This window comes from Paenibacillus sp. J22R67 (genome assembly GCF_059692175.1).
This window is the reverse complement of the sequence record NZ_JCAUAX010000019.1, coordinates 1-57,671: the sequence shown is the minus strand read 5'-3', so window position 1 is coordinate 57,671 and position 57,671 is coordinate 1. Positions and strand designations below refer to the sequence as shown.

Here is a 57,671-nt window from a genome sequence, read left to right as displayed (position 1 = left end):
AGAGGTATAAAATTGTTCTTCGCTCTCATAACCTTGCTGCATCCGCTTCAACTCACGTGCAATCTCCGCGTCTGCAATAGTAGTCCCCGTCTCGTTTCCTTCCAGACGTATCACTTCACGATCCAACAGTTGACCTAACAGTTCTGCACCATAATGACGTTCCAGCGCTGTTTGAAGCTCTTGCCGCGTTATTTCTCTACTTCCAATTTTGGCTACGACCTGCTCATTGTTCTGCTCGCCTTGCTGCTCAGGATCCGCTGGGTGACTCGATTCTGATTGGTTCATAGTATGGGTGATCAGCAAGGATGCGAGCACGAGATTACATACAGCCATCAGAATGATGACTCCCCACAATCGCTTAACGTTCTGCATCCTGACTCCCTCTTCATTTCCATAATGCTGCTGATCTACAGATCAATCATCCGTTGCAACTCTTCTTCATCGAAACGATAGGCTTCATTACAGAAATGACACACGACCTCGGCGAAACCTTCGTCATCGAGAATTTCTTGAAGCTCGGATTTCCCTAGGGAAATGAGAGTGGATTCAATCCGCTCCCTACTGCATTTACAGCGGAACATAACGTCCATTTGATCAAGTGTTTGAAAAGAAGGTAATACGGTCTGCAGAACTTCTTCCAGGTTTAATCCGCCGCCGAGCATGCTTGTAAAGGAAGGGATACGCGAGAGTATTTCCTCAATTTCTCCGATTTCTTGATCGCTTAATCCAGGAAGCAGTTGAATAACAAATCCGCCAGCTGCCAGGATGGAGTGATCGGTATTTACCAAAACACCAAGGGCCACAGCTGAAGGCGTCTGCTCCGATTTCGCAAAATAGTAAGTGAAGTCTTCAGCTAGTTCTCCGGTAACTAGTGGCGTGCTGCCTTTGTAGGGTTCTTTGAGACCTAAATCTTTGGTTATGTACAAAAAGCCGTCCGTTCCCACTGCAGCGGCAACATCAAGCTTGCCATTCGCTTTGAGAGGAGGATCAACTAGTGGATTATCCACATAACCGCGCACCTCACCTTTGGCATTGGCATCGACCACAATCTGCCCGATTGGACCATCTCCTTTGACTTGGATAATGAGATGCTCCTCACCCTTGAGCATGGCTCCCAGAAGAAGGCCAGCTGCTGCAGTTCTTCCTAAGGCCGCTGTGGCAGTAGGCGTCGTTTGGTGCCTTCGGCTAAGTTCATCTGTGAGGGCGGTGGTTTGTACCGCAAAAGCACGAACTCTTCCCTGGAGGGCCGTTCCTCGAATTAAATAATCGCCCATGTTACGTCCTTTCCTTTAACAGCTTATGCATTTCTCTCATAAATCATTTGTAATCCTTGCAGTGTTAGCAGAGGATTTACGATCTGAATCGTACGGGACTCACTGGAGATCAACTCTGCAAGGCCCCCCGTTGCTATGACGGTAGGATTTACATTAAACTCCTGTTTTACACGCTCTACAATTCCATCAACCTGACCAACGTAACCGTAAATAATCCCGGCCTGCATAGCAGCTACCGTATTTTTGCCGACTACGCTTTTCGGCTTCACAAGCTCAATACGCGGAAGTTTCGCCGCCTTTTGATATAACGCCTCTGTGGAGATACCGATTCCCGGCGCAATCGCACATCCCACTAGCTGCTGGGCTGGATCGATATAGTCATAGGTTGTAGCTGTTCCAAAATCAACAATAATACAAGGAGCTCCATATAGTTCAAGAGCCGCAACAGCATTCACAATCCGATCCGCCCCAACCTCTTTGGGATTATCCACCCGCACATTCAGTCCCGTCTTAATGCCGGGGCCTACGGTAAATGGCGTCCTTTTTAAATAATGCTTACAAAGGTTTTCCATCACACTAACGAGTGGAGGAACGACGGAAGAGACGATAACTCCTTCAACTTCACTGAATTTAATCCCTGAGTGTTGAAACAGACTGTGCAACTGCATACCATACTCATCAACGGTAGCCGAACGATTCGTACTCACTCGCCAATGGTGCAGGAGCGTACGCTCTTGGTAAAGGCCAAGCACGATATTGGTATTCCCCACATCGATTACAAGAATCATAACGCTGTCCCCTTCCGCTCATTAAGGTCAAGTGAAATATCCAGCGCTGCAACCGAGTAAGTTAACCGTCCAACCGAGATCACATCTACGCCCGATTCAGCCATAGCTTTAATGGTCTGTAGCGTTACAGAACCTGACCCCTCTACTACAATATGCGGAGCTTTGCTTTTAATTATGGAAACTGCTTCCTTCATTTTGACCGGCGTCATATTATCCAGCATGATAATGTCTGCTCGGGCCGATAGTGCTTCTTGTAGTTGGTCAAAATCTTCGACCTCTACCTCAATTTTCATCGTGTGGGGGATCTGCTTCCTGGCCGCTTGCACAGCCTGTGTTATGCCTCCAGAGCCCTTAATGTGATTATCCTTAATCATAACAGCATCATAAAGACCGAATCGGTGATTATGACCGCCGCCTACGCGAACGGCATATTTCTCAAGAAGCCGGTGACCCGGTGTTGTCTTTCTTGTGTCAACAAGTCTAGTCGGCAAACCTTCCAAAGCATTAACATAATCCCGCGTTCTGGTCGCAATACCGGACAACCTTTGCATGAGGTTAAGACTCAAACGTTCGCCAAGCAGGATGCTCCGCGTGTTGCCTTGAACTTCAGCTATAATTGTCCCTTTAGTAACTGACGTTCCTTCTGCTACTTTTGTTTCAAAAAGAAGAGATGAATCGACGACAGCGAAAACTTCGCGCGCGATTGGCAGACCGCAGATGATTCCATCTTCTTTGACGTGGATAATCCCTTTGGACGCATGGTCCAAAGGGATCGTTGTCAGAGTCGTGACATCACCGGTGCCAATATCTTCTTCTAGCCAAAGCCGAATCTGTTTACGAATAAGTTCCATATTTAAATCCAGCATATTAAATCCACTCCTCTATGCTATCTTCCCCGCGCTTAAAAACAATATGCTTCTTCCAACTATGATCATCCCGTTCTGGGAAATCCTCGCGATAATGACCGCCACGGCTTTCCTCACGCGCCAAAGCCGCAGTTGTCGTAAGCAACGCACAGTTCAGCAAATTAGCAAACTCATAATCTTCACGTTTCGTCATCAAAGAATCAAAGATGGAAAGTTGTCTGGACAGTTCATCATGGCCCTTTTGCAAGCCTTTCGCTGAACGCTTAAGCCCCGCGTAGCGCAGCATGACTTTCTGCAGCTTCAGCTTCTTCTCAACAACAGCCTGATTCGGAATCTCCGTTCTTGGTGCTTCTGACTCGGCTCGGATCTGAATGTCGCCTTCCAAAGCCGGCAGCTCTTGAATACGTTCTATAATCCTTCTGCCGAATACGATAGCTTCCGACAACGAGTTACTCGCTAATCGGTTAGCGCCATGTACACCAGTAGAGGACACTTCTCCGCATGCGAAAAGTCGGCGGACATGTGTTTCTCCGTGCAAATCAGTTTTCACGCCACCCATCATATAGTGAGCGGCAGGAGCAACCGGGATCCAGTCTGTACTCATATCCAAACCATAATTTAAGCAATACTCATAAATCGTTGGAAACCGATGTTTGATGAGTTCCTCAGATTCATGTGTAATATCTATGTATACAAAAGTTGATTTGCAATTCTCCATCTCGTCGACGATAGCGCGAGCTACAACATCCCTAGGCGCTAACTCAAGCTGCGGATGGTATCTATCCATAAAGCGCTCACCTTTGATGTTACGCAGGTAAGCCCCTTCTCCGCGTACCGCTTCGGAGATCAGGAAGCGCGGAGCGCCAGGGTAGCACAACGCCGTTGGGTGGAATTGAACGAATTCCACATCCTGAATTTGCGCACCGGCGCGGTAAGCAATCGAGATGCCGTCAGCCGTAGCGATATCTGGATTGGTCGTATAGCGGAACAGCTGCCCCGCACCACCAGAGCAGAGGATCGTGGCGTTGCCACGTACAAACACCCGCTGGCCGCCCGGTTTCTGCACGAGTGCGCCGTAGCACTCGCCATCTTGCGTGATCAGGTCGATCACGAAGTGATCGTCCCAGATCTCGATGTTCGGATCTTGCTTCGTGCGCTCCGAAAGAGCTCGTACAATTTCCGCTCCTGTCGCGTCGCCGTTCGAATGCAGAATGCGGCGCTGGCTGTGCGCTCCTTCTTTGGTCAAAGCGAACTCTCCATTCTCCAGATCGAACTGAGTTCCCATTTGAATCAAGTCCTGTACGCCGTTAGGTCCTTCATGAACAAGAACGTCAACAGCCTCTGGTGAGCAGAGGCCGGCGCCGGCGATCAAAGTATCCTGCATATGATATTCAGGTGAATCCTCATCGGAAATAACAGCTGCAATCCCGCCTTGTGCATAACGCGTATTGCTATCGAGGAGAGATTTCTTCGTAATCATCAGAACTTTCTTATTTTCACTAGCGCGCAGAGCCGTAAACAATCCTGCAATACCTGCGCCAATCACAATCACATCTGTATGTACATGAGGAATGGAATTTAAGTCTACATCTACGAGGTATCTAGGAATCATGCCGCTCACCCGTTCTTCACCATTAATTCTCGCAAAGAAACAGAATCCGGAATAAAGTGAGATTCTGTTTCTTCACGAGGGCAAACTAATTCAAACGATTTGATGCGTTCTTTCAATTAAACAAGAGAGTAGCGCATGCTACTTCACTTGTAACATGCGCTCTAAGGACAACCTTGCTTTATCAGCTACATCTTCTGGTACATAAATCTCTGGTTGCATAGTCTCCAGACATTTCACAATTTTCTTTAGATTGTTTACTTTCATATTAGGGCAGACCAGGTATTTGGTTGCAAAATGGAATTGTTTGTCCGGGCTGTCCAAGCGCAATTGGTAACCTGTCCCGTCTTCCGTCCCAACAATAAACTCTTTGCAGTCTGACTCTTTGCAATATTTAATTATCGCTGTCGTGCTTCCCACGAAATCGCCCAACTTCACGACTTCTGGCCGGCACTCGGGATGTACAACAAATTGCGCATTCGGATACTGCGCTTTCATTTCTTCTACATCTTTGACAGTCAACATATCATGCGTATTGCAATAACCTTCCCAGATGATCACCTTTTTGCTTGTGAATTTTGATACATAGTCGCCCAAATTTTTATCCGGTACCCAGATGATCTCATCCGAATCGACGGAATTAATAACGTTTATGGCATTTGCGGACGTGCAACAAATATCGGTTTCTGATTTGACATCAGCTGATGTATTGATGTAAGCAACGACCTTAGCTTTAGGATGTTGGCGCTTCAAAGCACGAAGACCCTCAACATTGACCATATCTGCCATTGGACAGCCTGCGCGTTCATCCGGAATAATCACGGTTTTGTTCGGCGCCAAAATTTTAGCGCTTTCTCCCATGAAGTGGACGCCGCAAAAAACAATAACATCTGCATCTGTTTGTGCCGCTTTTTGCGCTAACAAAAAGGAATCCCCCCGGAAATCGGCAACTTCTTGAACTTCGTCACGCTGGTAATAATGAGCAAGAATAATAGCATTCCGTTCTTTCTTCAATTGAAGCAACCGCTCTTTCAATTCTCGGTTCTGCTCCGCTTTGCGCTCCAGTGCTAAAGCTTCCATGGATGCTTCCTCCCCTATCTGGGATGTAAAGTGTACTTCTTAGCTATCTAAAAGTAGTATGATCTAAGCTCGTTAAAATTAGAGATTTACAACTAATTTACACATTCCAGCATCCCCTGTCAATGCGTAAAAAAGCCGAAATAAGCAGAAAATCCGGGTACACGTGACGTGTACACCGGATTTACGAGTTGCCATTGCTTGTTACTCTTCGGATTGATCCGAATTTGGATCTTTATCTTTTTCGAACTCTAACTTGTTGCTTTCATTCTCTTTGCTTTGCGGCTGGATGTTCACTTTAACGTCCTCGTCAACCCCACCAGCATTCAGCTTGCCTTTTTCCAGAAGCTCAATAATTTCATCCTTATCGAGCGTTTCTTTCTCAAGCAGCGTTTTGGCTACTAGATGCATCTGATCGGCATGCTCCGTAAGAATGGCGCGTGCGCGGTCATAACAAGTACGAATAAAGCTTTGCATCTCTTGGTCAATCTCATAAGCGATTGCATCGCTATAGTTTTGCTCATGACCAATATCGCGGCCTAAGAACACTTGACCTTGAGAGCTTCCGAACTGCATCGGTCCAAGCTTATCGCTCATACCGTATTCCATAATCATGCGGCGAACGATACCTGTAGCCTTCTGGAAGTCACTGTATGCCCCTGTACCGATCTCACCGATAAATAGTTCTTCGGCAACACGACCGCCAAGAAGTCCAGTAATTTTATCCAACAGCTCATTCTTCGTCTGCATCATGCGGTCTTCGCCTTCTTTGGGCAACATCATCACGTAACCGCCAGCGCGTCCGCGCGGAACGATCGTAACTTTGTGCACCATATCTGCATTCTCCGCATGATAACCAATAATTGCGTGTCCGGCTTCATGATAAGCAACAATGCGTTTCTCAGTCTCACTGATGATCCGGCTTTTCTTCTGCGTACCTACAATAATACGGTCAAAAGCTTCCTCGACCTCAGCCATGGAAATATCTTTACGGTTACGACGAGCAGCAATTAGAGCTGCTTCATTCAATAGATTCTCTAGATCAGCGCCTGTAAATCCAGTTGTGTAACGGGACAAAGCATCCAGCTTCACATCTTTGGCAAGCGGTTTATTGCGCGCATGTACTTTCAGTACAGCTTCGCGGCCTTTAATATCCGGGCGGTCAACCGTAATTTGACGGTCGAAACGACCTGGACGCAATAAGGCTGGGTCAAGAATATCAGGGCGGTTCGTTGCAGCAACGATAATAATACCTTCGTTAGCGCCAAACCCGTCCATCTCAACAAGCAACTGATTGAGGGTTTGCTCACGCTCGTCATGTCCGCCGCCTAAGCCAGCGCCACGTTGACGACCGACCGCATCGATCTCATCAATGAAAATGATACACGGTGAGTTCTTTTTCGCGTTCTCGAACAAGTCACGAACACGGGATGCGCCGACACCGACGAACATCTCTACGAAGTCAGAACCGGAAATACTGAAGAACGGAACGCCTGCTTCACCGGCAACTGCTCGTGCAAGCAATGTTTTACCTGTTCCTGGAGGACCATTGAGCAGGACCCCTTTAGGGATTCTAGCGCCAACCGCTGCGAATTTCCTTGGATCTTTGAGGAATTCAACAACTTCGATTAATTCTTGCTTTTCTTCATCAGCACCGGCCACATCTTCAAATGTGACACGTTTCTTCTCCTCATTATATAAGCGGGCACGGCTTTTGCCGAAGTTCATCACTTTGCCGCCGCCACCCTGAGCTTGGTTCAGTAAGAAGAAAAACAAGATGAAGATAATGACGAATGGGATGATAGAGGTTAGGAAGCTAATCCAAACGCTATCCCGCTCCATTGTCTCATACGTTTCTGATGGAACACCATTTGCTTCAATCAGTTGAACGACCAACGGCTCATACGGAGCATGAGTTTCGAAACTCTTCTTATCCGCACCGCTTGGAGGGTTAATATACTTACCTTTAATCAAATACGTGTATCCATCGAACTTCAATGTGACGGATTCCACATTTTTGTTAACCACCGCTTGGCGGAATTTATCGTAAGTAATTAATTCCTTTTGTTCGTTTTGGGTACTGATGAAATGGACGATACCTACTGTTACCAAAAATATAAGTAAATAAAAACCGGTATTCCGGATAATTCGATTCATCCCAAGCCTCCTCTCGAACGGCACACTTTTATTATTTTACCATATCCCGGTAAAGCACTACAACATAACCGCATTGAAGAAGCCCGGAGATATGACATTAAGTTGAGTAAATCTCTGGTTTCAATATGCCGATAAATGGAAGGTTACGGTATTTCTCTGCATAATCCAGACCATATCCGACAACGAACTCATCTGGAAGCACATAACCTGCGTAATCAGGTTCGAGTTCAACGGTTCTGCGTGCCGGTTTATTAAACAGCGCAACGACCGAGATCGTCTTCGCATTGCGTCGCTCAAGCACATCAATCAGATAACTCAGCGTTAAACCGCTATCGATAATGTCCTCCACGATAAGAATGTGCCGTCCTTCTACGGGAACATCAAGATCTTTGATAATCTTAACAACACCGGATGACTTCGTGGATTGACCATAGCTCGAAACGGCCATGAAGTCGAGTTCCAATGGCACTTTAATTTGCTTCACCAGGTCAGCCATGAAAATAAAAGCTCCCTTAAGCACGCAAATGACCAATGGATTCTTGCCTTCGTAATCTTTGGAGAGTTGCTCTCCTAATTCTTTAATCTTCCCTTGAATCTGTTCTTCACTGTAAAGAACGTCTTGAATGTCGCTGTACAAGGATGAACCCCCTAGTTTATATTATGAATCCTTATAAATTTACATTCTAGAAGAACGAAATTTACGCATGTTACTTCAGCACGAGCTTCAGATGAAGCACACGTTCTGTATCGGGACCGACAAGAGCGTGCTTAGACCTACGAAAGCCGGCAATCCAGAGGATTTGTCCGGAAGCATCGACCAGTAACGGGATGACCTCACGCCGACTTAACGGCATTTTGGCATCAATGAACATATCTTTTACCTTTTTGGACCCGTTTAAACCATAGGGTTCCAATCGATCTCCTGAGCTGCGACTTCGAAGAACAAGCGGCAGTTGAAGTTGATCTAGATCCAAAAATACGTCCGTTGCAGATGAGAGTAAAGCAGCTGTCTCTAGCGAACTGACAGGCATCCAAGAGCAAAGCAGCTTGGCTTCTATTTCCGGCAGGTCCAGCACATCAGTATTGGATCCGATCGCATAAGCATAAGGCTTCGGCGAAGGAGCAAATGTCTGAAATTGAATGGCTTCATATTCTCTCACAATATAAAGGGCATCATCTACCTGCAGTACTTGATTAGAAACCTGATCCTGCAAGATCAGCTCGCGGATACTTTCAATCCGGTTAAATTCCAGCCGGTCCATTCCCAAACAAAGACAGTTTAATATTAATTTAATCAAACGCCTTTGTAAAGCAACGTGAAGTCCGCCAAAATCACTTCTCTTTAGCCGGCACGTCGCTTCCTGAAAACTTACGATCCGGCGTAAAACCTGCTCGGTCTCTCCAGCCAAATAATCGTCCTCAGCACGCATCATATCCGTCAATCGATTCAGTGACTCCGGAAGGTGTTCATTGTACTGCTTCAGCATCGGCATGACATCCAGCCGAATTTGATTACGAAAGTACTTCCGCAGCTCATTGCTGCTGTCTTTACAATAAGTAATATTATGCTGAGCGCAATAATTCACAATATCTGCTTTGTATATACGTAGGAAAGGACGAATCAGTTCCACTTTTTTTTCGCGCCTGCGTTCCGGCATGCCGACAAGGCCAGATGGGCCTGTCCCTCGGAGGATTCTCATCATAACTGTTTCCGCTTGATCATCGGCATGATGCGCGAATGCAATTCGCTGAGCCCCGTAATCCGCAGCAACCTGATGAAGGAATTCATACCGCTTCTCACGCGCGGCTGCTTGTCCATTCAACGATGTTTCCTCTATATAAGCCGGCACATCGATAACGCCAATTTCACAAGGGAGACTCAGTTCTTTCGCTAGCTCCATTACAAAAGAGGCCTCCGCATCCGATTCCGCCCCCCGAAACTGATGATTCACATGAGCTACAACCAACTTCCAGTTGTACCTGGCCGTCAGCGCAAAAAGGACATGAAGCAACGCCACGGAATCAGGTCCACCTGAAACCGCAACGACGACGACATCTCCCGAATCCGCCAACTTCTCTTTCGTCACTCGCTGCCGCACTTTGGCGACAAGATCGATTTCCATTCTATATTCCTTTCCGACCTGCCTGTTCCCCAGTAATTAATTAATTCAACCAATACACATAGACAGTAGCACCAAAAATAAAAATGGAGGCGGCGAAACAAATTTTCAGCCATGGCATTTTTAGAGTGGGTTGTGAAAGCTTTTTACCCGAGATCAGCTTTTTCCAATAGTTAAAGGCCTCCTGCGACGTAGTGAATTCGCCTTTCAAAGCTTTATGAAGAAATGGCGCGATCTGGGCTGCCACTGAATTTTCTCGCATAATGGCCGTAAGTTGATCCATATCCCTGTTCTGAGGGAGCATTTTGTTCATAGCTGTGAAGCGTTTGCGCTGATCGAGCGATTTTAAAAGTAAAATGGCAAATGAAAATAAATCATAGCTCTCTTCCGCAACCCGCTCCCCCATATTCCAATAGCCGCGGTCGTACACTTCTGTTAGTTGCTTAATCGCTCTGCCCTTCGGTGTCACCCCGCCAAAATCAATGAGGTCTACATCGCCATACTTGGATACGATCATGTTCTCAATCTTCAAATCTCCAAAAACATAACCGCTCTTATGGATCTCCGTCAGCTTTCGAAGCAGGTTTGAGCCAATGACATAAATCCAATCCTGCCCACGCTTATGTATAAAATGAGAGATCGTCATTCCATCAATATACCGCATGACATAGAAAGATATATCTTTCCCGCGAACCCTCATATCATCCGCATCGATTAAGAAATTCTTAAAGGAAGTATCTGTGAGGGATATGGCGAGAAGCGAATTAATCTCCGATTGGTGGTCAACCGTTTCATGTCCTGCTTTCAAAGCAAATCTGGCCGTTCCTCTTCGTACGAGAACCACAACACCGTTAGAGCCAGCACCTAATAAACGTTCGACCACATAACTGCGGCCGTTCCATTTCCCTTGGATCTCTGCCCCTGGACGGAAAGCTTCCTCATACCACGTAGTCACTCAGCATCCCATCCTCGGTTGTTGGTGCGACAGGGTTCTCCGTCACGAACTGCAGCGTTTGCAGGAGCGCCGGACCTGTCGGAGTCGTACCCTTCATGTTTATTTTATAGAACATCTTGTCTAAATTTGCAAGCTGATTCGTCCAGTTGAGATCCATCTCCAGCTCTTGGTCTCTCGTTTTGGTGGACGGAAAGTGAAATACGGCTAATTCACTCTTGCCACTGCGGGCTCTAAGACTTAGCAGAAGATCATGAATAGCTTCCCGCACTGCTGCAAGCTTAGGCTTCATACTAGCACTAGCATCTATTAAAAGCGCTACGCGAAGAGAAGTAGTTTCACTCATGGAATCGATCACCTGCACGACCTCAGCTCGCTTCTCTGGCGGCAATTGTTCTAGCTGATTAATCCCCAGAATGCTTTGCAATTCTTTGCCTACCGCATGCTGAATCGTGGTCGTTACGGTTTTGCGCGTCATCATCTGAACCGTTTGGGACAACTGGACCGAATTAACAATCCGACTCATCCCCCCGCCTGCTGCGGCAATCTCGCGTATCTCCTCCGTGCCTAGCATGCCTAATTCTCCTTGGTCGACCACACCTATGACATTTACAGTTACACCCTCTGTATGCGCTTGTGCAGCCGCGATGACTGGACTCACACCAACATTCGAACAACCATCTGTGATTAACAAAATCTGTTTCATCATGACATTTACCTCCCTAGCTTAAGGAAAATTTGCTCTCTAGCAGTTCTCCTCCTAGTTTTTCCATTTTTGAGAGGCTCTAATCACCGATCTTCCATAGGAAATGAAAAAGCCAGCCTGCCGATGGGACTGACAGACTGGCCTGGGATTGAAATTTGAATTAGAGATCCTACGGTCTGAATCTTCTTCTTAGGATAAGGCCCAACAGGACCAAGGTGATACCTGCGATTTCTACATACAAGTGACTGGACTCCCCGGTTACCGGAAGGGTTTCCGGCTTCGTTATAGGAGGGATTCCCCCTAATGGAACGTTATTATCAGTGTCGATAGGAATATCAGGCGCCGGTGGTTTGGGATCCGTGGAAGGAGTAGGAACCATTGGCGGTGATGGCATCGGCGTTACAGTAGGCACTGGCGGTTTCGACGGCGCTGGCGTAGTGCTCGGTGCTGGGCTTGGTACTGCTTTCGGTGTTGGACTTGGTGTCGGATTTGACGATGGTTCATCTCGCGTATGCGTTGACGTTGGTGTTGGTGTCGGGCTTGATGATGGTCCTTCTGGCGTTGGTGTCGGTGTTGGTGTCGGTGTTGGCCCTTCTGGCGTTGGTGTTGGTGTCGGCGTTGGTGGTTCAGACTCCTTAGTATTTATGACATTTAAACTTAGAACATCGGCTGAGTGAAGCGTAATCGGGTTCTCTTCTCTGTTTAATACATAACCGGAAGGCGCTGTTTTCTCTACAACGACATAATCGCCTGCAAGCAGATCCTTGAAAATAGCAGACCCTGTTTCATCCGTCGTTAATGTGTTAATCAGTGTCCTCGTTGTACCTGACTTCCGATATAATTCAAAGGTTGCTCCACTGAGCAATAAGGTGTTATTCGCCGAATCAATTTTCTTAACGGTTAATGATCCTCGGACCCCTCCGCCTGTACCGGACCCTCCAGAAACACCTACCACAATATCCTTCGTTGTTTCTTTAACTACTGAGGTTACGTTGCTGCCGCTGAGACTAACTTTATTGGAAATCGTTTCGTGATCATTTGCCTTAATTAAGGACTGATACTCCAAAATATAAGGACTCGATATCTGATTAACGAAGCTCAGCTCAAAAGTTTGCTTACCTTCATTGCTTGTGTTAATGACCAAATTGTAGTCCGTGCCCTTTGTTAATTCCGATCCTTTGGTCACATTGCCATTCCCAGCTACACTCGTAGAAAATAAGTGGAAGGAATTCGGCAGTAATTGCTGATTACTTGTTGGAGTATCAACAATTTTGGCATCGTTTAGCGTGGATTGGTTGCGATTAATAAGAACAGTCCAGCTTATTTTATCCACGATTTGTTCGCCGCTTTTGCTGACGTATTCTCCGCCCATAGGGATGTTAAGGGTGGCGCTTAGATTATTAGAGATAGGAGTTTCTCCATCAAACAGTCTAGCTGTGTTGGAAACAGTGCTGTTAATAAGTTGACCCTGCAGACTCGTCTTAAAGACAATTTGATACGCTTCTCGGATGGATGGATCGAATTTGATATTTAATTTATTCTGACTGTCAACCGTGTATGTGTATTTCGACTTGTCGACTGCTTCCCCTTGGGTTGCGTTACCATCTACAGCGATGATCATTTTGTAGACGGCAAGCGAACCATCTACTAGCTTCTGATTAGACTCCAAAGTATCCTGAACAGTAGCCATTTCAGTGGCCTTGCCGTTGTAATTGACCCCCACTGTCCAAGTAATCTCTTTGGAAGTCGCATTGTAAGCGCCATATTTAAAGCCGTTATTTATTACTTCAACTCTGGGGTCAAATTTTGCTTGTGCCGTTTTGGTCTGTGCGACTTCAGTTTTGTCTATCCAATCAATTTTAGCTAAATTTGTGAAGCTTGTAGTTCCCAGAGGACTAATCCAATCTAAATTAAAGTCCGTTTTGTAAGTAATCGTCAAAGGCTCTGAAATCGGGTCAGTCAGTCTGATGAGGAATCCATCGCTGACATCGACCGAACTATCCAGAACATAATCGGCCGACGTTAAGGTCACTGTCCCCTTTTTGATGACGAGCGAGCTTGGTATGAAACGCATGCCCTTGTTCGGAAATGTATCTAATATAACTACGTTGTTCATCAAATAACTATCCCGGTTAATGACCAAACTCCAAGCTTCGGTTCTAGCCTTGTAATCCGGCGGCCCAGGATATTTATAAATAACTCCCTGTTCAACAGGGCGGGTAGCTGAATCACTATATCCGCTTCCTGACTCGACTGTATTCTTAATGATCACGTTATTCAGAACACGATCAATTGCTTTGGTTTGGTAAGTAATTTTATAAGCCGAGGAGATTTGGTTATTAAATTGCAGTTTAAATCCTTTAGTGCCAGTACCTGTCTCCGCCGTTACCGTGTACTCAGAAGCTGGCAGTTCACTGCCCAGTGTTTCAGTCCCGTTCGAACTCAGAGTAACCTTATAGACATGAAGAGAGCCGGCGACTAGCTGTTGCGTATCATTAAATAAGTCCTTTAGGAAGGCAAGGGGTTGAGCAATGGTCTTCTCTTTATAATTATATTTAATAGACCAGCTAACGACTTGCGTAACGGGACTATAACCATCCTGTTCTTTATCCAAATCTCTACCTTGCTGCACCTGAACCGTTGCAGAAGCGGAAACAGCTTCTTTATTGCTTCCTTTGAACGTTGCTGTATTCACGAAAGTCTCTTTATTAGAATCCGTTATTGTCGTCGTAAATTGAATGCGATATGCCTTGGTAATCGGACTTTCCGCGAAATGAATAGCTAGATTTTGTCCCGTTATATCAACTGTATATTGGCTTGCATCCACCAATGCTCCCTGTACCACAGTTCCATCTAGATGAACTCCTAGTTCATAAACAGCCACCGTAACAGGAACAGATAGACCTGCCGGGATAGGATCCGTTACCACCGCATTCTGAACAGAATCCAGTTTCTTATTCACATCAACAGTCCAGTTAATATCCTTGGAATTGAACCCTGCAGATACTCCCTTTTTATCAATTGTTGAGCTGACCGTCGGTCGAAAATGAAGAGTGAAAATCTGATCGCCTGAATTAACCGGTATGGTAATATTGACAATCGTGCTTTCGGTTAGTTGGCTCTTATCTATTTGCGTTTTGAAGGTGAGCGTACCATGTACATTATCATGACTTTCTATATAGTCGTTAAAGGTGATCACCACTTGATGACTAGTCCGATCAACATGGAATGTTCCTAACTGATCCTGTCCCATCACTAGGCCACCGCTGATATCATTAAAAAGTAAGAATTGCTGCGGCAGATGAAAGGAATACGTATCGCCGCTATGATACAGACCGTTCGGCAGAGACCACGTGTAGTCCAGCTGTATCTTGGAGTTCGGATCGTAAACGTCACCGGTCACGACCTGCCCTGCACTGTCATATACAGCCATGGTCACACTGTCTATAATGTTCTCGTTAATGGTGTTCGCACTGGCCACCGTTCCAACGCCAATCCCGTAAATACTCTGCATAAGAATTAAAAATGTAATTAGCAGCGTACTCATTTTTTTCCTCAACATCATTATTCAAACCTCCATTCACAAATTGATTCTTGTAGAGAATATTTGTTTATGCCTTATGTAAAAGATACAAGTCGTATCATTATTAATAGTATATGATACGACCTGTATTGTAAATCAGTGGAATTTATATTTCTTCACAAAAAATAACAAACAAAAAAACCTGCACTCAGTTATGAGTACAGGTTACTTTCCTATCTTAATATATTCTGGCTACTTTATAATTAGCACTGTTTTTTTCTAACTCAACCGCTTCACCAGCTTGTACATGCACAGCATCGTATGTGGTATCAATTGTCACCCATTCATTACGTTCCTTCAAGAAAACTTGATTCCACGCATGATAGGTCTCAGGATCGTGTATCTCATACCCCATAACAAGACGGGTTGGAATGCCTTCACTTCTTGCCATTGCAGCAAAAGTAGAAGAAAAATCGTAGCAGATTCCTTCGGAAGCTTCGTAAATCACATCCAGATCAGGTACATAACTATCTGCAACGGTTCGGGCTTTCTTATAGTCATACTTAAAATGGGTCGTGATATAACCGTAAATGGCCTTTATTTTATCCATATCCATTTCTTTATCGCCCGCTATTTGCTTAGCCTGAACGACTGCTTTCGACTCCATATTCCAATTAATCAGTGGAATGGCCTGTAGAAAGACTGCGTTCTCGTCTTCCATCTCCAAATCTATTTGTTCTTGCGCAACCACTTTATATTTATTCGGTCCTATGGACTCACCAATCACCACGCTGTATGCGCCATTGCCAAGCTGCAAAGGGTACTGATCTCCCTCAGCGAAAGTGTAGTCATATTTGACATTCCCACTCATGATTCGGACGAGAACCTTGGTACTTTTCGCTCCTTCATAGTTGACCGAGATAATCCCTTTATTCAGAGCAACTTTGTCAATAATAGGCGAGGTGGAAGCTGCCAATATCCCTTGCGGGGCAAGACTGCTGCCTAGTATCGCGGCAAGAATTGCTAGTCTGACTGGTTTCTTAAACACAAGAAATCTCCTTTCGGTAACTGGCTGCCAACTTAGTTCTACTAAGGAAGGCCCTTTAGCTTTGCGTCTCTAGTTTTCGCTAGATTTGCCTTTATCGGAGAAAAAGCACCGAATCCTTATACAGCAATCTTAACATAGGCTCGTACCTCTGAATAGACAAAATATTACATGTTTTATTTCTCGGATGGCACCAGGATCCCCTTAATCGCAATTCGGTGAGTCGGATTTTCCATAGGATGGCAAGTAATTAGCGTAATCTCCCGATCTTTGCCGTTACCTTTGAGCACCCAGACGTCTTCCGGGAGGACGTACTGCTTATCAACAACTCTATAGACATACTTTTTATTCCCGGTATCTACTTCGACTAAATCTCCTTCGGTGACTTCATCTAATCGATTGAAGTTTTTCCCATAGGTCAGATTTCGATGGCCTGCAATCGCATAATTGCCAATTGCCCCTGCTTTACCGGTATTGGCGATGCTAGCAACGGATACTTTTAAATTATTCACCGTAGCATCCGTTAGTATAGGCAGCTTGAGGTCTATTTTATCGATGATGAGAACACCTTCCATGTTCTTGGGCATCGCTACAGGCTTCGGCGTCGCTGCGACGGCCACAGGGACAGGCGGCATCTGGCTACTTGTCGGCGCAGCCTCAACCTCAGGAGCAGGAAGAGGTGGAGCCACGACAGGCACATCCACCAGCGGTGATTCCTCTGGCTCAACAACAGCCTGATCCATCATTTGTAGATTGTCCTCCCATTGCTTCAAAATCTTCTGCTGCTGAAAGCTCTCATATCGGTCGTTAGCCATCGGATACAAGAAAATGATAATCCCAAGAATGATACATAACAGTGAAAGCTTTTTTCTAATCACCAGAGGTACCTGCCTTTCTCGTGGATCTCATGCGCAAGCACGCATTCCCGAAAAATCAAACCATTATTTTCCTTATTTCTATTCTATACGGTTGCATGAATCCCTTCCCTAAGGTCTGTCAAAACTGTTCATGCCGACGCAGTCTGAGCAAAGAGAATATTGTCATTAAAAAAGCTTAAAAAGCCTGCTTAATCGCAGGCTTTTCACTACTACTAATAACGCCTTATAGGACAGCAGCTTATATGTCGTCAGCTAATTAACTGACCGTTTTTGGACGCTCCATGCGCGTAATCCCCGGCCAGCGGAATGTCGCCCACTCCGGCTGCCGCTTCTCTACGCGAGCGACAACGACCGTCATATCATCTTGAATTTCGCCATGATGATGGCGGAAAATTCGCTCCAACAAACAATCCGCGAACTCTTGCGGCAAGGTCGTATCGATTTCCTGAATCATGCGCTTCATCCACATCTCCTTATTCACTGCATGGCCAGGGGCATCATAGATCCCGTCGGTCATCATGACGAGGATATCCCCCGATTGGAGAGGAATAGAAACCAGATCGACATCGATTTCGCTCAAAATCCCCACGGGAAGATTATTCGCGGAGATCGAAATCACCTCGTTCCCACGCTTAATAAAGCTCGGTATGGAGCCAATCTTCATGAAAGTTGTGTTTGCATTATACATGTCAATCAAGGCCATATCCACCGTCGCATACATCTCATCGGAGGATCGGAGCATGAGCACGGAGTTCAGCGACTTAATCGCCAGCTTCTCATCCATCCCAGACTGCAGCAGCTGCTGCAGGATGCTAAGGGCGGTCTGACTCTCCGCCCGCGCTCGCTCGCCATTGCCCATGCCGTCGCTAAGCGCAACGGCATACTTGCCATTGCCCAGCTCCACCGTGGAGAAGCTGTCGCCCGAGAAGAGGTCGCCCCCTTTGGCTGCGCCAGCGACCCCGGTCTCTACCTCGTATTCCTTGGCAGAGCCGAATACGACCGTGCTGTAGCCCTCGCCGCGTTCATGCATCTCCTCACGCATCACGGCGACGTTCTCGCCGATGATCTCGCTTAGCAGCGGCGCAATGATTTTCCGGCATTCATCGAAGCCTTTCGTGTATTGATGAATAATTTCAATTTCAATATTTCCTTCATCTAAGGAAATAATGTCGATCGTATGAATAGATAAGCCCAGCTCCTCCAGCGCATTGCGGATTTGCTCTTCCTGAAGGAACAACTCCTGCCCTTCCCGTTTAATTTCCTTCGCCAGGTCCTCCATCACCTGCGAAACGCCGGACAGCTGATCTGCTACGAGATGGCGGCTGTCCATAATTTGTTTTTTCCAATGCAAATCATTCTTGTACAAGCTATACTGCTGCTTCATCACATCGAGCACCTGATCTGTACGATTACACACCTTCTTCCACTCTGCTGGTATTTGCTTCTTCGTCATATTCTCCTTTGTCTCAATATTGGTCATCATATCCGTCATAAACGTATAGGTTTGGTAAAATTTCTGATCCCAGCACTGGCTTTTTTTCCAGCAGGATTCACAGGTTTTCTGTGTGACGGCATTCATGAAATGCCCAACTTCCTCCTCCTTGCGGCTTACCGCGTCATCCGTAGTTAATTGCTTAAAGCTGCGCGATAGCTGGCGAAACACTTCTGAGAACTGTTCCACACGGCTCGCCGTCACATCGCGAACCCGCTTCGCATAGTCCTGCTGTGATTTGAGATTCTCCTGCGTGCCCGGAACATATTTGGCAAGTGTGAGAATCAGACTCCGAGGCGTAAGGAGGAACAGCGTAACGGCCGCAAGCGATTCCCAAGCGGAATTAATCATATCGGCACTTGAACCTATATAGAACGATAGAATCGAAGATCCAAGCAGCATGCCGAAGGCAACAGCGAGCCGATTACCTTCCTTGAGAAGTCCTGCTAACATCCCGGAAAAAGCGAGCAAGCTCATTTGATAGATAGCGTTGCTATTCGCAAGACTTAAGATTAGCCCTGTGATGACGCCAACCGAAGCCCCGAAAGGTGCTCCGCCTACCAGTGCAAATAACAGAATTAAGTAGCGGGAGAGCACGTGCTCCACCGTGACAGGCCCCATTACCCAGCTCACCGTCCCTGTCATAACGGATGCCAGTAAAATAATTAAACAAATGATTTCCTCGTGTTTCAAATGATAGTTTTTACGGGTAAGTGTGAATACAGGAATAGCTTGTATGAAAATTAATGTCAGCACTAGACTGAGCAGTGCCTCTACAGATAGCATCATTAGCGAATACCAGCTTAAGTTCGAAACGACCAGTTCCGCAAATAGCTGAACCAAGAAGGTTGAGCTGAATACGAGCAGCGGCGCTAAGGATAGATCTGAACGTTCGAACTTCTCGAACGCTTTTTGAATGAGCAGGAAGACGATAATCTCGGTTACGAGATATCCCGTATTCGAATTTAGCGACAATAAACTCCCAGCAAATGCCGCAATACCTACCCAGTGCAAAATGTCTCTCCTCGTAAAATAAATAACCGCGATAAAGGCTAAAGCAAATGGAGATAGCTGTTCCAGGATCATCGCACGCCCAAGAAGGAAAGCCATAACGATGAGAAGAAAAGTCCACTTCTTAGCCACAAAAGCTTGAACAAAACGATTTTCCACTGCAGCACTGTGAGCACCTGTTTTCGCTCTTTGCCATATCCCTGACCATCCGCCACTTATCGTCGCACCTAGGCTTCTTCTTTGCATGCTTTGAACACCATCCATTCTTCCCTTATTTGTTTCTCTAGTATAGAGACAATCTAGCAGAAAGTTTGTCAGAATGAGTTGATAGATTCAAAGAAATTTCCGACAAGCCGCGCCAGCCGTGTCATTAGCCTCTAGCCCTTGCCGTGTCTCACTTTATTGCTTTGAAAGCGTATCCAAAAGTCTGATCCTCCCGAACTTTCGCCACGCAGATGGGGGAGATACCCGTAACTCCATGTCGATTGGAATTGACCATACGATGAATTGTAATAATTGAAATAAAAAAACCACATCCGCCTAAGCGAAATGTGGTTCTATTATAAGCATCTATTAGTCTCTTCTTCCGCCTCGACCACCGCGTTTGGACTCGGTGTTCTTCTTCAGAGACGAAATCCGTTCTTCACTATCTTTAAGGAAACGAGATACTTTATCTTCGAACGAGAACGGTCTAGCTCCGCCTTGCTGCTTGTTAAAGCCGCCGCGACCGCCACCACCGCCGCCGCCACGATTGAAGCCGCCGCCGCCTGGACGACCACCGCCTGGACCACCGCTTGGAGGACCACTGCGTTCTCCGCCACTACTTGGACGACCACCTTGGAAGCCGCCTGGACGATCTCCGCTCGGGCGTCCCTGATAGCTGCTGCCACCTGTACGTTCAGGACGAGCTGGTCTTTCCTCAACTGGCTTGTCAACCGTTTGCTTGATCGACAGTCCGATCTTGCCATCCTTGTCCACGTTAATCACTTTGACCAATACTTTGTCTTCCAGCTTTAAATGGTCATTAACGTCTTTCACATAATTGTCCGCGATCTCCGAAATGTGAACAAGACCGGTAACTCCTTCAGCAAGCTCGACGAATGCTCCAAAGTGAGTAATCCCCGTCACTCTACCCTCTAACTTGGTGCCAACTTCAATTGCCATAAAGTAAAATGTTCCTCCCTTAAAATGTTGAAAACACTGGCTACGCCGATTATAACCGATGCAGAAACCACGGTCAACACGGCATTCGCCCCTTCTTCAGTCCTTTTATTGCTTCGAGACACTAAGAGGCGTCTCTCCCGTTTTGCTATAGTGAAAATCCCGGCGAATAATTTGATCTAAGTATTCGTCATTATGCAGCCTACTGATTTCCTTCTGAGTCTGCTCCTTGACCTTCTTCGCATCAACGAGCTGTTGCTCCATATTCGCCACGGCATTTCTCTTCTCGTGAAGCTTAGCGAACTGCCCCCAAATGTTAACAGTAGCCCAACTCATAAAACAAAGGACAAAGATCATCAGAAAACGCAGTCTTCGCTTTGAGCCTACACTACTGCTGCGCTTGTTTGGTACGGTTGCTTGAGCCTGCATGTATAGGAATTCCTCCTACTTTGAGAATAACCTGCGATACAACGTTACGATCTTACCTGTCAGCTTCTTCAACCAATCAGGGATCACGAAATATTTATGCACAGGCCGAGTCATCCAGAGGAGTAATCTCCACAAAGGATAAAGCAATTGTAGCACAATTCTGTAAAGGAATATAGCTACAGCTAGCAAAAAGCCCAAAATTATCACCGTTAGACGATATAAGCCAATGATCGGTTTAATGATGAGAATTTCGACGGTTTTTGCAATAAACTTGTAAATCGCAATAACAATTCGTATGAGAAGCAGCGTCAGATGAACCACAACTTGGCTGAGGAAGGCGAAATAGAAGCAAATACCGATACCGATCCCCAGAAAAATAAACATACGAACTTGTCCTTCATTGCTGTAAATGAGCAAGCGAAACACGAGGATTGTCGCCACAATCCAGTACACAGTATCAACGAGCGGAATCGTCCATCGCGGCAGCTTGAGCTTACCGGAAAGCACACGAAACACATCAAACATCGCACTAATGGCGACCCCGCTCAAAAACATCATGAAAATCGTATGGAATTGAACGTTCAGGGTCACTTGAATAATTTACCAAGAAAACCCTTGGATTTCTCCTGGGTATTTCCATCCACATACGATAATTCTTGAATAAGTCCTTCGATGGCGACTAACCCTTGCTCCAAGCTCAAATTCTTAATGTGCAAATTCTGCCCCTTAATCATCAGGTAGCCCATTTCCGTTTCAAGGAGGAACTCTTCGCTGTCAAAGCTCTCTACGTTCAAAACTCCGGAGATCTCCAAGAGCTTGCGATTCAGCATTTTGATTTCTTGCCGTTTGTTCGTGTTTTTAACGGGTTCCATCATGGCCTGTACCCCTCCTTCATCTATCATTACGATATGGGAGGATGTCCTATTTTAGAACACAAAAAAAAGCCCAAGATCCCTCATCCGGGAATCCTGGACTATTTGTTGTTTTTGCCGTGTTACTCGGACTGATAAGCTTCTTCCTTGACCAGCGTGTACATCTTCGCAGCATCTTCCTTACGGGTCGACTCCGATAAGAGCTCTACGCGGATTGTCACCTTTTTCTGACCAAATTGAATAGCTAGCTCGTCGCCGACTTTCACTTGCGTACTCGCCTTGGCATCTCTGCCGTTAATCCAGACACGTCCTTGATCGGACACATCCTTCGCTACGGTTCGGCGCTTAATCAGTCGAGATACTTTTAGAAACTTGTCGATTCGCATTATTTTACAGCGTCTTTAAGCTTGTTACCCGCTTTGAAAGCTGGAACGTTGGATTCCGCGATCACGATTGGGTTACCTGTTTGTGGGTTGCGGCCTGTACGACCGGAACGTTTACGAGTTTCGAAAGTTCCGAAACCGATTAATTGAACTTTATCTCCGGATGAAAGAGCGTCTGTAACTTCACCAAGGAATCCGTTAAGTACAACTTCTACGTCTTTCTTAGTTAGCCCGCTTTTTTCTGCAATGTTGTTGATCAAATCCGTTTTGTTCATGTGATTTGTTACCTCCCAAAAATAGTTGAAGATCATGTCTTCTATGTACCAAAGCCGCAAAGCTGAGAGACTTTGAACGATGTTCAAATATCCCTACTATTAAATTTCCATATTCAACCTTACACCAAACTTAGTATTCTTCTTTTTTCGTCAAATTCCTTCTATTACTAGCGAAGTTTTGTAACTTTTTTTGCTTCCTGCCAATAATTTTCCATCTCTGATAACCCAGTTTGTTCAAAAGAAAGCCCTTTTAAACGTAGCTGATCTTCCATATATGAAAATCTTTGAATAAATTTGCGATTTGTGTGCGCAATAGCTTCTTCCGGATCAATTTTGAGGAATCTAGCAACATTTACGATAGAAAAAAGCACGTCCCCGAGCTCCTCAAGTCGATTTTGAGCCGCCTCTTCCGACTGGTTGTCAATAGCCTCACGCAGCTCTCCAACCTCTTCATCCAGCTTCTGAAGCACCTCGCGCAGCTCAGACCAATCAAAGCCAACGGTAGCCGCTTTCTTCTGCAGCTTCAAGGCCTTCATGAGGCCCGGCAGTTCACGTGGAATGCCGTCCAGCACAGACTGTTTCGTCACGTCGATGCCTTTCTTCCGCTTCTCCTCGGCTTTCATCGCATTCCAGTTCACAAGTGCCTCATCCGCATCCTCTGCTTTGTTGTCCCCGAATACGTGCGGATGGCGGCGAATGAGCTTCTCGTTCAACGTAGCAATCACGTCATAAACAGTGAACGTCCCAATCTCCTCTTCCATCTGCGCATGAAGCATAACTTGCAGCAGCAGGTCTCCCAGCTCTTCGCACATGTGCTCAGGATCATCTTCATCGATCGTTTCCAGCACTTCGTAGGCTTCCTCGATGAGATTTTTGCGCAGGCTGGCATGCGTCTGTTCGCGATCCCAAGGGCAGCCTTCTGGACTCCGAAGAACCTGCACGATTTCATGCAAACGGCCAAAGGTGCGATAGCGGATCGCGTCCTCCTCGCTTTTAGGCACCCAAACCAGCGATAGATTCCCGTAACCTTTCACATGATCCAGCTCATGCAGCGGCACTTCGATAATCTGCTCAGCACCCGCCACACCTAGGGAGTGGCCCACAACAACGCGGTATTCATCCGGGTAGGTATCCATAAGGGAGATTTTGAGGTCTGACGCCGTATAGGTATCGTAGACCTGCCCAACAATTGTATGCATCTGAGGATTAAGCGCATAGCGGCTAAGACTAGTAGCATCAAGCAGCTGAAAGCCGTCGATAGGATCAAAACCGAAGCGTAAGAAAGCCTGATCCAGAAAGCTTTCTCCCCCCATCACTTGAAGCGAGATTCCTTCTTCCGGACACCTCATCTTCAATAGCTGTACCGTATATTCCGCCACCATTGGGTGGCCCGGCACGGCGTAGATGACCTCGTTGGATGCGTTTTTGGCAGATTGAATAAGCGCTTCGGCAATAGATTCATAAACCCCTTCAAAACTTGGATGAGCCATATAATTGGAGTCGAAGGTTTGGTATGGGATCTGATTGCTGTCCAGCATGCGGACCATGGGATGGTCCTCTGTACGCAAATATAGCGCAGCTTGTGACTTTGCTGCGTTTTGGAGCTTTTTCCAGACTCCAAGCGTGAGCTGGTCTTCTTCTCCCGTTCCGAGTCCGACGACTGTAATTTGAGCTTGAGTTGACATGGGTGGCACCTCCTGAAATATGTATGGGCCCGATTTGGATCCAGATGGCCGGCCGAGATTTCTCTCTTTCAACAGAGAGTGATAGCATGTTGGGAAGTCTCTGAGCGTTTTTACTGCAAAAAGCGCAGGTAAATGCTAAGAGAATACCCTCATGTGCAGGTTTTACTGTAAAAAATGCAGCTAATTTTAATCAAATCAGCCGATATGGCTGTTTTTAAAGGAATTTCCTGTATAAAATACAGGTCATGCCCGGGATCAGCTGCTATTATGCTAATTTTACTGTACATTGTGCAGGAAATTGTATCTGCTGCAAAGTGTACAGGGTAACGGCATGGGCAATGGCTACCGTGAGGGCAGCCGCAGCTGCGGAAAAACCTACCGGCCGGCCGAACGCCCCGCCGGCCAGATCCGAGCCAGGACCGGCGCCAGCTTCCGGTCCAGCTCCGGCATCAGCCGCAGCTCCTCGCGGCTGATGCTGCCGCTGCGCAGCAGCGCAAGCCCGTAGACGGCCGCGCCGCCGGCTACCCCAATCAAAGCGATTGCGCTCGCGCTCAATCGCTCAGGCAAGTGCCATGCCGCCACAGCGGGCATGGCTAGCAGCTGCAGCGCTGCGAGGCAGACAAGCATCGCCACCACGCCCAGCGTGGGTGCGATGACGTACGGCCGCAGCGCGAAGCGCGCCCCGGTGCAGCGGCGCAGCTGCACCAGATTCAGCCCCGCCGCAGCGGCGTAGGCGATCACCGCGCTGAGCGCGGCGCCGTCGATGCCCCAGCGGGGCATGAGCACGACGTTGCCGAGTGCTTTCAGCACGATGGCAACGAGCAAAGCCTGCGCCGGCGTGTGAATCGCGCCGGCACCCTGCAGCACGCTGGCGGAGACAGCGTTCAGCGTGCTGAATAGGGCCGTGAAAGCAAGGACGGCCATCGTTAGGCTGGCCTCACCGTTTTTGTATAACATGATATTGATCGGCACCGCGGCAAAAGCAAGTCCAAACGAAGCGCCCAGTCCGATAAGCCAAGAAAGCCGGATGGACATCTCCGCCCGAGAGCGCATCACATCGGTCAGCCCTCTCGCCTTCGCTTCCGCCATCGCAGGAACGAGGACTGCTGACATGGATGAGGCAACCATAACAACAAGCTGGACAAGCGGCAACCCGCGGTTATACAATCCGAACTGTCGCATAGCCTCAAGCTCACTTCCTTGCGAAGCTTCCAACAGCCGCGGCATAGTAAACGTGTCGACCAAGGTCAACAACGGCACAACGATCGCACCTAAGCAGACAGGAATCGCATAGGCTGCAATCCGTCTCATCCACTTCCAAGTAGAACGGGGCTTACCTTCAGGCTTCCCCCTGCCAGGTTCCTCCGAATACTTCAAACCCCGCATCGCTTTTCGCCAATATACATACATCACGACTAACCCTGCGGCTGCACCAGTCACAGAGCCAAAAGTCGCTCCTGCCGCAATCCACTCCTCATCATAAGCAAGTGCCGCCAAATAAAGCAGTAAAGCCACCATCGTAATAACCCGAATCAACTGTTCAATCACTTGTGAGACAGCGGTTGGCAGCATATTTTGATAGCCTTGGAAATAACCCCGCAGAACAGCTAATGTCGGAGCTAGGAGCAGCGCAAAGGAAACGCTGCGAATTGCCTTTTCTGTCTGCTGGATCCCAATCCAGCCAGCAATCTCACCCGCTTCAAGGTAGAGCAGCACAAACAAACAGATACCGCTGCCTAGCAGCACCGCTCCGGATATACGGGCAATGCGTCTAGCCTCCAGATGATCGCCGTGGATAACACTCTCCGCCACAAACTTGGAGACGGCAACAGGAAAACCTGCCGTAGCGGCAAATAAAATCAAAATATAAAGCGGATAAACCGCATTATAAATGCCAAAAGCGGCATCCCCCGCTACATTTTGCAGCGGTATTTTTTGCAATGTACCCAGTAATTTCGAGAGCACAGCCGCGGCCCCAAGAACGGCAGCCCCTTTTAGCAGCTTGGCAGTACCCTGTTTTCCGACATTCTGCTGGAGCTCTTCGCGATCCATCTGATGCCCCTTGCCGGTCTCCCCCATCCTATTTCTCCTCTACCTGATGTGATACATATACACGTATTATAACGAAATAGCTCTTTGCAGACAAAAAAAGCTTCTCTTACAGATGAACATCACCTCAGTAAGGAAGCCTTTGTGTATTATGTTTGTGTTTATTGTTCCATCTGTTTCGCCAGAAAACCAGCCGCTGTTTCTACCATCTTCACTTCCATGTTGCCCATTTTCACACTCTCATCTTTCGAGATCAATATAACGGAGCCAATTGGATCGCCACCAGCCACAATCGGAGCTGCTACGAAAGAAGAGAAAGTTTCATTCATATCCTTGATAATCTCGAATTGCCCAGAGCTACTTTCCAAAAGCGGTTTACGGTTTTCCATGCAGGATTCAATAATTGACCCAACTGATTTCTCCAAGTAATCCTTCTTGGACCCACCAGCCATAGCAATAATCGTGTCTCGATCTGAAATCATCGCAACATGATTCGTACTCTCAAACAACGACTCTGCGTACTCCTTAGCAAAATCACCAAGCTCGCCAATAGGCGAATATTTCTTTAGAATCACTTCACCATCGCGATCAACGAAAATTTCCAAAGGGTCACCTTCGCGAATTCGCAGTGTGCGTCGTATTTCCTTGGGAATAACAACTCTCCCTAAATCATCTATCCGACGGACAATTCCAGTTGCTTTCATACCTCTAGATGCCTCACTTTCCGCTCAAGAATTAGATACGACAGGAGCATGAAATCTTGTATGCTAGATCGGGTTTTGGTGGGAACTTGAATTCTATCCATAGTATTCTTCACTTCCCAATCTTCTATGCAGTCGCTTCTGCTAAGGAATTTTTCTTTATGTAGCTTTGCATTGCACCCTGCTGTGATTATGTTGTCCAAAAATAACAAATAAAAACAGGATGTCCATATTCGGACATCCTGGTAAGTTCTTACTTTGCCGCCGGGCTTGTTGCTGGGCTCGCCGCTGGACTTACTGCAGGGCTTGCAGCTGGTGCTGGGCTTGCTTCCGGTTTAGGCAGATTATTCGTTTCGATCAAGTTCGGGTATTCTTTCTCTGCGAACTCAGAAAGGGATTTCTCCGCAAGCTGAGATTTAATTTGTGTTTTAAGGGTATCATCAAGCTGTTTCGTGCTTCTGGATTCCACTTTCATAACATGGTATCCAAAGGAGGATTCAACTGGATCGGAAATTTTGTTCAAAGGAAGTGTGCTTGCTGCTTCTTTAAATTCAGGCACCCATTGGTTGATGTCTGCATCTTTATACGTACCGCCAGCATCTTTAGAACCTGGATCATCGGAATACTCTTTCGCTAGAGCCGCGAAATCTCCGCCGCCATCCAACTTGCCTTTTACTTCTTTCGCTCTTGCCAAAGCTTCATCTTTCGTACGCAGATCTTTCTGTGTAGCTGCATCCTTCAAGGAGATTAGAATATGGCTAACTGTTGCGATATCAAATGCATGCGCAGCTGCTTGCTCATTATAGGAATCTTGAACAGCTTTGTCAGTAATTTTGCTTTCCATGCTGCCCATCGTGTAGAAGCTCATTTTCATCAAAGATTCGATATCCTTCAGCTCGATACCGTTGTCTTTCAACTGCTTGTCCATTCCGCCTTCTTGTTTACCGAAGTAATCCGTAATAGCTTTCATTTGCTCAGTAACTTGCTTGTCAGCATCAGCTTTTACTTTGTCATCAGCTTTCGCGGACAACACGCGGAAAGTAACCATTTGCTTCAACATATCTTGTTGAAAAGCCGGGTCTGTCATGAACTGCGCCAATTGCGGCGAGAACATTTTGTTCACGTTGATGAAAGAGTCAAATTCGCCGCGAGTGATTTTGCCGCCTTCTTTGTAAGTAGCGATTACGTCAGCCGGATTACCCGTTGCTGTTGCTGCTGCAGATGGGGAAGGTGAAGCAGTTGCTGCACCCTCACCCTCCTTTTTGCTTCCACAAGCACTAAGTACAGAAAATGCAAGAAGCAATGCTACCATGCTTAATATCCATTTTTTAGAAAAAAGTCGTTTGCTAGTATGATTTGGCAACATCCTTTAATTCCCCTTTCGTTTTCAGAACATCCTTATATTGTACCAAGAACTTCTCCACCAACTCGATGGAAGCTTCTGGCTTCATACCTTTACAGCGAATAACAATATGCAACTGCGGGTCTGCATTGAGCTTGATTCGCCCATCAAAGCCTTTGGACAAATTGAGCAGTTTCTGACCATCCAGCCTGCCATTTTGGTCAATATGCACCTTGATTACGTAATCATCCCCTTTTTGGCTGATCGTTTCAATTCGGTACTCCGCGCCGTATGCTTTCAGGCGAGCCACTGACAGCAAGTTAAACACAGCCTGCGGCAGATCTCCGAAGCGATCTACGAGCTCATCATGCAGGTCTGCCGCTTCTTCCAACGTGCGAATCGCGGCCACTTTTTTGTAAATCTCGATCTTTTGCATGCTGTCGTAGATGTAGTCGGATGGCAGGTAGGCATCCAATTGTATATCGATGGAAGTGTTCCATTCCGGTTCCGGCACGGTCGCTTCCCCATCTATTTCTAGTTTCAGCTTTGCAATTTCTTCGGCTAACATTTGTGAGTAGAGGTCGAATCCTACAGAAGCAATGAAGCCATGCTGTTCGGCACCCAGCAAGTTCCCTGCACCGCGAATCGACAAATCCCTCATCGCAATTTTAAAGCCTGAGCCAAGTTCTGTAAACTCTTTAATCGCTTGCAGTCGTTTCTCAGCCACTTCGGTGAGCACTTTATCCCGCTGATACGTGAAATAGGCATACGCTACGCGATTCGATCGCCCTACGCGCCCACGCAGCTGATACAGCTGCGAAAGCCCCATTTTATCCGCATCATGAACGATAAGTGTATTAACATTCGGGATATCTACCCCCGTCTCGATAATGCTCGTACTGACAAGCACATCGTATTCCCCGTCAAGGAAATCGAGAATCGTTTTCTCGAGTTCCTGCTCGCCCATCTGACCATGGGCAACCGTAACACGAGCATCCGGTATCATCATCGATATTTGATCGGCGATCTGCGTAATCCCTTGAACCCGGTTGTAGAGATAATACACTTGACCTTCACGCGCTAACTCCCGCTCAATCGCTTCCCGAACCAGTGTCGGTCCATATTCGACCACGTAGGTCTGGACAGGGAAACGGTTCTCTGGCGGCGTTTCAATAACGGACAAGTCCCGAACGCCGAGCATAGACATATGCAGCGTTCTTGGAATCGGCGTCGCCGTAAGTGTCAGCACGTCGACATTCGTCTTAAGCCGCTTCAGCTTCTCTTTGTGGGATACACCAAACCGCTGCTCCTCATCGACAATCAGCAAGCCTAGATCCTTGAACTGCACGTCTTGCGACAGCAGTCTATGCGTTCCGATGACAACGTCAACTGTCCCTTTTTTGACACCCTTCATGACCTCCGTCTGCTCTTTCTTCGAGCGGAAACGGCTGAGCACCTTCACATTAAACGGATAGCCTGAGAAGCGCTCGCGGAATGTCTCATAGTGCTGCTGTGCCAAAATCGTGGTCGGAACCAAGACAGCGACCTGCTTCCCGTCGATAGCCGCCTTAAAGGCCGCACGAACGGCAACTTCGGTCTTCCCATAACCAACGTCGCCGCAAAGCAAGCGATCCATCGGACGTAATTTCTCCATGTCGTTCTTAATTTCTTCGATCGCACGAAGCTGATCCCGTGTTTCATCGTAAGGGAACATGGCTTCGAACTCGTTTTGATAGGAGCTGTCTTTGCTAAACCCATAACCTGTCGTAGCCTGTCGTTCAGCGTAAAGCTTAATCAGCTCATCGGCAATATCCTTAACGGATGCTCTTGCCTTGCTCTTAACTCTTGCCCAGTCGGCTCCGCCAAGCTTATAAACCTTCGGTTCCTTCTCTTCGGAACCTACATATTTCTGAATCAGATCAATCTGGTCAATCGGCACAGACAGCTTATCGCCGCCGGCATACATGATATGCAGATAATCTTTATGAATACCGCCCACTTCGAGCGTACCTATTCCGACGTATTTCCCGATCCCATGGTTCACATGAACAACATAGTCGCCAATTTTAAGTTCCTGATAGCTTTTGATCCGCTCGGCGTTCTCCAGCTTCTTCTCTACCTTACGGGCTTTACGCTGCTTCTGTGTGAAAATCTCGCCTTCCGTAATGACAACCAAATGAATGGAAGGCAATTCAAACCCTGTTTGCAGATTCCCATCTACAATCTCAGGCACATCGATCTGATAGTCGTTCAGGACACGCCTTACACGTTCGGCACGTTCTTCGCCGTTGGCCAGGAGAATGACGTTGGCCCCATTTTTCTTCCAGCGCTCCATCTCCGCTTTGAGCAAATTCATTTGCCCGTGGAAATTTTGCATAACGCGACTGACGAAGTTCACGATATTTTGCGGTTGAATCCCGACGACCTGACGCAGAAATAAAGATAAATATAACGTTGGAAACGGTCTGCGGTGCAGCAGTGTTTCGTAAGATTTGGACAGCACAAAAGCCGGCAAGCTCTTCCCCTCTGTCAGCGCATGCATCATCCACTCTGCCTCGTCGCGTTCGAGCTGCTTCGCTGTCTCCAGCAAACGAGCCGGTTCGTCGATAATCAGCACAGCATCCTTAGGCATGTAGTCTATGAGGGTCTGTCTTTCCGTATATAAAAGAGAAATATATTTATAAATGCCTGGGAACGTCTGCCCTTCACGGAGCAGTTCAATATCATGTCCGATCCCTTCGAGCAGCTTGTCTTTGGCTGTCCGGTCGGTCATTTTCTCCAGCTGAGCTTGTAGCAGCTCATACGCATGCTGCGCAGCAGATTGTAATCGCTTTCTATCCGCTTGAATCTCACGGCACGGAGGAATCGTGATCGACTCTAATTTATCTATTGACCGCTGGTCACTTACATCAAAAGTACGAATAGAGTCAACATCAACATCAAAAAGTTCAATTCGAATCGCATTCTCCGACGTCAACGGAAACAAATCCAAGATGCCGCCGCGAACACTCATCTCCCCTTTGGTCTCAACCCGCTCCACGCGCTCGTAGCCCAAATTGGATAAGGTGCCGAGGAGCTCATCCAGTTGAACGGTATCCCCAACCTTAACGGTTATTCGGGATTCCTCGAAAACTTGCTTAATCGGTAGTAATCTGCGCACTCCCGCGAACGGAGCAATCACAATGCCGCGGTAACCTCCCGCCAGCTTAGTGAGTACATCAATGCGCTGTGCCAACATCTCCGGACTGGATGCTGCTTCTTCCGCTGTCAGAAGCTCTTGCGAAGGGTAGAGCAGAACATCATCGGATGATAGGCATTCTAGCAAATCTTCCGCTATTTTTTGAGCGGCAAACATATTATGAGTAACAATGAATAGCGGGCGCGTTAGCTCTCGCGCAAGAGTTGCAATCATCACTTGCTTGGAGGAACCGGTAAGTCCGGCAACGAGCTGCTCTTTCATCTCGGACCTGATGCCTGACACGATCGTTTGAAAGTCGGTATCCGCAGAAAAAGCCTGAATTAAAGCTTGCAAACAAGTACACTCCTCTCACAAAAAGAAGCCTTGGCACACTTGCCTCGGCTATTAACTCTTCATCTTCATCATTTTAATTCAGCGAAAACATCATGTTACTGCAATGGACTTGCCAGCAGAGACAGCTCTGGATTGGCCTCCAGCGCCTCGCGGCAGTAGTCGCAAACAACTCTAACCGTAACATCACCATTCGTGTTATACGATATTATATCTCTACGCTCATCAGGGGTCAAGAAATGGAAGCCCAGTTGTTGCTCCGTTATTGCTTGATTAATTTCCCCAACAAAGGTATGACAATGCCTGCAAATATACTTAATCATATATGTATGCCTCCTTCGACGATTCGATTACATCCTAGTATGACCATTCTCCGGAGAAATTAGCCGAATGTACCATTGTCATTTTCGAATAAGGACCATGCATATTATGTTTTGGAGTCAAGCGGTTATTGCCTATTTATTAAACTTGCCCATCGTCTTCTCGAAAGGCTCATCCAAGCTCGACAACATCGCTTCGGAGGTCAGATCCAGCACCTCATCCAGTGACTTCACTTCTTCCTTGGAAAAGTTCGCTAAGACATAATCGGCGATATTATAGCCAGGGGCAGGTCGGTTCACACCTACGCGAATGCGGTTGAAACTTTGTGTTCCGGCATGCTGAATAATGGACTTAATCCCATTGTGTCCGCCCGCACTCCCTTGATAACGCAGCCTGATCTGACCGAAAGGCGTATCCATATCATCATAAATAATGATGACATCCTCCACCTTCAATTTATAAAAGTCCAAGATCGCTCTCATCGATTCACCTGAAAGATTCATATACGTCATCGGCTTCAGCAGAAATACTCTCGTGCCGTTCACGTTTCCCTCTCCCAGCAGTCCCTTGCCCTTATTCTGAAAAGAGTTTATCCCCCATTTGGCGGCAAAACGATCAATTGCCATGAACCCAACATTATGTCGATTCATCTCATATTGCTTTCCCGGGTTACCCAGTCCGATAAAACATTTCATTTTCTTCCAGTTCCTCCTAGCCATTTACTAAAAAAAATCCTTGGCGTAACCTGCATCTTAAGGTTATTGTTTACCTATATGTTACTAAAATGAACCATCAAATTCATAACTGCGGGTGAATCAGCCAATATGTATCTAAACGGTCAACAACTTACAAGCGATCATCATTTTCAAGATCATATAGATGCCGGTATTCCCGTCCAAGTATACTATCAAAACCTACATAAGGATATAGGCTATATTGAATTTTACAGCCCTCATTTTATAAAAATTAATAATACGTTTTATAACAGAAATACACACTTTATTGTTTCCCGGCCTGGGTATTAATGAAAGAAAGAGGAAAAACAAAGGATACCCTTTGCACTGTGGCGAGGGTACCCTTCTTTAAGTCTATACGGTCTGCTCTTCTTTCGCTTCCTCACTAGACTCGCTCGGCTTATCCTCTTTGCCCTGAGCAGCAACTTCCTCAGGAGCCTCTTTCTGAGGCGCCAGAATCGTGAGCACAAGCTCACCCGGATCAGACTTCACTTCAATCGTTCCTGGCACGCTGAGCTCACTGACCAGCATATTCTCTCCGATGCCTACTTTGGAGATGTCCACGGTGATTGATGCCGGTATCTGGTTCGGTAAACAACGGATTTCCAGCTCATGCAATTGAATCTGCAAAATGCCGCCCTCTTTCGCCCCCACAGCATCCCCGACGAATTCCAGCGTGACCACCGTTCTGACCGGCTCATCCATATTGATTTGATGGAAGTCAACATGGAGCAGCTCCCGGTTCAGCGGGTTACGCTGTATTTCATTGATCATAACCGGCTGCTTGCCGCCGCCATCCGGCATTTCTAGCTCAATAACAGCGTGCGGGCTTTTGCGAAGCAGCGCCACTAATTCCTTCTGATCGACGGTTATGACCGTAGCAGCCACCTTTTTGCCATACACGACCGCAGGCACCTTGCCTTTTACACGCAGTTGTTTGATGTCGTTTTTCGTTGTGTCCTTGCGGGCTTCCGCTTTCAGTGACAATGCCATAAGAAAAAGAACCTCCTAAGAATTTTGCTCAGCACACTTACTTTCGTAAACGACGCCAAGTGGGTAACAGCTAGTTCATAGCGTACCCAACCTTAAGAGATTCCATCCAAAATCCCCCTTGTCAGGGAGATTTAACTTTCCTATTCTTTTTTTGCTTTGTTTTCTTTCTTCGCTTTCATCCGGCCTTTGATTTTATCTGCATAGCCCGGCTTATTCGTTTGTCTTTCCCTCGCGATAGCCAGATCCCCATCGTTCACTGCATGAGTAATCGTCGAGCCTGCCACAACGTAAGCACCATTGCCAATCTTCACAGGAGCAATCAAATTCACATTACTGCCGACGAACGCATCGTTCCCGATTTCCGTTAAATTCTTGTTGAACCCATCGTAGTTCACCGTGATCGCGCCACAGCCAATGTTCACATTTGTGCCGACAATCGCGTCACCTACATAACTTAAGTGAGATACTTTCGAACCGTCGCCAAGCTTCGCATTCTTGATTTCGACGAAATCGCCAATCTTCACTTGCTTCCCGATTTCCGCTCCAGGTCTCAAATATGCGAAAGGCCCTACGCTAGCTTCATTATCCACATAAGCCTCTTGCAGAACAGATTGCTTAATTGTAACGTCATCTTTCACGACAGAATCAATAATCTCGGTCTGAGGTCCGATCGTACACTGCTCGCCAATGATTGTTTTCCCACGCAAAATCGTACCTGGCAGCAGGACTGTGTCCGCTCCGATCACAACATCCTTCTCAATGTACGTGTTCGCAGGATCAATGATCGTAACCCCGTTCAGCATATGCTCACGGTTAATGCGCACTTTGAACAAGCGTTCCGCTTCAGCAAGCGCAACACGATCGTTGACACCGATAGATTCCGCAGCATCCGCCATACAGTAACCTTGTACAGTCTCCCCTGCGCCCGTCATGATACCGACGACATCCGTCAAGTAATATTCATTCTGAGCATTGTTGTTTGTGACAGAGCCCAGGGCCTTGAAGAGTTTCCGGTTATCGAAAATATAAGTGCCTGTATTAATCTCCTGAACAGCCGCTTCCTCGCTGTTGCAGTCCTTCTGTTCAACTATTCGCGCAACTCTGCCATCTTCACCGCGAATAACACGGCCATAGCCTTGCGGGTCATCCAGTTTCGCTGTCAGGATCGTAGCCGACGCACCTGAACGCTGATGAAGTTCAATCGTATTCTTAAGCGTCACATCCGAAATCAGTGGCGTATCTCCGCAAATGACAACCGTCATTCCGTCTTCATCGCCAAGCAAATCCTTCGCTTGCAGTACCGCATGACCGGTCCCACACTGCTTCTCCTGCAGCGCATACTCAACTTGATCTCCTAGATAGCTCTGTACCGCTTCTGCTCCAAATCCCACGATTACCATAGTTCTTGTTACATCTATTTGCCGAAGCGTGTCTACGACATGTCCTACCATCGGTTTGCCTGCAACTGGGTGAAGCACCTTATACAGCTTTGATTTCATTCGTTTACCTTGTCCTGCCGCTAACACAATCGCCATGAGCTTCAAAGACTATCCACCCCCTTTATTATAAATAGCTGTATGCTTTATGCCTAAATAATGTAGTTAACAGTTCTTTACCAAATATAGCATCAAAACCCCCCAAAAGAAAAGAGAGCCCTTATGGGCCCTCTCAATTATTAAACGTTATGCACCTTCTTCAATAACCTCTTCTTCTACCGCTGCACGGTCGTATTCAGCCAATACGGCAGCCTGAATTTTCTCACGGGTAGTAGAAGAAATTGGATGAGCGATATCGCGAAACTCCCCATCTGGCGTTCGTTTGCTTGGCATTGCCACGAACATACCGTTATTCCCATCGATAACACGTATGTCGTGTACTACGAACTCATTATCGATAGTTATGGAAGCAATTGCCTTCATCCTCCCCTCGGAGTTGACCCGGCGGAGCCTTACATCTGTAATTTGCACTTGTGTTCACCACCTTTTTCCATCTCTGAGACTTGGGTGTAATATTCCACATCGTTGTGCAAATTCCTTCTTATTTTTTTGAAATTTTCGATAATTTTATACAATCTTAATGTTACTGTTAAATTTCGACAGGAATCACAGCAATTAACTCTATTTCGACAAAAACATCACGTGGTAATCTAGCCACTTCGACAGTCGATCTAGCTGGTTTGTGATCTCCAAAGTAGGTGCCATAAATCTCATTCAGCTCAGCAAATTGATTCATGTCCTTCAAGAAGACGGTTGCTTTCACAACTTGGCCAAAAGATGTGCCAGCCGCTTCCAACACGCCTTTCAAATTAGCAAACACTTGATGTGCTTGCTCCTTAATTCCGCCCTCTACGATTTGCCCATCCAAACCGAGCGGGATTTGTCCCGAAGTAAACAGCAAGTTCCCGAGCTTAACTGCTTGCGAGTAAGGTCCGATAGCAGCAGGTGCTGCCGTTGTTGAGATGAATTCCATCGTTTTACGCGTCTCCTTTTTTACTATCAAAATAATTACCTGGCTCTACCGTGATTTGTTTGGTCTTGGAATCTACGCCAAACAATCGGGCCAGCGATACGTATTGATCTACTAAACGTTCTTCCACTTCAACAGATTCCATGAAGACGCCAACCCCTTGGACTGAGGCCTTGAATTCCGCCAGCAAATCCATCATTCCGTGAATGGTTCCACCAACATGCATGAAATCGTCGATGATGAGCACCTTGGATTCCTCTTTCAAAGCGCGTCTTGCGAGCGACATGGTCTGAATACGCTTGTTCGAGCCCGAAACATAGTTAATGCTAACGGCTGAACCTTCTGTTACGCGACTATCCCTGCGAACTACAACAACGGGTAAATTCATATAAGTAGCCGTCGCGTACGCGAGCGGAATGCCTTTCGTTTCTACGGTCATAATCACATCGATATCACGCCCTGCGAACGCAGATGCAAACGTTTTGCCTATTTCATTTAAAAACTGGGGCTGCCCCATGATATCAGACATATATAAATAACCGCCAGGCAGGATCCGTTCAGGCTGCTGCAACTGCAAGCAGAGCTGCCCTATGAACTTCAGTGAGGTTTCCTTTGGTACCTTCGGTGAAAACTTCACACCGCCGGCTGCGCCCGCAAGCGTTTGCAGTTCGCCGAGCCCTTCTTCTTCAAAAACTTCTTTGATAATCGCCAAATCCTCACTAATCGAGGATTTCGCTGAGTTGTAACGCTCGGCAAAAGTCGTTAAAGGAATTAACGAATGGGGGCGAAATAACAAGTATTGCGTCATTTCTACCAGCCTAGCGCTCCTTTTCAACTTTTTCATCGCACTACCCCCCAAAAATCCGAATAATATAAAGAAAATATACCACTTTTATACGTATTTATTCAAGCTTCACATGAAAATTAACTTAACATGAACATAACATAATGCTAACACGCAGGAAAACCCTCCCCAGAGGGTGAATATTTCCACAAAAAAGCACCGCCTAGGCATGATCCTGACGGCTTTATCTTTGTTGCTTTATGCAACAACTAGACAATGGGAAAACGGGAAATCGAGTAAACTTCCAGGAGTTAAGCGCTACCCCTTAATCCATTCCGTTAAAAAAGAGCCCCTCAGGGCCCCTTGCACACAATTCCACATGCTAGGTCAACATCCGCACCGCATAAACATCCTTACAGAACCCTCGAAGGCCATTGTAAATACGGGGCACTTTCGCTTCCTTGGAGACAAGGCCGAACACCGTTGGCCCGCTTCCGGACATTAAAACGCCGTCTGCGCCGAGACGCTGCATGCAATCTTTCAATTGTCTAACCTCTGGGTAAAGGTCCAGCGTCACTTCCTCCAGCACATTGCCGAGATTTCCGCAGAGCTGGTCAAACTGCTTCTCACGAATCGCCTTCAGTACATTCTCTGTTGAAGGGTGATTCTTGATCTCACGGGCGTTCAGCTTGCCGTAAATCTCCGAAGTGGACACATTGATGGGAGGCTTGGCTAGAACAACCCAACATTGCGGCGGTGAGACGATCGGCTCTAACTTTTCTCCGCGTCCTCTGGCGACAGCCGTCCCCCCCGTTACACAAAAAGGCACATCCGATCCAAGCTCAGCGCCAAGCACTTGCAGCTCTTCCATAGGGATGTTTAAATTCCAAAGTCGATTCAAACCCCTAAGCGTTGCCGCTGCGTCACTGCTGCCCCCTGCAAGTCCTGCTGCCACGGGGATCTTTTTATCCAAATGAATGTACACGCCTTGTTTGACGTCATAACGATCCTTAATAAGCCGCGCAGCCTGAAAGGCTAAGTTCTTCTCATCTAACGGAATATAGCCCGCTTGACTGGAAATAATGATCGTATCTCGTGAAAGCTCCTGCATTTCAATGCGATCGGCTAGGTCGACCATTGTCATGACCATCTCTACTTCATGATAACCATCTGGTCTTTTATGTAAAACATCTAAGGATAAATTAATTTTAGCCGGTGCTTTTTCAAAAATCTTCATCAGGATCACCTTCTTTTGCTCGTTTGCCGTTAAAATATTATAACAAAAGCGCAAAAAAAAAGCTAAAGCATTCGCTTTAGCTGTAGTAGGGACGCCTTTCGCCTTGCACCGTCTGATGGGACGCTGATGACATGGGATTCCAGCCCGCTTGTGACTGCCCGAGTGGCGTAGACGAGACGTGCATGTTCTGGGAAGCAGCAGACGTGTAGGAAGGTGTAAAGGTGGCCGTTTGCTGTCCATAGTGCTGTGGCGTCTGTACAACCCGTTGGTTATGCATTGGCGCTTGTGTGTAGCTAGGCTGTGCGTAGGTATTCTGACCGTAGGATGTTTGCATAGTGGGCGGCGCAGAGGCTGCATACTGCTTCGCCAACTGTTCCTCTGCAATCTGAATAGCCCGCTTCACCATATTCCCTGCATCCTTGGTACGAATCCCTTCCCAACCCTCGCGCTGAACGACATCATAAAACCCCAGATCTTTCGCTAACTCATTTTTAAAACTTTCGGACATAACACCTCTTCTGCGACTCATAAAAAACCTCCTTTTCCTGAGCTTAGATGAGCTTTGTTGGAACAAAGCTGGCAACGTAAGCGTAAAGTAAGGTTAGTATGCCCAGTCGCACCAGGTCCATTCAAATGCAAAAACAGACCCTAGGGTCTGCTCATTATAGAAACTTATTAAGCTTAATGTTGGATATAGGTGATACGAACCTGACCATCATCATTACATACCGTAACCTCAACAGATTCGGTAAGAATGTCGGCGTAGCTGTATGACACTCGTTTAAAGGCGTGTGATTCTTGGTCAAGCTTCACGATAAACACAGAAGGGTAGGTTTCTTCTAAAACACCGGAACGTTCGACTGTCTTTCGACGGCCACCATTCGCTCTCAACATGATCTTCTGCCCGACGTGGGGCTCCAAACTGCGTTTGATTTCCAACAGCGCATTTTTTGCCATTGTCAACTACCACCTCTTTCCTTGTTAATTATAACCCATCCTGACAAGCATGTCAAACAGGGTCAAATATTATATCAGCACCATAATCCAGTTGTCAACGGCATTTTCACCTATTTACCGAATTCCCCATTGTACAGGTTGTCTCCAAAGTTCGCAAATTATTCACACTTTTCCAATAAAAAAAGAACACTCACCTGCCGTCCTCTCCTAAGAGAGAAGCAGCAGGCAAGTGTCCTTCAAAGAAAACCATGTATGAGCAAGGATTTACGCATGCTCCTCTGTGTGTTGAATACCGGGAACACCCATTCGGTAGCTCCCTCTTGTCTCTACACCACCCAAGCCATCAAGCCCCGTCACCGTTAAATCCATAATATCTAACATCGATATCGTGTCCTTCACAGAGGTGTAGGATAGCTTTGCGGCGATGCACAGCGGGTCTAGTGCGTGGATGAGTATGCGCGCAGGTGAACTCGCGAAATTGGCTCCAGCCCGAAGCAAAGCCTCAAAATGAGACTGGCAAGCTCCAGCCACGACAATCATCGCGTCACGATTGCGTTCATACTGCCGGGCCACTTGAACGGCGTTAACGAAGTTCTGTGAATTCTTATAGCTAGACAAACCGCCAGGTCCAGCGGCTTTACGATGCTTAAGTATTCCGTCATGCCCCGTGATGACGACAATATCCGGCTTAATCTGCGGAAGCAGTCGGTGGAGCGCGTCGGCCATCTGAGCCTCGGGAATATAGAAGCCCTCAGCGGGCACACGAAGTTCTCCGTAGAGCTGCATGCTCTTACGTAGATAGGTCGGATCCCCATCCAAGTGCAGCACTTTACCCGGGACTTCAAAATATCCCGCGTTCACTTTCTGATTATGGGCAACCGAGTGTTGGTTTTTCTCTTGGAGCTGCACTTGGGCAACCGCCAGCCTTCGCAGTGACTCGCGAAATTCGGGCGAACTCGACCTCGGATGGTCCATCGACTCTGTCGGGTTCGTCAGAGTTAAGTCCACTAAAGGCGCATCCGCAAGCAATCGGTAATCGACACCGCGCAAGACAGCCTTTAGTTGATCGATACGTTCAATCTTAAACATGACGTCGCCGCCATAGGATTTACGGGTTACAAAATCACCTTGCCTCATCGCACAAATCCCCTCCATGGGTTATCCTATGGCGGGGCTGGGCATTTGGTGCGGGTTATTTACAGCCGTGCGCGCGAAGCGCAGTCGACAAGCGCGCGAATTCTTCCATGCTGAGCGTCTCACCGCGGCGCGAAGGCTCGATGTTGATGCCCTGGAGCAGAGCTTCCAGCTCAGGTTTGTTTTCTTTGGTAAAGAACCGCGCAGCCAGGTTGTTGTACAAGGTTTTGCGCCGCTGGACGAAGGACGCTTGGACGACAGTGAAGAAGAAGTCCACGTCCGCCACTTCGACCGGCGGGGTTTTGCGCACACGCAGCCGGATAACGGCAGAGTCAACGTTCGGCTGCGGCACAAAGACGGTGCGCGGCACGATCGTGACGAGCTCCGGCTCGCAGTGGAACTGCACGGCAATGCTGAGGCTGCCGTAATCTTTGGTGCCCGGGCGAGCCGCCATGCGGTCGGCCACCTCTTTTTGAATCATCACGACGATGTTCTCCAAGGGAAGCTTCTCTTCGAGAAGCTTCATAATAATCGGCGTCGTGATGTAGTACGGCAGATTGGCGACGACACTGACGCCATCCAGCCCGTCAAAATGCTGCCGGAACAATTCCGGCAGGTCAGTCTTCAAAATATCGCCATGCACGACACTCGCATGGGGATAAGGCTGCAGCGTCTCGCCTAGGATAGGCAGGAGACGCTGATCGATCTCCACGGCCAAGACGCGCCCTGCGAGCTTGGCCAGCTGCTGGGTGAGCGCCCCGATGCCAGGGCCGACTTCCAGCGCGCCCTTGTTAGGCCCAAGCTCAGCGGCCGAAACGATCTTGCTCAAGATGTTCTGGTCAATCAGGAAGTTCTGACCCAAACTCTTTTTGAGCACGAGACTGTGCTTTTTAATAATTTGCTTCGTCTTACTGGGTGTTGCGACATCTTCCGCTGTTACAATCACTTCATTGCCGGGTATAGTCATTTTGTAGCCCTCATTTATCTATAGGTTCTGAATTCCACTATATTACTCTAGATCTTCGGCGTCAGATGCTCCAAAGCTGCCTCAAATTCCTCACGGGAGATCTGGAACATCGCACATCGCTTATAAAATTGTTTGCCATTGCAGTAGCCGATACCCAGCGCATTGCCAACAACGAGTCGGCGGGAAGCCGCCTCTGGATGAACGATTAGTCCTGCGGCCATGAGATCTTCCATGGTAAGCTGTGACACAGCCCCGTCGTACTCTGTCCGAAGGTTCTGTAGTGCTTCCCGGACAATCTCTGGCGCTGCGTTCTCCACGCCAATGTCGCCTTTATACTCAGCCTGCTGCTGCGTGATAAAGGCATGTTTGCAGCCAGGCACCTTGGCTGCCACAATCTTCCGTATCCGCTCACCTGCGTGATCCGGATCCGTAAAAATAATGACGCCTCTGCGCTGCTGTGCGAGGGCTATTCGCTTCAATACGGCTTGCCCGATGGCAGAGCCGCCTGTCTCTATCGTGTCCGCCTCGACGGCTCGGCGAATAGCTGCCGTATCGTCCTTGCCTTCAACGACAATGACTTCTTTAATCATAATCGGTTCCCTTCCCAGTACGCAGAAAAAGAAGAGGGGTTCCCTCTTCTTTCGCCCAGGCTGCTTGCCTGGCAACGTATATTGACATTGTTCCCGCTGAAACAGACGTTTACACGTTAATTTTCAGACGGCTTTTTCGGTCCTACGACATAGACCGTGTAGCCTTGCTTCGTTCCGAATTTATTGGCATAGCCATGATCTTCAAAGTAGACATCGATCATTTGGCCTTTCACACCGCTACCGATGTCCTCAGCACGACGGAAGCCAACGCCCTCAATGTAAACCCACCAACCCAGTGGGATAACTTTCGGATCAACCGCAATCGTTCTGCCCTCAGTAACCGTAGTTCCTGTATACGTCTTACCGTACCCAGGAGTACCCTCGGATTTCCCTGTCGAATCGGCTCCCGCTGAATAAGCCGTGAGCTTCACATTCTTAAGGATTTGTTTATACCCAAATGTCACACCATTCTTAGAAACTTCATCCACACTAGGGGATGATGCTGATAGAACAACAACGGGATTTTTCGTGCCAATCGACACTACTTTTTTAACACTTTGTTCTTGTACTTCTTGACCTACAACAGCTTCTGCAACTAACACGCCATCTTCGTAAGTCTTTTCTTTCTTTTTCAGAAGTACGCCCTCTTTACCTTCTTGAACGACCTGCTCTTTACCTTTAAGCAGCGATGCATCACTTTTCTTCTCCGTGTCGAATGCGATCGGCTCTGTTACTTCTTCCGTCTCTTTTTTGACACGGACGATTTTGATTTCATCGCCAGTGCTCAAAGAGGATGTCGGTTCGGGAGTCAGCTTATCGTGCTCCCCAAGTGCAATATGTAAACGTTGCAATGCACTTTCAACCGTTCTTGCAGTTGTGTAAACAGTGGTGGTCTTTCCATCAGCAGTCAATTGAATTGGAGAAGCGTGTTCGATGACGAATTTGTCCCCGCCCTTGATTGTAGCAGTAGGGTCTGCAGATATTTCATCGTGTTCACCAATCGTTATGGCTTGTTCATCCAGTAGGCGTTGCAGGACCCATTGCTTCGTATGCACAACGGTTTCTTGTCCATTCACAACCACGGATACGCTCTTGGTAGCCGTACCGTACAACAACACCAAAAACATGAAAGTCATTGCGATTGAGATTATAGCCAGGCTTAAAATCAAACGCAAGTTTTCATGCTTCCATCGCAATGCGAAGGACATGCTGGATGATCGTTTTACATGGGTCTCGCTAAAAGAGATACTGCCCACTTCTTCGGTCCTCCTTCAAAGCCTCGCCGCCAGGTTACAGCATGAATAAATTTGACGCGACTAAGGTTTTTAATTTAACTTAACGTGTCGTCCATCGGCAGCTGCTAAGAAACGGCTGCGTTCTGGTCGTCCCACCCAGCTTTGCTATTCATCATCCTATGAATTCCGGGCTGTGATTAATCGTCCGAAACAGTTAAAGGTCCTTATGGGGACAAAAAGCCAGCAAGAAGAGGACTCTTCTCGCTGGCTTAGTTTGCATAGTAAAAATACACAAATAGCACGAACGACAATCGTTACCTCTCTTACGCTTACGAGGTTAGCTGACGGATTCGGACGTGAGAGTCGCCCTACTCAGACGTAAACTTCCGTTAAACGTCCAAGATTCACCCCTGTTACTCACTCTGTTTACTTCGTCAGCGATACCGCTTTATAAGTTAACAGTGGTTCCCCCGTTCCCATAATTGGAACTCAGCGAATGGAAAAATGGCAAATTGGTTATTAAGTTATTATGAAAAGTATATTACGCTGTTAATCTCTGCCTGTAAAGGGATTGACACCTACTAAAAAGGGCTAAATCATTTAAAAATAGCTTATTTTCAAAACAAAACCACTTTTTATCTACATTTATCTCACTATAACGTACGAATACTAAGTTTCTTCGTGTTTTCACTCTTAAACTAGGCTTCTAAACTAAATTTGTTTATAATTATCAGGTATGAAACTGATGTATAAATTCCAATAATTAGATATTTAGGGAGGCACTGAGATGGGTCCCATATTACAAGTTGACTCTTTATTCGGGGGATATTTACCAAATAAGCCCGTTCTTCACGACCTCACATTTACAATTCGTCAGGGTGAAATGATGGGATTGATCGGACTGAATGGCGCAGGAAAAAGTACGACCATCAAGAACATCCTTGGACTGCTTCAACCACAAAGGGGTTGGGTAAAAATTAACGGTTTGACGTTAGCCGAAGATCCGCTGCCTTACCGTGCCACTTATGCTTATGTACCGGAAAGTCCAGAGCTATATGAAGAGTTAACCATTCGTGAACACCTGGAGTTAACCGCCATGGCCTACGGCTTAACGAAGGATGACTATCTCTCCCGTTCACAAGCGCTGCTCGAACAGTTTCACATGCAGGACAAGCTCAATTCCTTCGCAAGCCATTTATCCAAAGGGATGAAGCAAAAGGTCATGATCATGAATGCGTTCTTAATCGAACCTTCCCTCTACATCATTGATGAACCTTTTCTCGGACTCGATCCGTTAGCCATCCGCTCATTGCTGGAGTTAATGGTCAAAATGAAGCAACGTGGCGCGTCATTCCTCATATCTTCGCATATTTTGTCTACGATTGAAAAATATTGCGATAACTATGTCGTCCTGCACAAAGGACACATGGTCGCCCAAGGCGATTTAGTCGAATTACGTCAGCAAACAGGGCTCCAGCAAGCGTCACTGGACGACATCTTCTATAAGCTTGTAAAAGGAGAACTGGTATGAAAGCGATGGACATGGATACCCGTGCCCTATGGCAGAAGAGGTTTGAACATTATATGAAGGAATCCATGGGCTACCTGCAGTATGCAGCGCGCAGTAATTTTTTTGGCTTCCTGTTATTTCTTGTCATCCTTTCTTCCTATTATTATGCAAAAATACTACAGCGCCTTCCGACAGATTATCCCTATCTGTGGATCGTCCTTTTGCTGCTTGTACCTTTGTTATCCTCAAGCCCGATTCGCACACTAGCCAGAAGCGCAGACCGTATGTTTTTACTGCGTATTGAACATCAGATGGGCCCCTACTTCCGCGGCGGATTCAAGTACAGCTTGGCGCTGCAAGCCTTTTGGACATTTCTGGCATGGGTCGTATTATGGCCCTTATATCATCACTGCCTCGGTCATGACGAACAGCATTTCTTATGGATGCTTGCCTTGCTTCTATTAATGAAGGTAGCCAATTTATTGGCTAGTTGGCAAGAAAGCCGATTTACACATGAGCGTGCAAGAAGGGCTTCCGTTAGCTTCCGCTGGATAGCAACAGCCGTCCTGATTTCTCTGCAATTCCTTACAAGCATTCTCTGGGCAAGCGGAGCTGCTCTTGTACTTACATTAGCTTGGTTAACAGCCACGCATTATGTATCCAAGTACTACATCGGGTGGGACTATCTCATTGCGAAGGAAAGGCAGCAGCAGGCACGGCTTTATGCCTTTTTTAACTGGTTCGTGGATGTTCCGCAATTGGGAGCGCGAATAACCCGCCGAAGCTGGATCAGCGGGGTCACTAGATTTATTCCTTTTAAACAAGATGCAACCTATCTGTACATATATATGAAAACATTTCTACGTACGGAGCTATTCGCGATTGTCTTACGTATTTCCTTGCTGGGCACATTAGCCATCGCCGTTTCAAGCAGCAGCACAGCACGACTTCTCATCTTCTTTATCGCTTTAGTCATTTCGATGGTTCAACTCACGCCGCTCGAGCGTTCACACCGCTATACCTTTTGGCTTGAAATGTACCCGCTCAACCGTCAGTTGAAAGCCGGCTCCTTAGCCTTCATCATTTGGTCAGCCTTGCTGCTAGAATTATGTATGCTTTCGGTTCCACTATTAATCAGGTCTTCACCTATTTACCTTGTTGTACCGCTCATTGGCTTCCTCTTCATCTCACTGGTCTGTGGAGTCTTGCTCCGACGAAAGTTTGCCAAGAACGCTTTACTTGAGACCTAACAAAGCGATCGCGTTGTTTGTCGTTATTTCTGCAAGCTCTTCTAGACTTAAGCCCTTAATTTCCGCGGCCGTTTCGGCTACCAACCGAACATAAGCTGATTCGTTACGCTTGCCGCGGAATGGATGCGGAGTCAAGTAAGGAGCATCCGTCTCAATTAGTAAGCGGTCCAATGGAACCTGCGCTAGCACTTCCTTGGGCTGCCTTGCATTTTTGAAGGTTACAGGCCCTCCAAAGGAAATATGGAAATTCATATCCAAACACTGCTTGGCCGTCTCCCAACTCCCCGAGAAACAATGCATAATCCCCCCGACTTCAGCAGCCTTCTCCTCTTTTAAAATGGTCAAAATATCCTGATGCGCATCTCGGTTATGAATCACAATTGGCATTTGAAGCTTGCGCGCCAACCTAATTTGCTCCCGAAAGACCCGCTGCTGTACATCCTTAGGCGACTTATCCCAGTAATAGTCCAGTCCGATTTCCCCGATAGCCACTACTTTTTCATGTTGACACAACGATTCGATCCACTCCAAATCTCCTGGCATCATATCAATCGCGTCCACTGGATGCCAACCTACTGTTGAATAGATGAAATCATATTTTTCGGCAAGTGCTATTGAACTAGGAATCGTCTCCCGATTAAAACCAACATTGACCATTCTTGTAACGCCGGCATCCCGGGCGCGTTGTATAACCTCGTCTTGGTCTTCCTGAAATTGTTCCGCATTTAAATGTGTATGTGAGTCTGTTAGCATGTTCTTCTCCTTATTCCCTCTTATGTATTTATTCCTGCTCGCCGAGCATCTCCCATAATTCCGGATACGCAGAAGCATTCAGACGCTCCAGTAGCTCCTCGGGGTAATAGACATGATGCTTACCCATTTGAAAACCGCTAATAGACTGAACAATCTCCGATCGATGGGTGATTTCGGTTAACGTTTCCTTATGATCTAGAAGCAGAATCGGCAAATTATCCTCCGTCTCGCCAGGTCTGTACACATCATAGGATTGATTCGACGGAAAATCAATTTCCATATAGTAGATCGGATCGAGGCCAACCTCCGCCATTACCTTCTCCATAAGCTGAATCATGCGCTGATTTGACTCATCAAAGGTACTGTATTTATACAGTTTGCGGTCCAAAAATCGCTTACACATATCAGCAAGGATTGGGTCCTTCTCACTCATCCAAAACGTTAACATCGCCTGCATCACAGACTCGTCCAGAAGCAAATAATCTTCAAGCGAAATCTTATTCTGAATCAGGTGCAGGATGGGATCCGTCATAAAGCCAAACGTGTAGTTATCTTCATATAAATGTTTGGCACGAGCAAAGATTTTGTGCAGCAGAATCTCCGCACTCCGTGTCACCGGATGGAAATAGACCTGCCAGTACATCTGATAACGTGACATTAGGTAATCTTCTACAGCATGCATACCACTTTCTTTAACCACAATATGCCCACGATAGGGCCGAATAACACGGAGTATTCGCTCCAGATCGAACGTCCCGTAATTAACACCAGTGAAATATGCATCTCTCAACAGGTAATCCATCCGATCGGCGTCCAATTGGGACGAAACGAGGCTTACAACAATTTCTTCATTGTAGGATTTGCAAATGACACCCGCCACTTTTTTGGGAAAATCAGGCGATACCCGGCTCAAAACTTTATTGACCTCCGTATCCCCAAGCACGATCTTGCAAGACCAATCCTCATGCCGCGTTCCGAAAGCCTTCTCAATCGAATGGGAGAAAGGCCCATGCCCCAAATCGTGCAGCAGCGCCGCACAAAGACAAATTAAACGCTCTTCCTTCGGCCAATCTTCATATTGATTGCGTTCGAACTGGGAAATAATTTTACGCGTGATCTCGTACACACCAAGTGAATGCGAGAACCGGCTGTGCTCGGCACCATGAAAAGTTAAATAAGAGGTTCCTAATTGTCGAATGCGACGCAGCCTCTGGAACTCCCGCGTGTTGATCAAATCCCAGATCGTGTTATCCTGCACGTAAATATATTTATGGACTGGATCTTTAAAAACCTTCTCTTCCTTCATTCAATCACAACCTCTCTTTATTAAAATTCTACATCTTTTCGACATTTCACACCATCATGTCGACATTCATGTCTTATTTTGTCGAATAATCTAATACCATTTTTTTATTGTTTAAGCCCCCTTAAATGAATTTCCTAATTCCACCTTTTCTCGCATCAAATAGTAATATATTATTTACAAATCCTTATTCCGCTTGGTTTTTCCCACCTTTTCAGATGTGATAAAATTTCAAAAAATGTTTGTCATCTCGCCCAAACCAGCGAAAATATGGTTGACTATTTTGGGAATGGTTGGTATCATTAGTTTAAGAGTTATGTCGAAACATGACGATATTGATAAAATTTTTATAAAATCGAAAGGGGTTTATATATATGATGAAATCTACGGGCATTGTAAGAAAAGTTGACGAATTGGGGCGTGTCGTTATTCCAATTGAACTTCGTCGTACACTAGGTATTGGCGAGAAAGATGCTCTTGAAATTTACGTAGATGGCGAGCGTATCATGCTTAAGAAATATGAGCCTGCTTGTATTTTCTGTGGCAACGCTGAAGGCGTCTCTTACTTCAAGGGAAAAATTGTTTGTCATATTTGTTTAGCAGAAATGCCAACACCTGTGACAAAATAAGAAAAATAGTATATAATAGAAGTAGCACTTATCCTATTGGTAATTCTAACCTTTTTCATATCTCCTCTAATCTCTAATTTGTTGGCTTCGGCCACGGATTAGAGATCTTTTTTTGTCTAGACTTTCCTGCAGCGCTGATCCATGGCCTCGACCCCGCCTTATGTGGGAACTACAGGACGTTATTTTCCTCAAAATAACCTATTAGCAGTTGCAAGGGAACTATGATCCGCTATTTCACAGATCATAGCCGAAAACCATTCAACTCAAGCAAAATAAGGCTTTAAAGTTCCCCGGCAGCAGCTAAACCTCCGCTCTTTGCCAAAATAGCGGCTTGTAGTTCCCTAAACGGGGCTGCCATGCCATACAGCAATCAAGCAAGTGGCATACATAGGTACTGGAAACAGATCCAACCAAGCCCGCGCGCTTAACGCTCAAGCAATGCGTTGTAAACGTCCCGCTTGGATAGTCCGCGATCGATCGCAACCTGCTTCATCGCTTCTTTCCGATCGCTGCCCTGTCCCTCATAGTGCTCGACATGTTCGCCTAGCGACATCGCCTCCCACCAACCGTCGGCGGCTTCCTTCACCGCCTCGGCTGATGCGCCTTCGGCGATTACGCAGTACTCCCCCTGCGGCGGATACTGCGTGAGGTGCTCGAGGCACTCTGCAATCGTGCCCCGCAGAAACTCCTCGTACCGCTTCGTCAGCTCGCGGGCGAGACAAACCCGGCGCTCCGGCCCCCACACTTCCGCCATACGGGTAAGTGTTTTCTCGACGCGGTGCGGCGATTCATAGAACAGCAGCGTGTCCTGCACGTGCTGCAGCCCTTCAAGCACCTTCGTCTGATCCTTTTTCTCCCGGGGGAGAAACCCGACGAAGGCAAACCGCTCTGTCGGCAGGCCTGATGCAATCAGCGCCGACAGGGCCGCATTCGCGCCGGGGACAGGAACCACCGGCACGCCCTGCTCCACAGCCATCCTCACCAGGTCATAACCTGGATCGGAGATGGCCGGCAGTCCTGCATCGCTGACAAGCGCGATGCTCTGCCCTTCAAGCAGCAAGCGGACGAGTTCGGGTCCGCTTGCCTGCTTGTTGTGTTCGTGATAGCTGACGATTCGCGTAGCGATCTCGAAGTGCGTCAGCAGCTTGCGGGATTGCCGCGTATCTTCAGCGGCAATCAGGTTCACTTCCTTTAGGATGCGAATCGCCCGAAAGGTCATGTCTTCGAGGTTGCCGATCGGTGTGGCAACCAGGTAGAGCGTGCCCGAGGTGTTCCCGTCCTCGCGATAACTTTTTTGCACATTTAAGCCCACTGTTTGTCCCTCTTCACTTTAGTCATATGCTTCCATATACGCTAATATTTATTTTTACGAAAACTCTAAGGAAGCTCTGCCCCCATAATAAATTTCCTTCAATTCTTTACAATATTCCTGGTTCTCGTTATAAACGATTAGCGGAGGCAGGGTACGAATTTCTGGTTTACCATCCTTCATTCCCTCAATCAGCACCATCATCGCCTCTTCCCCAGCACGTGCGTGCACATAGCGAATTCTTTTCGGCTCCAAGCGGTATTTCCTCATTAAACTGATGATATCAACCAAGCGCGTTGCCCGGTGAACCATGGCCACTTTGCCACCTGCTTTAACCAGCTTCGCACACGCTGCAATCACATCTTCCAAGTTACAGTGAATTTCATGACGCGCTGCTGCAAAATGTTCATTCACGTTCTGCTCCCCATTGGGGACAGGGAGATAGGGCGGATTCACCGTTACAGCATCGAATTGACCGTGGCCTAAAGTCTCATGAATGGTCTTTAGATCGCCTTGTATCATATGTAGTCTTTCGCCCAAATCATTCAGCAAAGCGTTGCGAACCGCCATATCGGCAAGTCGCTCTTGGATTTCGACGCCCCAGATATCTGCCTTAGTTCGGGTAGAGAGGAGCAGCGGCACAACACCGTTGCCTGTACACAAATCAATAACTCGGCCCTTCGGTGGCAAACTGCAAAATCGGCCAAGCAGGACAGCATCCATCGAAAAGCTGAACACTTCCTCGCTTTGAATAATTTTTAAATCATACGTTAATAAATCATCAATTCTTTCAGTCGGTCGTAAAGGCACCATACGCAGTTCTTCATTTCCTTTCTAGTTTTCGCTCATCTATGGAAAAAAACCGTAAGGCATAAACCCCTACGGTCAAACACACTTATTTATTTAAAAAGGATAAGCAAAACAAACAATCTCCCTCGGTCCGAAGGTGTCCATAATACACATTGCATATGTGAAATCCTTCATTGTACAAGCGGGTCAAATTATCATATCCGGCTCCTGATAACGAAACCGTTTCCTCTGCCTCTCCGACAGGCTGTTCAACAGTCGTCTCCTCTTGTCGAATCAGCTTGCGTAGTTGCTGATTTTCTATGCTTAGTCTCTTATTTTCTTCGATGAGTATAATGATTTGTTTCTTTAAGGCACCCAACTCGGCATAAGTGGCACCCATTCGTTCTTCGATCCCATCTATTTGTCCAAAAATATCTTGTTTATCCACGCTTTCACCTCTAGTGCCATGCATGCTTACTGGCCAGCGCCTCCTTGGATCCTTTGCCGCTACTCTTGTTCAACTACATCATCGAAAGGTAAATCAAGTGCTTTACCAAGGTCGAATAATTGAACCTTCGCGGTACGCTCACTGATATTTAACCCTAGTACCTTACCATTACCAAAAGAAGTGATCACATGCCTACCAACGGTTGGCAGAGAGTCCTTCGCACTTTCATAATTATCATGTTCGTACTTCAAGCAGCACATTAAGCGGCCGCACAAACCCGAAATCTTCGTTGGATTAAGCGATAAGTTCTGATCCTTGGCCATCTTGATGGATACCGGTTCAAAATCACCTAAAAACGACGAACAGCATAGAATCCGCCCACACGGACCAATACCGCCTAACATTTTTGCTTCGTCCCGCACACCAATTTGACGCAGTTCGATTCTTGTCCGGAAAATACTCGCCAAATCTTTCACGAGTTCCCGGAAATCAACGCGCCCCTCAGCTGTAAAATAAAAAATAATTTTATTGCGGTCAAAGGTATACTCTACGTCCACAAGCTTCATCTTAAGACTATGATCTCTAATTTTGTCGTGGCACGTTTGGAACGCATCCTTAGCTGCTTTTTTATTCTCTTCAACCAAATCTGCATCCGAATCATCCGCAATGCGAATGACCTTTTTAAGCGGAAGAACGACATCATTTTCTTTGACGATCTTCTTGCCCACCACTACTTTGCCATATTCCACACCTCGAGCGGTTTCAACAATAACGGCACTTTCTTGCTCAATCGGCAAATCGATTGGATCAAAATAATATATTTTACCCGCTTTTTTGAAGCGGACGCCTACAACCGAATACATCTTACACCCCCTGCATCTCCACGAGCATTTTCTCTATAACCAGCTGAGAGTTGGCGTTGAAGCGCAGTCGCTTTTGTAATTCTACGGCTTGCTCCATCATACGCACCCAGACTGAGACATCCCGACTGAACGCTAGGGAGCTCATCCAGTCTAGCTGGTCATTATATACAAGCCTGTCTCTGCGCTCAAGACGCAGTTGCACCATATCTTTAAACCAGAGAATCAACAAGTCGAAAAGACTCGACATGTGTTCCGCAAGTTCTGTTTTCACAATTCGTTGCTGAACCGTAATCATAGAAGTAGGAAAACGTGTGAGCGTCTCCTTCGCTAATTGTAACATTACGGTTCTCATTTCTGCAAACCAATTCGCTCCGATTAGCTCCCTAGCCGCTTGTAATCCTGCCGTTAAATGCGCAGCAGGCTGTACAAGAGCAGCCGGAAAACCCTCTTCCAGCAGCGTTAGCACCATCTGCTCACGCGCCATTGGAGTGAATTGAATCCACTGTGCCCGCGACTGAATCGTTGGTAATAAGGCGTTTCCATTCTCTGTGATGAGAATAGCAACGACCCTGGAAGTCGGTTCTTCTAGAAATTTCAAAAGACTATTTGCTGCCTGTACGGTCATTTTCTCTGCATGATGCAGAATATATATTTTCGTGCCGGAAGCTGTTGCGCGATACGCAAACTCCTTCTGAAGCTCCCGAATTTGCTCAATTTTGATCGAGGCCCCATCAGGTACAACGATATGCAGATCGGGGTGATTGCTGTGCTCCACCTTGCGGCATTCCAAACACTCACCACAGGCGTCATCCGTTCCGTGTTGACAATAAATCGCTTTCGCTAATGCTATCGCCATTTCGGAACGCCCTGTCCCAACAGGCCCGCTAAATATATAGGCGTGAGACAGCTTGTCTTGTCGCAGCCCGTTCTGCAGAAGTTGCTTTGCCGCTGCTTGCCCCGGTATGGTTTGGAAGGACATTCGTTGTGGCACCACCCTAAAATAACAAGTTAATCAACATGCCTCGGATTTCTCCGATTTTTTGTAAAATCTCAATGCGCCCCTGTTCGCTCTCCAGCAATTCATCTGCTAAAGAGAGGAGCTCCTGGTCAATTTCTTCCAAAAGCTTATATCGCTTCGAACGGCCGCGACGATCCCAGCCCTTCGTATCTCGTAAATTAACACCTCGGCGAGCCGTTTCCTCCAAGAATTGCCTAATCAGCAATTTATACTGGAGAAGCTCTCTCACGGTCATCGCCCGTGACAGACGGTCGCCTTGCAGCGTAATTTGCTGCACCATTTTGGACAATTGCTCCTGCGTAAATTTCTCATCCTGCTGCTGCATAATGTCAGAGAAATTCCGGGGTGCCATCTGTGGCGGCGGTACGTTCTCATTCACTTTGACGTTCTTACCAATGGGCTGCCACCCCGGATTAATTTTCAAGACGCATCCATCCTTATTAAGGTCATCTATAATTTAGTAATGCTCGAAGCGCTCTACCGGTAATACGAATACCGCGGCTCCACCCACTTGCACTTCCACTGGGAAAGGAATATAAGAATCTGTCGTTCCTCCCATTGGAGAAACCGGTGTAACAAGCTGTTCCCGAATTTTGCAATTGGCACGAATGACCTGCATAACCTCTTGCACTCTCTCATCTTCCGTACCGATCATGAAAGTCGTATTTCCTGCGCGTAGAAAACCGCCTGTACTTGCCAGCTTCGTAGCGCGAAAACCCTCTTTAATTAACGCATTGGAGAGACGGTTACTGTCCTTATCTTGTACAACAGCTACGACTAGTTTCATAGGGGTTGCCTCCTCTTATTATAAACTAAGAATGGATTTTCTGCTTCTCACGGAAAAATGTTCCTAAGCAAAATGTTCCTCAAGCAAACGGTTACACTGACTCCAAATATCTGCTGCAATCTCCTCTACACTGCGGTTAGCGTTAATTACTCTTACGCGCTCAGGATGACTGGATGCGATCTGGTGGAATCCTTCCCTTACTCGGCTGTGGTAATCCACATGCTTCTGTTCAATGCGGTCGAGCTGCTCCGCAGCAGTTGTGGCGCCTGAAGCTCTCTGATGCAATCGAGCCATACTGACTTCTACAGGAACATCCAGAATGAATGTTCGAGTTGCTTGTAAGCCTGAGCTCGCATAGCGTGAAATAGCTTTGACCTGCTCAATATCCAAGCCTAGCCCGTATCCCTGATAAGCAACACTTGCATCAATGAAACGATCGCACAGAACAATGCGGCCAGCTTCCAGAGCCGGTAAAATCAACTGGTGCACATGCTGCGCTCGGGATGCCGCGTATAGCAGCACTTCCGCCTGATCGACCATTTCTTCATTCACAGGATCAAGAATGATACTGCGAATCTTATCGCTGATTGCTGTTCCCCCTGGTTCCCTTGTTACCAGAACATCATGTCCTAATTTCTTAAGCTCTTCACCTAATTTCTTGAGCTGTGTCGTTTTTCCGGAACCGTCCGGTCCTTCAAAAGTAATGAATATTCCGTTCACTCTTCCTCCTGCGTGCTGCTTTACCAGTCCATATAATAGTTTATGTGTATACCTTTAACTTGTGTGTCTGACCAAATTCCGTACCTTGAAACTTGATTCCGTTTGCCGCTAATTGTAGTAAAGCTTCAGCCACGGTATCCGTAATAACTTCACCCGGGTATAGATAAGGAATTCCTGGTGGATAAGGGATCACCATATCCGCAGAACGCTTGCCAACCGCATCCTCCACGCTTACCTGACGATAAGTTCCCACTTCCCGCCCTTCTCTTGAGATTTCTCTCAGATCAAAAACAATTGGTGAAGAGATTTGTGTGTAGTAGGGTAATTTAAGTATATTCGAGATAGGCGCATGAAGTTCCTTCTTTTGTGCTGGAACGTCCAAACAAATGTTGGCTAACGCGCCTAGAACCTTTTCTAAATCCGTACGGCTCGAAGCTGGTGTGAAGACAAGCAGCACGTGACGGCCATCCGACATTTCCACGTAAATGCCTTGCTCCTCTAATCTGTTTTTGAGCTCCGTAGCACTTAAAGTTTGTGTCGCATCACAAATAGCTACTTTGAAGGGATCCGCCGTATCATATCCTTCACTTCGAGATACCGGAAACTCCAGAGGGAAGTAATGAAATCTATTCATTTGATCCAGTTTGGATCTAAATTCTTTAACCAGCGTAATCCCTTCTGACAGCCAAGTTTCCCCTTCCGTATGCATCTTTTTTCTCGCCAAATCTAAGGATGCCATGATGGGATAGGAGGGACTTGAGCTCTGCAGCATTCCCAAAAGTCGGCGAATCGCTTCACGATTGATACGCGGCCCTTTCAAATGAAGCATAGCCCCCATCGTCATTGCGGTAAGCATCTTATGCGTAGACTGTACGACTGCATCCGCTCCTTGTGATAGGGCAGAGGCTGGTACCTCCGGGTGAAAACCGTAATGAGCGCCATGAGCCTCATCCACCAAAAGCATCTTCCCCTGCGTATGCATCAACTCTGCAAAAGGGGCTAAGTTGACGCCCATGCCATAATAGTTCGGATTGGTCAAAAATAAAGCCTTAGCCTCCGGATATTGTTGCAAAGCTTGTTTCACAGTTTCCATATGTACACTCGTTGCAACACCCGTTTGTGGATCAATGGAAGGCGCAATGAACACAGCTCTCGTCCCGGCCAACATCAACCCGTGAATAACAGATTTATGTACATTTCTTTGAACAAGAATGACATCACCTCTTTCACAGACGGCCGCAATCATGGAGATATTCCCAACCGTACTGCCACCAATGAGGAAATGTGTTTCTTCTGCCCCAAAGCAGGCCGCCGCTAACTGTTCCGCCTCCATAATTACGCCCTCTGGATGATGCAGATCATCTAGGCCTGTTATTTCCGTATAATCAATTGACATGATATGTTCATAAAAGGGGGCACCCTCGACCAGTAACCCCTGACCCGATTTATGGCCCGGCACGTGCAGACTCACTGGATTTTGCGCTTGATGAGCTACCATTGCCTCGTATAACGGCGCTTTGAACTTATTCTCTGAATTTTGATTGCTGCTCATGCGAATAGGACTCCTTGAACTTTCTACTTAATACCCTTATAGTAGTGGATTGAAGCAGAAAAAACAAAAAAGCTTCCAGACAGAAGCTTCTCCCATTTAGTTCATATATTGTTTTGAGTTCCCCATGTAAAAAGCTTTTCTCATCTGCCTTACATAGAATGGGTATTTCTGATCGCTCACATTCGTTTTGACGATTTCACCACTGCATTCATCGCAAATGAAAGCTGTAATAATATGAATACCGCCATTTCGCTGCTGCTCACAGATCATACATATCCCAATTCGATTCTCCTCCATATGATCACCCCATGCACTTTTACTACTAGTATATCCGAATCTCGATTCTCCTAAACTAGCTAAACGCTCATATCTTGGAAGGAATATGCCGATATTACCTCTATCAGGGTAACCGGCTTACGGAGGTCATCACCATGTCAACAAAACAGGAACCAAATCTCTCCAAACAATCTACTATTTATAGTTATACTTTAGTGAAGCGCATTTATCATTCTTTGTATAAAAGGATTCTCTACTTCCTGATTCTTGCCTTGGCCTTATTCTTCAAATTTGAGCCAACAAACTGGCTCCCTCTGTTAGTTAGCTATCCGCTGCTTCTTGTTTTCCATACGCTGCTCGTTCGGGCTTACTTCCAATTCACCATTGGGATGGCCATGAGAGGCTGGTCTTATCGATGGGGGATATTCTGGTGCGGCTCACTGCCGGACGGGCATGCATCAATTCGACTAGTTGGCAAAGTACAGCTCCACTTATTCTGGATTGGTCTCTCCCTAATTACAGTCTTATATCCTTGGATCCCGACTCCTTGGTTGATTTATTTCATGATCTTTCACATCTGGATGTTGATGCCGCGGCTGTGGATGCTGTTCCGATTCCGCCCTTATCGCAAAGCTGGTTTAATGAAGATTTCTGAGAAAGAGACCTCTTGTTACTTGCAATAAAAAACAGGCTTGCTCATTACCCATGATAACTGTAAAAAGTGTAGGTAATTTGGAAGCTTAGAAGCTACATAGCAAACTTTGATGTAAAAAGTGCAGGTATTTTCGGTGGAATGAACCCTTTTGGTCATTTCTAGTGGAATTACCTGTACAAAATGCAGGTATTTTGTTATAACAGCCTTGCAGCTGGTGATTTTGATGTGCTTTCTGCAGTTGAAGAAGTGCATTTCCTCTGAATTATGCAAAAAATGAAAATCTGGGGCTCAGGGTATACTCATTCGTCCAAAACAAAAAAAGCCTTTCTGAGATTTCTCTCAAAAGGCTTTTCTTCTGTGCTTGGCAACGTTCTACTCTCCCAGAACCCTGCGGTTCAAGTACCATCGACGCTGGAGGGCTTAACGGTCGTGTTCGAGATGGGAACGCGTGGGTCCCCTCCGCCATC

Annotated in this window: 55 protein-coding genes, 1 rRNA gene, 1 pseudogene and 2 riboswitches (1 of these 59 running past the window's edge); of the genes and pseudogenes, 4 read left to right on the top strand and 53 right to left on the bottom strand. The window is 46.8% G+C overall.

The features are described from left to right. The 40 genes and pseudogenes from AC58VC_RS35920 to AC58VC_RS35725 form a co-directional block, all read right to left on the bottom strand. A protein-coding gene (locus tag AC58VC_RS35920) for a peptidyl-prolyl cis-trans isomerase (RefSeq protein WP_497376306.1) crosses the window boundary here: on the bottom strand, positions 1-372 show its start. The gene continues 579 nt to the left of window position 1, outside the view; the window shows 372 of its 951 coding nt (coding positions 1-372); its start codon is at positions 370-372; the stop codon falls past the left edge of the window. A 35-nt stretch (positions 373-407) separates the two neighbouring features. Beyond that, positions 408-1,274 carry an Hsp33 family molecular chaperone HslO gene (gene hslO, locus AC58VC_RS35915; RefSeq protein WP_497376305.1) on the bottom strand — a complete coding sequence of 289 codons (867 nt, stop codon included), beginning with the start codon at positions 1,272-1,274 and terminating at the stop codon, positions 408-410. A 23-nt stretch (positions 1,275-1,297) separates the two neighbouring features. Then, the gene (locus AC58VC_RS35910) at positions 1,298-2,062 is read right to left on the bottom strand and encodes a type III pantothenate kinase (RefSeq protein ID WP_497376304.1); all 765 of its coding nucleotides are present in this window, start codon (positions 2,060-2,062) and stop codon (positions 1,298-1,300) included. After that, entirely contained in the window at positions 2,059-2,928 is an 870-nt protein-coding gene (nadC, locus tag AC58VC_RS35905) for a carboxylating nicotinate-nucleotide diphosphorylase (RefSeq protein ID WP_497376303.1), read from the bottom strand. The genes AC58VC_RS35910 and nadC overlap by 4 nt, the downstream gene beginning before the upstream one ends. Before the next feature lies 1 nt (position 2,929). Further along, complete coding sequence (gene nadB, locus AC58VC_RS35900) at positions 2,930-4,540, bottom strand: L-aspartate oxidase (RefSeq protein ID WP_497376302.1); 1,611 nt, start codon at positions 4,538-4,540, stop codon at positions 2,930-2,932. Between the two features lie 138 nt (positions 4,541-4,678). Continuing rightward, positions 4,679-5,617 carry a quinolinate synthase NadA gene (nadA, locus tag AC58VC_RS35895; protein WP_157324474.1) on the bottom strand — a complete coding sequence of 313 codons (939 nt, stop codon included), beginning with the start codon at positions 5,615-5,617 and terminating at the stop codon, positions 4,679-4,681. Positions 5,618-5,818: 201 nt separating this feature from the next. Continuing rightward, positions 5,819-7,771 (bottom strand): ATP-dependent zinc metalloprotease FtsH, encoded by a 1,953-nt coding sequence (gene ftsH, locus AC58VC_RS35890; protein WP_497376301.1) that lies wholly within the window; start codon positions 7,769-7,771, stop codon positions 5,819-5,821. 97 nt (positions 7,772-7,868) lie between these two features. Beyond that, complete coding sequence (gene hpt, locus AC58VC_RS35885) at positions 7,869-8,408, bottom strand: hypoxanthine phosphoribosyltransferase (RefSeq protein WP_497376300.1); 540 nt, start codon at positions 8,406-8,408, stop codon at positions 7,869-7,871. 70 nt (positions 8,409-8,478) lie between these two features. Next, on the bottom strand, positions 8,479-9,894 hold the full coding sequence (gene tilS / locus AC58VC_RS35880) for a tRNA lysidine(34) synthetase TilS (RefSeq protein ID WP_497376299.1): 1,416 nt from the start codon (positions 9,892-9,894) through the stop codon (positions 8,479-8,481). 40 nt (positions 9,895-9,934) lie between these two features. After that, complete coding sequence (locus AC58VC_RS35875) at positions 9,935-10,846, bottom strand: protein kinase domain-containing protein (protein ID WP_497376298.1); 912 nt, start codon at positions 10,844-10,846, stop codon at positions 9,935-9,937. Then, positions 10,830-11,549 carry a vWA domain-containing protein gene (locus AC58VC_RS35870; RefSeq protein WP_497376316.1) on the bottom strand — a complete coding sequence of 240 codons (720 nt, stop codon included), beginning with the start codon at positions 11,547-11,549 and terminating at the stop codon, positions 10,830-10,832. The genes AC58VC_RS35875 and AC58VC_RS35870 overlap by 17 nt, the downstream gene beginning before the upstream one ends. 169 nt (positions 11,550-11,718) lie before the next feature. Continuing rightward, positions 11,719-15,114 carry a collagen binding domain-containing protein gene (locus AC58VC_RS35865; protein WP_497376297.1) on the bottom strand — a complete coding sequence of 1,132 codons (3,396 nt, stop codon included), beginning with the start codon at positions 15,112-15,114 and terminating at the stop codon, positions 11,719-11,721. Positions 15,115-15,310: 196 nt separating this feature from the next. Continuing rightward, on the bottom strand, positions 15,311-16,120 hold the full coding sequence (locus AC58VC_RS35860) for a transglutaminase-like domain-containing protein (protein WP_497376296.1): 810 nt from the start codon (positions 16,118-16,120) through the stop codon (positions 15,311-15,313). Between the two features lie 12 nt (positions 16,121-16,132). Next, positions 16,133-16,220: riboswitch (cyclic di-GMP riboswitch) on the bottom strand. A 73-nt stretch (positions 16,221-16,293) separates the two neighbouring features. Beyond that, entirely contained in the window at positions 16,294-16,995 is a 702-nt protein-coding gene (locus AC58VC_RS35855; RefSeq protein ID WP_497376295.1) for a class D sortase, read from the bottom strand. 256 nt (positions 16,996-17,251) lie between these two features. After that, entirely contained in the window at positions 17,252-19,744 is a 2,493-nt protein-coding gene (gene spoIIE, locus AC58VC_RS35850; RefSeq protein ID WP_497376294.1) for a stage II sporulation protein E, read from the bottom strand. 327 nt (positions 19,745-20,071) lie between these two features. Continuing rightward, positions 20,072-20,662, bottom strand: a complete 591-nt coding sequence (locus AC58VC_RS35845) for a S1 domain-containing RNA-binding protein (RefSeq protein ID WP_145669331.1) — start codon at positions 20,660-20,662, stop codon at positions 20,072-20,074. 105 nt (positions 20,663-20,767) lie between these two features. Continuing rightward, complete coding sequence (locus AC58VC_RS35840; RefSeq protein WP_497376293.1) at positions 20,768-21,088, bottom strand: FtsB family cell division protein; 321 nt, start codon at positions 21,086-21,088, stop codon at positions 20,768-20,770. Positions 21,089-21,103: 15 nt separating this feature from the next. Next, positions 21,104-21,679 carry a spore cortex biosynthesis protein YabQ gene (yabQ, locus tag AC58VC_RS35835; protein ID WP_497376292.1) on the bottom strand — a complete coding sequence of 192 codons (576 nt, stop codon included), beginning with the start codon at positions 21,677-21,679 and terminating at the stop codon, positions 21,104-21,106. Further along, on the bottom strand, positions 21,676-21,963 hold the full coding sequence (gene yabP / locus AC58VC_RS35830; RefSeq protein WP_157324487.1) for a sporulation protein YabP: 288 nt from the start codon (positions 21,961-21,963) through the stop codon (positions 21,676-21,678). Before yabP ends, yabQ begins: the two co-directional genes overlap by 4 nt. Before the next feature lie 119 nt (positions 21,964-22,082). Further along, complete coding sequence (locus tag AC58VC_RS35825) at positions 22,083-22,346, bottom strand: RNA-binding S4 domain-containing protein (RefSeq protein WP_127457143.1); 264 nt, start codon at positions 22,344-22,346, stop codon at positions 22,083-22,085. After that, positions 22,346-22,618, bottom strand: a complete 273-nt coding sequence (locus AC58VC_RS35820) for an HU family DNA-binding protein (RefSeq protein ID WP_029197991.1) — start codon at positions 22,616-22,618, stop codon at positions 22,346-22,348. The genes AC58VC_RS35825 and AC58VC_RS35820 overlap by 1 nt, the downstream gene beginning before the upstream one ends. Before the next feature lie 167 nt (positions 22,619-22,785). Next, positions 22,786-24,303 (bottom strand): bifunctional methyltransferase/pyrophosphohydrolase YabN, encoded by a 1,518-nt coding sequence (gene yabN / locus AC58VC_RS35815; protein ID WP_497376291.1) that lies wholly within the window; start codon positions 24,301-24,303, stop codon positions 22,786-22,788. Between the two features lie 375 nt (positions 24,304-24,678). Further along, positions 24,679-26,382, bottom strand: a complete 1,704-nt coding sequence (locus AC58VC_RS35810; protein WP_497376290.1) for a putative polysaccharide biosynthesis protein — start codon at positions 26,380-26,382, stop codon at positions 24,679-24,681. Between the two features lie 131 nt (positions 26,383-26,513). Further along, positions 26,514-27,056: a stage V sporulation protein T gene (gene spoVT / locus AC58VC_RS35805; RefSeq protein ID WP_497376289.1), complete on the bottom strand. Its 543-nt coding sequence runs from the start codon at positions 27,054-27,056 to the stop codon at positions 26,514-26,516. A gap of 250 nt (positions 27,057-27,306) precedes the next feature. Next, positions 27,307-28,365 carry a peptidylprolyl isomerase gene (locus AC58VC_RS35800; protein WP_497376288.1) on the bottom strand — a complete coding sequence of 353 codons (1,059 nt, stop codon included), beginning with the start codon at positions 28,363-28,365 and terminating at the stop codon, positions 27,307-27,309. A gap of 34 nt (positions 28,366-28,399) precedes the next feature. Continuing rightward, entirely contained in the window at positions 28,400-31,927 is a 3,528-nt protein-coding gene (gene mfd, locus AC58VC_RS35795; protein ID WP_497376287.1) for a transcription-repair coupling factor, read from the bottom strand. A 95-nt stretch (positions 31,928-32,022) separates the two neighbouring features. Continuing rightward, positions 32,023-32,247: an anti-sigma-F factor Fin family protein gene (locus AC58VC_RS35790; protein ID WP_145669352.1), complete on the bottom strand. Its 225-nt coding sequence runs from the start codon at positions 32,245-32,247 to the stop codon at positions 32,023-32,025. A gap of 132 nt (positions 32,248-32,379) precedes the next feature. Then, positions 32,380-32,940: an aminoacyl-tRNA hydrolase gene (pth, locus tag AC58VC_RS35785; RefSeq protein ID WP_497376286.1), complete on the bottom strand. Its 561-nt coding sequence runs from the start codon at positions 32,938-32,940 to the stop codon at positions 32,380-32,382. A 393-nt stretch (positions 32,941-33,333) separates the two neighbouring features. Continuing rightward, complete coding sequence (locus AC58VC_RS35780; protein ID WP_497376285.1) at positions 33,334-33,972, bottom strand: 50S ribosomal protein L25; 639 nt, start codon at positions 33,970-33,972, stop codon at positions 33,334-33,336. A gap of 140 nt (positions 33,973-34,112) precedes the next feature. After that, positions 34,113-35,516: a bifunctional UDP-N-acetylglucosamine diphosphorylase/glucosamine-1-phosphate N-acetyltransferase GlmU gene (glmU, locus tag AC58VC_RS35775; protein WP_497376284.1), complete on the bottom strand. Its 1,404-nt coding sequence runs from the start codon at positions 35,514-35,516 to the stop codon at positions 34,113-34,115. A gap of 138 nt (positions 35,517-35,654) precedes the next feature. Then, the gene (spoVG, locus tag AC58VC_RS35770) at positions 35,655-35,939 is read right to left on the bottom strand and encodes a septation regulator SpoVG (RefSeq protein ID WP_028557369.1); all 285 of its coding nucleotides are present in this window, start codon (positions 35,937-35,939) and stop codon (positions 35,655-35,657) included. A gap of 118 nt (positions 35,940-36,057) precedes the next feature. Next, positions 36,058-36,441 (bottom strand): RidA family protein, encoded by a 384-nt coding sequence (locus AC58VC_RS35765; protein WP_161407621.1) that lies wholly within the window; start codon positions 36,439-36,441, stop codon positions 36,058-36,060. 4 nt (positions 36,442-36,445) lie between these two features. Beyond that, the gene (purR, locus tag AC58VC_RS35760) at positions 36,446-37,282 is read right to left on the bottom strand and encodes a pur operon repressor (RefSeq protein WP_497376283.1); all 837 of its coding nucleotides are present in this window, start codon (positions 37,280-37,282) and stop codon (positions 36,446-36,448) included. A gap of 322 nt (positions 37,283-37,604) precedes the next feature. After that, entirely contained in the window at positions 37,605-38,459 is an 855-nt protein-coding gene (ispE, locus tag AC58VC_RS35755) for a 4-(cytidine 5'-diphospho)-2-C-methyl-D-erythritol kinase (protein WP_477499311.1), read from the bottom strand. 358 nt (positions 38,460-38,817) lie between these two features. Beyond that, a pseudogene (locus AC58VC_RS35750) lies at positions 38,818-38,988 on the bottom strand (small, acid-soluble spore protein, alpha/beta type); the annotation flags it as partial. 152 nt (positions 38,989-39,140) lie between these two features. Then, positions 39,141-39,416 (bottom strand): biofilm formation stimulator Veg, encoded by a 276-nt coding sequence (veg, locus tag AC58VC_RS35745; RefSeq protein WP_028557365.1) that lies wholly within the window; start codon positions 39,414-39,416, stop codon positions 39,141-39,143. A 264-nt stretch (positions 39,417-39,680) separates the two neighbouring features. Further along, positions 39,681-40,553, bottom strand: a complete 873-nt coding sequence (gene yabG, locus AC58VC_RS35740) for a sporulation peptidase YabG (RefSeq protein ID WP_497376282.1) — start codon at positions 40,551-40,553, stop codon at positions 39,681-39,683. Positions 40,554-40,608: 55 nt separating this feature from the next. Further along, a complete protein-coding gene (gene rsmA, locus AC58VC_RS35735; RefSeq protein WP_497376281.1) occupies positions 40,609-41,517 on the bottom strand; it encodes a 16S rRNA (adenine(1518)-N(6)/adenine(1519)-N(6))-dimethyltransferase RsmA in 909 nt (302 codons plus the stop codon). Positions 41,518-41,564: 47 nt separating this feature from the next. Then, positions 41,565-42,107: a ribonuclease M5 gene (gene rnmV / locus AC58VC_RS35730; protein WP_497376280.1), complete on the bottom strand. Its 543-nt coding sequence runs from the start codon at positions 42,105-42,107 to the stop codon at positions 41,565-41,567. Between the two features lie 116 nt (positions 42,108-42,223). Continuing rightward, complete coding sequence (locus AC58VC_RS35725; protein WP_497376279.1) at positions 42,224-43,363, bottom strand: resuscitation-promoting factor; 1,140 nt, start codon at positions 43,361-43,363, stop codon at positions 42,224-42,226. A gap of 290 nt (positions 43,364-43,653) precedes the next feature. Continuing rightward, positions 43,654-43,847, bottom strand: a riboswitch (cyclic di-AMP (ydaO/yuaA leader). Positions 43,848-44,129: 282 nt separating this feature from the next. Between AC58VC_RS35725 and AC58VC_RS35720 the strand changes: the two genes are divergently transcribed. Together AC58VC_RS35720 and AC58VC_RS35715 are read left to right on the top strand one after the other, a co-directional pair. Next, positions 44,130-44,873 carry an ABC transporter ATP-binding protein gene (locus AC58VC_RS35720; protein WP_497376278.1) on the top strand — a complete coding sequence of 248 codons (744 nt, stop codon included), beginning with the start codon at positions 44,130-44,132 and terminating at the stop codon, positions 44,871-44,873. After that, the gene (locus tag AC58VC_RS35715) at positions 44,870-46,102 is read left to right on the top strand and encodes an ABC transporter permease (RefSeq protein WP_497376277.1); all 1,233 of its coding nucleotides are present in this window, start codon (positions 44,870-44,872) and stop codon (positions 46,100-46,102) included. Before AC58VC_RS35720 ends, AC58VC_RS35715 begins: the two co-directional genes overlap by 4 nt. On the opposite strand, the gene AC58VC_RS35710 is transcribed toward AC58VC_RS35715, so the two are convergent. Together AC58VC_RS35710 and AC58VC_RS35705 are read right to left on the bottom strand one after the other, a co-directional pair. After that, the gene (locus AC58VC_RS35710; RefSeq protein WP_497376276.1) at positions 46,088-46,855 is read right to left on the bottom strand and encodes a TatD family hydrolase; all 768 of its coding nucleotides are present in this window, start codon (positions 46,853-46,855) and stop codon (positions 46,088-46,090) included. The genes AC58VC_RS35715 and AC58VC_RS35710 overlap by 15 nt on opposite strands. A gap of 28 nt (positions 46,856-46,883) precedes the next feature. Next, positions 46,884-48,161 (bottom strand): HD domain-containing protein, encoded by a 1,278-nt coding sequence (locus AC58VC_RS35705; protein WP_497376275.1) that lies wholly within the window; start codon positions 48,159-48,161, stop codon positions 46,884-46,886. A gap of 371 nt (positions 48,162-48,532) precedes the next feature. On the opposite strand from AC58VC_RS35705, the gene AC58VC_RS35700 reads away from it, so the two are divergent. Next, positions 48,533-48,787 carry an AbrB/MazE/SpoVT family DNA-binding domain-containing protein gene (locus tag AC58VC_RS35700; RefSeq protein WP_127457122.1) on the top strand — a complete coding sequence of 85 codons (255 nt, stop codon included), beginning with the start codon at positions 48,533-48,535 and terminating at the stop codon, positions 48,785-48,787. Positions 48,788-49,211: 424 nt separating this feature from the next. On the opposite strand, the gene rsmI is transcribed toward AC58VC_RS35700, so the two are convergent. The 10 genes from rsmI to AC58VC_RS35650 form a co-directional block, all read right to left on the bottom strand. Continuing rightward, positions 49,212-50,099, bottom strand: coding sequence for a 16S rRNA (cytidine(1402)-2'-O)-methyltransferase (gene rsmI / locus AC58VC_RS35695; protein ID WP_497376274.1), 888 nt, complete (start codon positions 50,097-50,099; stop codon positions 49,212-49,214). 54 nt (positions 50,100-50,153) lie between these two features. After that, complete coding sequence (locus AC58VC_RS35690) at positions 50,154-50,909, bottom strand: tRNA1(Val) (adenine(37)-N6)-methyltransferase (protein ID WP_497376273.1); 756 nt, start codon at positions 50,907-50,909, stop codon at positions 50,154-50,156. Between the two features lie 82 nt (positions 50,910-50,991). Continuing rightward, positions 50,992-51,333 carry a DNA replication initiation control protein YabA gene (gene yabA, locus AC58VC_RS35685; protein ID WP_497376272.1) on the bottom strand — a complete coding sequence of 114 codons (342 nt, stop codon included), beginning with the start codon at positions 51,331-51,333 and terminating at the stop codon, positions 50,992-50,994. Positions 51,334-51,392: 59 nt separating this feature from the next. Continuing rightward, entirely contained in the window at positions 51,393-52,196 is an 804-nt protein-coding gene (locus tag AC58VC_RS35680; protein WP_127457118.1) for a PSP1 domain-containing protein, read from the bottom strand. A 1-nt stretch (position 52,197) separates the two neighbouring features. Next, entirely contained in the window at positions 52,198-53,175 is a 978-nt protein-coding gene (gene holB / locus AC58VC_RS35675; protein ID WP_497376315.1) for a DNA polymerase III subunit delta', read from the bottom strand. Positions 53,176-53,191: 16 nt separating this feature from the next. Continuing rightward, on the bottom strand, positions 53,192-53,638 hold the full coding sequence (locus tag AC58VC_RS35670) for a YaaR family protein (RefSeq protein ID WP_145669407.1): 447 nt from the start codon (positions 53,636-53,638) through the stop codon (positions 53,192-53,194). Between the two features lie 33 nt (positions 53,639-53,671). Next, positions 53,672-54,001 carry a cyclic di-AMP receptor DarA gene (gene darA / locus AC58VC_RS35665; RefSeq protein WP_079417169.1) on the bottom strand — a complete coding sequence of 110 codons (330 nt, stop codon included), beginning with the start codon at positions 53,999-54,001 and terminating at the stop codon, positions 53,672-53,674. Between the two features lie 63 nt (positions 54,002-54,064). After that, a complete protein-coding gene (tmk, locus tag AC58VC_RS35660) occupies positions 54,065-54,721 on the bottom strand; it encodes a dTMP kinase (protein WP_497376271.1) in 657 nt (218 codons plus the stop codon). A gap of 40 nt (positions 54,722-54,761) precedes the next feature. Next, positions 54,762-56,273 carry an aminotransferase class I/II-fold pyridoxal phosphate-dependent enzyme gene (locus AC58VC_RS35655; protein ID WP_497376270.1) on the bottom strand — a complete coding sequence of 504 codons (1,512 nt, stop codon included), beginning with the start codon at positions 56,271-56,273 and terminating at the stop codon, positions 54,762-54,764. Between the two features lie 96 nt (positions 56,274-56,369). Then, complete coding sequence (locus AC58VC_RS35650) at positions 56,370-56,570, bottom strand: sigma factor G inhibitor Gin (protein WP_497376269.1); 201 nt, start codon at positions 56,568-56,570, stop codon at positions 56,370-56,372. Between the two features lie 134 nt (positions 56,571-56,704). Between AC58VC_RS35650 and AC58VC_RS35645 the strand changes: the two genes are divergently transcribed. Further along, the gene (locus AC58VC_RS35645; RefSeq protein WP_497376268.1) at positions 56,705-57,232 is read left to right on the top strand and encodes a hypothetical protein; all 528 of its coding nucleotides are present in this window, start codon (positions 56,705-56,707) and stop codon (positions 57,230-57,232) included. A 331-nt stretch (positions 57,233-57,563) separates the two neighbouring features. Here AC58VC_RS35645 and rrf read toward each other — a convergent pair. Then, positions 57,564-57,671, bottom strand: a 5S ribosomal RNA gene (gene rrf / locus AC58VC_RS35640); the annotation flags it as partial.

Bases quoted from the DNA above. Each gene is read 5' to 3' on its own strand.
- AC58VC_RS35705 (WP_497376275.1), bottom strand. From the start codon at position 48,161: ATGAAGGAAGAGAAGGTTTTTAAAGATCCAGTCCATAAATATATTTAC.
- AC58VC_RS35700 (WP_127457122.1), top strand. From the start codon at position 48,533: ATGATGAAATCTACGGGCATTGTAAGAAAAGTTGACGAATTGGGGCGT.
- AC58VC_RS35790 (WP_145669352.1), bottom strand. From the start codon at position 32,247: ATGATTAAGTATATTTGCAGGCATTGTCATACCTTTGTTGGGGAAATT.
- AC58VC_RS35645 (WP_497376268.1), top strand. From the start codon at position 56,705: ATGTCAACAAAACAGGAACCAAATCTCTCCAAACAATCTACTATTTAT.
- AC58VC_RS35840 (WP_497376293.1), bottom strand. From the start codon at position 21,088: ATGCAGGCTCAAGCAACCGTACCAAACAAGCGCAGCAGTAGTGTAGGC.
- spoIIE (WP_497376294.1), bottom strand. From the start codon at position 19,744: ATGCAAAGAAGAAGCCTAGGTGCGACGATAAGTGGCGGATGGTCAGGG.
- AC58VC_RS35810 (WP_497376290.1), bottom strand. From the start codon at position 26,382: ATGGGGGAGACCGGCAAGGGGCATCAGATGGATCGCGAAGAGCTCCAG.
- darA (WP_079417169.1), bottom strand. From the start codon at position 54,001: ATGAAACTAGTCGTAGCTGTTGTACAAGATAAGGACAGTAACCGTCTC.
- rnmV (WP_497376280.1), bottom strand. From the start codon at position 42,107: ATGATTAAAGAAGTCATTGTCGTTGAAGGCAAGGACGATACGGCAGCT.
- AC58VC_RS35715 (WP_497376277.1), top strand. From the start codon at position 44,870: ATGAAAGCGATGGACATGGATACCCGTGCCCTATGGCAGAAGAGGTTT.
- yabN (WP_497376291.1), bottom strand. From the start codon at position 24,303: ATGTCAACTCAAGCTCAAATTACAGTCGTCGGACTCGGAACGGGAGAA.
- veg (WP_028557365.1), bottom strand. From the start codon at position 39,416: ATGGCAAAAAATGCGCTGTTGGAAATCAAACGCAGTTTGGAGCCCCAC.
- AC58VC_RS35870 (WP_497376316.1), bottom strand. From the start codon at position 11,549: ATGAAACAGATTTTGTTAATCACAGATGGTTGTTCGAATGTTGGTGTG.
- AC58VC_RS35845 (WP_145669331.1), bottom strand. From the start codon at position 20,662: ATGGCAATTGAAGTTGGCACCAAGTTAGAGGGTAGAGTGACGGGGATT.
- AC58VC_RS35680 (WP_127457118.1), bottom strand. From the start codon at position 52,196: ATGTATTCGGTTGTAGGCGTCCGCTTCAAAAAAGCGGGTAAAATATAT.
- spoVT (WP_497376289.1), bottom strand. From the start codon at position 27,056: ATGAAAGCAACTGGAATTGTCCGTCGGATAGATGATTTAGGGAGAGTT.
- AC58VC_RS35825 (WP_127457143.1), bottom strand. From the start codon at position 22,346: ATGCGAATCGACAAGTTTCTAAAAGTATCTCGACTGATTAAGCGCCGA.
- AC58VC_RS35820 (WP_029197991.1), bottom strand. From the start codon at position 22,618: ATGAACAAAACGGATTTGATCAACAACATTGCAGAAAAAAGCGGGCTA.
- rsmA (WP_497376281.1), bottom strand. From the start codon at position 41,517: ATGACTATACCCGGCAATGAAGTGATTGTAACAGCGGAAGATGTCGCA.
- AC58VC_RS35865 (WP_497376297.1), bottom strand. From the start codon at position 15,114: ATGATGTTGAGGAAAAAAATGAGTACGCTGCTAATTACATTTTTAATT.
- hslO (WP_497376305.1), bottom strand. From the start codon at position 1,274: ATGGGCGATTATTTAATTCGAGGAACGGCCCTCCAGGGAAGAGTTCGT.
- tilS (WP_497376299.1), bottom strand. From the start codon at position 9,894: ATGGAAATCGATCTTGTCGCCAAAGTGCGGCAGCGAGTGACGAAAGAG.
- yabG (WP_497376282.1), bottom strand. From the start codon at position 40,553: ATGAGGCAAGGTGATTTTGTAACCCGTAAATCCTATGGCGGCGACGTC.
- AC58VC_RS35720 (WP_497376278.1), top strand. From the start codon at position 44,130: ATGGGTCCCATATTACAAGTTGACTCTTTATTCGGGGGATATTTACCA.
- yabP (WP_157324487.1), bottom strand. From the start codon at position 21,963: ATGATGGAACCCGTTAAAAACACGAACAAACGGCAAGAAATCAAAATG.
- pth (WP_497376286.1), bottom strand. From the start codon at position 32,940: ATGAAATGTTTTATCGGACTGGGTAACCCGGGAAAGCAATATGAGATG.
- AC58VC_RS35650 (WP_497376269.1), bottom strand. From the start codon at position 56,570: ATGGAGGAGAATCGAATTGGGATATGTATGATCTGTGAGCAGCAGCGA.
- AC58VC_RS35910 (WP_497376304.1), bottom strand. From the start codon at position 2,062: ATGATTCTTGTAATCGATGTGGGGAATACCAATATCGTGCTTGGCCTT.
- ispE (WP_477499311.1), bottom strand. From the start codon at position 38,459: ATGAAGATTTTTGAAAAAGCACCGGCTAAAATTAATTTATCCTTAGAT.
- nadB (WP_497376302.1), bottom strand. From the start codon at position 4,540: ATGATTCCTAGATACCTCGTAGATGTAGACTTAAATTCCATTCCTCAT.
- AC58VC_RS35690 (WP_497376273.1), bottom strand. From the start codon at position 50,909: ATGGTGCCTTTACGACCGACTGAAAGAATTGATGATTTATTAACGTAT.
- holB (WP_497376315.1), bottom strand. From the start codon at position 53,175: ATGTCCTTCCAAACCATACCGGGGCAAGCAGCGGCAAAGCAACTTCTG.
- nadC (WP_497376303.1), bottom strand. From the start codon at position 2,928: ATGCTGGATTTAAATATGGAACTTATTCGTAAACAGATTCGGCTTTGG.
- AC58VC_RS35765 (WP_161407621.1), bottom strand. From the start codon at position 36,441: ATGGAATTCATCTCAACAACGGCAGCACCTGCTGCTATCGGACCTTAC.
- AC58VC_RS35800 (WP_497376288.1), bottom strand. From the start codon at position 28,365: ATGGTAGCATTGCTTCTTGCATTTTCTGTACTTAGTGCTTGTGGAAGC.
- AC58VC_RS35780 (WP_497376285.1), bottom strand. From the start codon at position 33,972: ATGGCATTGTCACTGAAAGCGGAAGCCCGCAAGGACACAACGAAAAAC.
- nadA (WP_157324474.1), bottom strand. From the start codon at position 5,617: ATGGAAGCTTTAGCACTGGAGCGCAAAGCGGAGCAGAACCGAGAATTG.
- AC58VC_RS35710 (WP_497376276.1), bottom strand. From the start codon at position 46,855: ATGCTAACAGACTCACATACACATTTAAATGCGGAACAATTTCAGGAA.
- purR (WP_497376283.1), bottom strand. From the start codon at position 37,282: ATGAAAAAGTTGAAAAGGAGCGCTAGGCTGGTAGAAATGACGCAATAC.
- AC58VC_RS35655 (WP_497376270.1), bottom strand. From the start codon at position 56,273: ATGAGCAGCAATCAAAATTCAGAGAATAAGTTCAAAGCGCCGTTATAC.
- ftsH (WP_497376301.1), bottom strand. From the start codon at position 7,771: ATGAATCGAATTATCCGGAATACCGGTTTTTATTTACTTATATTTTTG.